This is a genomic window from Streptomyces sp. NPDC028907, assembly GCF_055564995.1.
This window is the reverse complement of sequence record NZ_JBVHVE010000019.1, coordinates 113,821-161,545: the sequence shown is the minus strand read 5'-3', so window position 1 is coordinate 161,545 and position 47,725 is coordinate 113,821. Positions and strand designations below refer to the sequence as shown.

At 71.3% G+C, this 47,725-nt stretch carries 37 protein-coding genes; 24 read left to right on the top strand and 13 right to left on the bottom strand.

Annotated features, from left to right (window positions below):
* Together ACZ4UU_RS39915 and ACZ4UU_RS39910 are read right to left on the bottom strand one after the other, a co-directional pair.
* Positions 1-401: ATP-binding cassette domain-containing protein (locus ACZ4UU_RS39915; protein ID WP_471908326.1), on the bottom strand; the 401-nt coding region annotated here is incomplete at its 3' end.
* A gap of 59 nt (positions 402-460) precedes the next feature.
* On the bottom strand, positions 461-1,567 hold the full coding sequence (locus tag ACZ4UU_RS39910; protein ID WP_471908325.1) for an aliphatic sulfonate ABC transporter substrate-binding protein: 1,107 nt from the start codon (positions 1,565-1,567) through the stop codon (positions 461-463).
* A 447-nt stretch (positions 1,568-2,014) separates the two neighbouring features.
* Here ACZ4UU_RS39910 and ACZ4UU_RS39905 point away from each other — a divergent pair, with 447 nt between their 5' ends.
* Together ACZ4UU_RS39905 and ACZ4UU_RS39900 are read left to right on the top strand one after the other, a co-directional pair.
* Positions 2,015-3,298 carry an acyl-CoA dehydrogenase family protein gene (locus tag ACZ4UU_RS39905; RefSeq protein ID WP_471908324.1) on the top strand — a complete coding sequence of 428 codons (1,284 nt, stop codon included), beginning with the start codon at positions 2,015-2,017 and terminating at the stop codon, positions 3,296-3,298.
* 50 nt (positions 3,299-3,348) lie between these two features.
* The gene (locus ACZ4UU_RS39900; protein WP_471908323.1) at positions 3,349-3,807 is read left to right on the top strand and encodes an RrF2 family transcriptional regulator; all 459 of its coding nucleotides are present in this window, start codon (positions 3,349-3,351) and stop codon (positions 3,805-3,807) included.
* Between the two features lie 52 nt (positions 3,808-3,859).
* Here ACZ4UU_RS39900 and ACZ4UU_RS39895 read toward each other — a convergent pair whose 3' ends face one another.
* From ACZ4UU_RS39895 to ACZ4UU_RS39885, 3 genes are all read right to left on the bottom strand, one after another.
* Positions 3,860-4,618 carry a class I SAM-dependent DNA methyltransferase gene (locus tag ACZ4UU_RS39895; RefSeq protein ID WP_471908322.1) on the bottom strand — a complete coding sequence of 253 codons (759 nt, stop codon included), beginning with the start codon at positions 4,616-4,618 and terminating at the stop codon, positions 3,860-3,862.
* A 126-nt stretch (positions 4,619-4,744) separates the two neighbouring features.
* Positions 4,745-6,013 (bottom strand): cytochrome P450, encoded by a 1,269-nt coding sequence (locus tag ACZ4UU_RS39890; RefSeq protein WP_471908321.1) that lies wholly within the window; start codon positions 6,011-6,013, stop codon positions 4,745-4,747.
* 16 nt (positions 6,014-6,029) lie between these two features.
* Complete coding sequence (locus ACZ4UU_RS39885) at positions 6,030-7,394, bottom strand: glutamine synthetase family protein (protein ID WP_471908320.1); 1,365 nt, start codon at positions 7,392-7,394, stop codon at positions 6,030-6,032.
* A gap of 363 nt (positions 7,395-7,757) precedes the next feature.
* Here ACZ4UU_RS39885 and ACZ4UU_RS39880 point away from each other — a divergent pair, with 363 nt between their 5' ends.
* The 10 genes from ACZ4UU_RS39880 to ACZ4UU_RS39835 all read left to right on the top strand — a co-directional run bounded on the left by ACZ4UU_RS39880 (position 7,758) and on the right by ACZ4UU_RS39835 (position 18,023).
* Positions 7,758-7,946: a ferredoxin gene (locus ACZ4UU_RS39880; RefSeq protein WP_471908319.1), complete on the top strand. Its 189-nt coding sequence runs from the start codon at positions 7,758-7,760 to the stop codon at positions 7,944-7,946.
* A gap of 4 nt (positions 7,947-7,950) precedes the next feature.
* Complete coding sequence (locus tag ACZ4UU_RS39875; RefSeq protein WP_471908318.1) at positions 7,951-9,159, top strand: NAD(P)/FAD-dependent oxidoreductase; 1,209 nt, start codon at positions 7,951-7,953, stop codon at positions 9,157-9,159.
* Between the two features lie 11 nt (positions 9,160-9,170).
* Positions 9,171-9,983, top strand: a complete 813-nt coding sequence (locus ACZ4UU_RS39870) for an acetoacetate decarboxylase family protein (protein ID WP_471908317.1) — start codon at positions 9,171-9,173, stop codon at positions 9,981-9,983.
* Positions 9,984-10,105: 122 nt separating this feature from the next.
* Positions 10,106-11,569 (top strand): aldehyde dehydrogenase, encoded by a 1,464-nt coding sequence (locus ACZ4UU_RS39865; RefSeq protein ID WP_471908316.1) that lies wholly within the window; start codon positions 10,106-10,108, stop codon positions 11,567-11,569.
* Complete coding sequence (locus ACZ4UU_RS39860; RefSeq protein WP_471908315.1) at positions 11,562-12,506, top strand: 3,4-dihydroxyphenylacetate 2,3-dioxygenase; 945 nt, start codon at positions 11,562-11,564, stop codon at positions 12,504-12,506. Before ACZ4UU_RS39865 ends, ACZ4UU_RS39860 begins: the two co-directional genes overlap by 8 nt.
* A 3-nt stretch (positions 12,507-12,509) precedes the next feature.
* Positions 12,510-13,364, top strand: a complete 855-nt coding sequence (locus ACZ4UU_RS39855; protein WP_471908314.1) for a fumarylacetoacetate hydrolase family protein — start codon at positions 12,510-12,512, stop codon at positions 13,362-13,364.
* A 62-nt stretch (positions 13,365-13,426) separates the two neighbouring features.
* Positions 13,427-14,071 (top strand): TetR/AcrR family transcriptional regulator, encoded by a 645-nt coding sequence (locus tag ACZ4UU_RS39850; protein WP_471908313.1) that lies wholly within the window; start codon positions 13,427-13,429, stop codon positions 14,069-14,071.
* Positions 14,072-14,264: 193 nt separating this feature from the next.
* Entirely contained in the window at positions 14,265-15,713 is a 1,449-nt protein-coding gene (locus tag ACZ4UU_RS39845; protein ID WP_471908312.1) for an APC family permease, read from the top strand.
* A gap of 109 nt (positions 15,714-15,822) precedes the next feature.
* The gene (locus ACZ4UU_RS39840; protein WP_471908311.1) at positions 15,823-17,313 is read left to right on the top strand and encodes an aldehyde dehydrogenase; all 1,491 of its coding nucleotides are present in this window, start codon (positions 15,823-15,825) and stop codon (positions 17,311-17,313) included.
* On the top strand, positions 17,310-18,023 hold the full coding sequence (locus ACZ4UU_RS39835; protein ID WP_471908310.1) for a gamma-glutamyl-gamma-aminobutyrate hydrolase family protein: 714 nt from the start codon (positions 17,310-17,312) through the stop codon (positions 18,021-18,023). Before ACZ4UU_RS39840 ends, ACZ4UU_RS39835 begins: the two co-directional genes overlap by 4 nt.
* Before the next feature lie 12 nt (positions 18,024-18,035).
* On the opposite strand, the gene ACZ4UU_RS39830 is transcribed toward ACZ4UU_RS39835, so the two are convergent.
* Together ACZ4UU_RS39830 and absR1 are read right to left on the bottom strand one after the other, a co-directional pair.
* On the bottom strand, positions 18,036-18,608 hold the full coding sequence (locus ACZ4UU_RS39830; protein WP_471908309.1) for a MarR family winged helix-turn-helix transcriptional regulator: 573 nt from the start codon (positions 18,606-18,608) through the stop codon (positions 18,036-18,038).
* Positions 18,609-18,818: 210 nt separating this feature from the next.
* The gene (gene absR1 / locus ACZ4UU_RS39825) at positions 18,819-19,904 is read right to left on the bottom strand and encodes a beta-glucuronidase AbsR1 (protein WP_471908308.1); all 1,086 of its coding nucleotides are present in this window, start codon (positions 19,902-19,904) and stop codon (positions 18,819-18,821) included.
* Between the two features lie 94 nt (positions 19,905-19,998).
* Between absR1 and ACZ4UU_RS39820 the strand changes: the two genes are divergently transcribed.
* Entirely contained in the window at positions 19,999-21,816 is a 1,818-nt protein-coding gene (locus ACZ4UU_RS39820; protein ID WP_471908307.1) for a LuxR family transcriptional regulator AbsR2, read from the top strand.
* 25 nt (positions 21,817-21,841) lie between these two features.
* On the opposite strand, the gene ACZ4UU_RS39815 is transcribed toward ACZ4UU_RS39820, so the two are convergent.
* Positions 21,842-24,412 (bottom strand): CHAT domain-containing protein, encoded by a 2,571-nt coding sequence (locus ACZ4UU_RS39815; protein WP_471908332.1) that lies wholly within the window; start codon positions 24,410-24,412, stop codon positions 21,842-21,844.
* 148 nt (positions 24,413-24,560) lie between these two features.
* On the opposite strand from ACZ4UU_RS39815, the gene ACZ4UU_RS39810 reads away from it, so the two are divergent.
* Genes ACZ4UU_RS39810 through ACZ4UU_RS39800 form a run of 3 tightly spaced genes read left to right on the top strand, consistent with a single transcriptional unit; the run spans position 24,561 to position 27,117 of the window.
* Positions 24,561-25,997: a S8/S53 family peptidase gene (locus ACZ4UU_RS39810; RefSeq protein ID WP_471908306.1), complete on the top strand. Its 1,437-nt coding sequence runs from the start codon at positions 24,561-24,563 to the stop codon at positions 25,995-25,997.
* Positions 25,998-26,056: 59 nt separating this feature from the next.
* A complete protein-coding gene (locus ACZ4UU_RS39805; RefSeq protein WP_234760956.1) occupies positions 26,057-26,632 on the top strand; it encodes an RNA polymerase sigma factor in 576 nt (191 codons plus the stop codon).
* Positions 26,633-26,640: 8 nt separating this feature from the next.
* A complete protein-coding gene (locus ACZ4UU_RS39800) occupies positions 26,641-27,117 on the top strand; it encodes a hypothetical protein (protein WP_471908331.1) in 477 nt (158 codons plus the stop codon).
* 9 nt (positions 27,118-27,126) lie between these two features.
* On the opposite strand, the gene ACZ4UU_RS39795 is transcribed toward ACZ4UU_RS39800, so the two are convergent.
* On the bottom strand, positions 27,127-27,924 hold the full coding sequence (locus ACZ4UU_RS39795; RefSeq protein WP_471908305.1) for an N-formylglutamate amidohydrolase: 798 nt from the start codon (positions 27,922-27,924) through the stop codon (positions 27,127-27,129).
* A 48-nt stretch (positions 27,925-27,972) separates the two neighbouring features.
* Here ACZ4UU_RS39795 and ACZ4UU_RS39790 point away from each other — a divergent pair, with 48 nt between their 5' ends.
* Complete coding sequence (locus tag ACZ4UU_RS39790) at positions 27,973-28,314, top strand: DUF5713 family protein (protein WP_471908304.1); 342 nt, start codon at positions 27,973-27,975, stop codon at positions 28,312-28,314.
* An 81-nt stretch (positions 28,315-28,395) separates the two neighbouring features.
* On the opposite strand, the gene ACZ4UU_RS39785 is transcribed toward ACZ4UU_RS39790, so the two are convergent.
* Positions 28,396-30,615 (bottom strand): NADP-dependent isocitrate dehydrogenase, encoded by a 2,220-nt coding sequence (locus ACZ4UU_RS39785; RefSeq protein ID WP_471908303.1) that lies wholly within the window; start codon positions 30,613-30,615, stop codon positions 28,396-28,398.
* A gap of 232 nt (positions 30,616-30,847) precedes the next feature.
* On the opposite strand from ACZ4UU_RS39785, the gene ACZ4UU_RS39780 reads away from it, so the two are divergent.
* The gene (locus ACZ4UU_RS39780; RefSeq protein WP_471908302.1) at positions 30,848-32,416 is read left to right on the top strand and encodes a M1 family metallopeptidase; all 1,569 of its coding nucleotides are present in this window, start codon (positions 30,848-30,850) and stop codon (positions 32,414-32,416) included.
* A 15-nt stretch (positions 32,417-32,431) separates the two neighbouring features.
* Here the strand turns inward: ACZ4UU_RS39780 and ACZ4UU_RS39775 are convergent, their stop codons facing one another.
* The 3 genes from ACZ4UU_RS39775 to ACZ4UU_RS39765 all read right to left on the bottom strand — a co-directional run bounded on the left by ACZ4UU_RS39775 (position 32,432) and on the right by ACZ4UU_RS39765 (position 35,641).
* Positions 32,432-33,526: a mechanosensitive ion channel family protein gene (locus ACZ4UU_RS39775; RefSeq protein WP_471908301.1), complete on the bottom strand. Its 1,095-nt coding sequence runs from the start codon at positions 33,524-33,526 to the stop codon at positions 32,432-32,434.
* 252 nt (positions 33,527-33,778) lie between these two features.
* Positions 33,779-34,543: a crotonase/enoyl-CoA hydratase family protein gene (locus ACZ4UU_RS39770; protein ID WP_471908300.1), complete on the bottom strand. Its 765-nt coding sequence runs from the start codon at positions 34,541-34,543 to the stop codon at positions 33,779-33,781.
* 132 nt (positions 34,544-34,675) lie between these two features.
* Positions 34,676-35,641, bottom strand: a complete 966-nt coding sequence (locus tag ACZ4UU_RS39765) for a lysylphosphatidylglycerol synthase transmembrane domain-containing protein (protein WP_471908299.1) — start codon at positions 35,639-35,641, stop codon at positions 34,676-34,678.
* A gap of 183 nt (positions 35,642-35,824) precedes the next feature.
* Here ACZ4UU_RS39765 and ACZ4UU_RS39760 point away from each other — a divergent pair, with 183 nt between their 5' ends.
* The 6 genes from ACZ4UU_RS39760 (at position 35,825) to ACZ4UU_RS39735 (ending at position 47,689) form a co-directional block, all read left to right on the top strand.
* Positions 35,825-37,747: an ABC transporter ATP-binding protein gene (locus ACZ4UU_RS39760; RefSeq protein WP_471908330.1), complete on the top strand. Its 1,923-nt coding sequence runs from the start codon at positions 35,825-35,827 to the stop codon at positions 37,745-37,747.
* A 203-nt stretch (positions 37,748-37,950) separates the two neighbouring features.
* Complete coding sequence (locus ACZ4UU_RS39755; RefSeq protein ID WP_471908298.1) at positions 37,951-41,874, top strand: glycoside hydrolase family 2 TIM barrel-domain containing protein; 3,924 nt, start codon at positions 37,951-37,953, stop codon at positions 41,872-41,874.
* Positions 41,875-42,210: 336 nt separating this feature from the next.
* Positions 42,211-42,651 (top strand): protease inhibitor I42 family protein, encoded by a 441-nt coding sequence (locus ACZ4UU_RS39750; protein ID WP_471908297.1) that lies wholly within the window; start codon positions 42,211-42,213, stop codon positions 42,649-42,651.
* A gap of 25 nt (positions 42,652-42,676) precedes the next feature.
* The gene (locus ACZ4UU_RS39745; protein WP_471908296.1) at positions 42,677-43,069 is read left to right on the top strand and encodes a hypothetical protein; all 393 of its coding nucleotides are present in this window, start codon (positions 42,677-42,679) and stop codon (positions 43,067-43,069) included.
* Positions 43,070-43,702: 633 nt separating this feature from the next.
* Positions 43,703-44,668 (top strand): cyclase family protein, encoded by a 966-nt coding sequence (locus tag ACZ4UU_RS39740; protein WP_471908295.1) that lies wholly within the window; start codon positions 43,703-43,705, stop codon positions 44,666-44,668.
* 84 nt (positions 44,669-44,752) lie between these two features.
* On the top strand, positions 44,753-47,689 hold the full coding sequence (locus ACZ4UU_RS39735) for a SpoIIE family protein phosphatase (RefSeq protein ID WP_471908294.1): 2,937 nt from the start codon (positions 44,753-44,755) through the stop codon (positions 47,687-47,689).
* The last annotated feature ends 36 nt before the right edge of the window (positions 47,690-47,725 follow it).

The following is a 47,725-nucleotide window of genomic DNA, read 5'->3' as shown; positions in this document are numbered from 1 at the left end:
AGCCGGACCAGTTCGAGGAGTTCCTCGGCCCGCTCGCGCCGCCCGGCCTTGGGTACGCCCCTGAGCTTGAGGGCGAGTTCGATGTTCTTGCCCGCCGTCAGCCACGGGAACAGGGCGTGCTCCTGGAACATCAGCGCCGGCCGGCCGTCGGTCGTGATGCTGCCCGCGCTGGGCCTGTCCAGCCCGGCGACCAGGTTCAGCAGCGTCGACTTGCCGCAGCCGGAGGCCCCGAGGAGGGTGACGAACTCACCGGGCGCGACATCGAGCGTGATGTCGTCCAGGACGAGCTGCTGCCCGGCGGGGCCGGCGAAGGACTTCGAGACATGCTCCATCCGGGCGGCATACGTCGCCGTCGTGGCGTCCTTGGCGACCTCTGCGGTCGTGGCCGTCGGAGTGGCCATGGTCGTCACCTCCTGGGGAACGTCGGGTGCGGGGTGGGTGTCGGTGTCGGCGGGGGGCGCTACTTGACGCCGAGACCGGCGTCGTCGACCTCGTCCCTGCCCTCGGCCTTGAGGACCTTGTTGAGCGGCGCGAGGTCGTAGATGCCCTTGAGGTCGGGCTTCTCCAGCAGGCCGGCCTGGACCGCGTGATCCGCCTCGGTGTCGAGGGTCGCGGCCAGCGGGTCGTCCAGGAAGGTGATCGACTTCCAGGCCGGGTCGATGACCTCGGCGGGCAGCGCCTTGCCGGAGAGCTGCTCCAGGGCCTTGTTGGCGGATGCCTCGGCCTTGTCCGGGTTGGCGTTGATCCACGCGTTGGTCTTCACCGAACCGCGCAGCACGGCCTCGACTACGTCCGGGTGTTCCTTGAGGAAGTCCTGCCGCACGATGATGTTCGTGATCACGAACTTCTTGTCGGGCCACAGGTCGGACTCGTCCAGGAGCACCTTGGCGCCCTCGGCGACCAGCTTGGACGCGGTCGGTTCGGGCACCCACGCGCCGTCGATCGAGCCGGACTTGTAGGCATCCGGGGTGATCTTGTTGTCGGTGCGGATGACCGAGACGTCGCCCTTGCCGCTCTGCGCGTCGACCTTCCAGCCCTGCTCGGAGATCCAGTTGAGCAGCGCCACGTCCTGGGTGTTGCCGAGCTGTGGCGTGGCGATCCTCTTGCCCTTGACGTCCTTCAAGGACTTGATCTTGTCGGGGTTGACGACGAGCTTCACGCCGCCTGAGGCCGAACCCGAGATGATGCGCAGATTGCTGCCGTCCGCCTTGGTGTAGCCGTTGATGGCGGGGGAGGGGCCGATCCAGCCGATGTCGATGGACTTGGAGTTCAGCGCCTCGATCTCCGACGGCCCCGCGTTGAACGTCGAGGGCTTGATCGTGGTGCCGCCGAGCTCCTTCTGGAACAGGCCCTCCTGGACACCCACCAGTGCGGTGGCGTGCGTGAGGTTGGGGAAGTAGCCGATCCTCACCTCGTCGGCGGAGAGCTTCTTGGCGTCCGCCGCGACCTCGGCCTGCTTGCCGTCGTCGGTGGACTCGGTGCCGTAGCCGCAGGCGGTCAGCAGCAGGGGAAGCGCCGCTGTCACGGCGAGGGCGCGCAGGGCGGACAGAGGTCTTGCGGCAGACACGGAGGTGTCCTCTCAGGGATGAGTGATCAGGAAGGAATGCGGCGGTCGGGGCCGTATCGGGAGAGCGCAGCGGTACGGCGCGGAGCGCGGCGGTGCGGAGGGTGCGGTCCGGGCGGGTCAGACGGGTCGACAGATGGCGCTGGACGTACGCCCGAAGTCGATGTGACGGCGCGAGGTCAGCAGGAAGGGTGATGGGTATGTGCGCCGGTGCGTTCGCATGGCAGCCCCACCCCTCCATGGATTCCTAGTTTTCCTACCTGGTTGATAGGGATCGTGGCAGAAGGCTGCCTCCGCCCCAAGAGGTTGTTCACATACTGGACTCGGCCATCCCTCTGAATCGGCCGGTCGGGGGCGGGAATCGGCCAGGCCCCGCGCATTTCCTAGATTTCCTATCGAATTACTAGGGAAGTGTTGACCCCTGTCGGTGGAGCGAGTGAGGATGACGCCATGACGATCGCTCCCTCGGCCCCGGCCGCTCCGTTCGGCGACCCCGAGCGGGCCGCGGCCGTGTCGTCGGCGGACGCGACCTCATGGGAGGCGGGGCCGGACGACTGGCGGCACATCGCGCGTGAACTGGCCGACGACCTGGCCACGGACGCGGTCGAGCGCGAAGGGGCCGGCAAGCCGCCGCTCGACGAGGTCGCCCGACTGCGTGAAGCGAGACTGCTGACCCTGCTCGTACCGGCCGAACACGGCGGCGGGGGCGCGGACTGGCGCACGGCCTACGCCGTCGTACGGACCGTCGCGGCCGCCGACGGGGCCGTCGGCCATCTGCTGGGCGGGCACTACTTCCTGTCCTACTGCGCCCGGTTCTTCGCCGGACCAGGCCGCGCCGCACGCGTCGAACGGGCCTTCGCGGCGGGGCAGTGGTACTGGGGCGGCGGCATCGCCTCGTGGGAACCGCCGCTCACGCTGACCCCCACGGCGGGCGGCTATCTGCTGGACGGCCATCAGCGCTACGGCTCCGGAGTCGGCGTCGCCGACCGCCTCCTGGTCCGCGCCGCCGTGCCCGGCACCGGCGAGCCCCTCGCCGTCCTTGTCGACCCCGCCCACCCGGGCCTGGTCAACGGCGGCGGCGGTGACACCTTCGGGCGGCGACTGGCGGCCGCCGGCGGCGTGGGCTTCGACGCCGTGCCGGTCACGCACGACGACGTGCTCGGCTCCCTCTCCGCCGACGACGGCGCCCTGTCGCCCTTCGCCGGCCTCGCCGCGCCGACCGCACGAATCGTCTCCGCCCAGTTCTGTCTCGGCGTCGCCGAGGGCCTGCTCGGCGAAGTCCGCGAGCACGGACGGACGGTGAAGGTGAAGCCGTCGTGGGAGTCGTTCTCCCCGCAGCCGTCGCAGGGGCACGCGCCGCAGGATCCGTACGCGCTGGCCTCGTACGGCGAACTCGCCGTCACCGCACATGCCGCGTCCGCCCTCGCCGACCAGGCTGTGGCGGCCCTGACCCGGGGCCTCGCGCGGGGCGAGGACCTCGACGACGAGGAGTGCGCGCGGATCGCCGTCCTCGCCAGTGCGGCCGAGGCCGCCGCCGCCCGGGCCGCGCAGGACATCACCACCCGCGCCCTGGACGCCCTCGGCGAATCCGCCGCCTTTGCCCGGCACGGCCTGGACCGCTTCTGGCGCGACACCCGCACCCACACCTTGCGCGAACCGGTCGCCCACCGGCTGCGCGAGGTCGGCGACTACTTCCTCAACGGCGCGCACCCTCCGTTCAGCCTCCCCGCCTGAGTGGGGACCGGCCGGTCGGGACCGACGCGGCGGTGATGGATAATCTCAGCATGCGGATCTCGGCGAGGGCGGACTATGCGGTGCGGGCGGCGTTGGAACTCGCCGCGGCAGGGGAGGACACCTCAGTCAAGGCCGAAGCGATCGCAGAGGCACAGGGCATCCCGCACAAGTTCCTGGAGGGCATCCTCGGCGACCTGCGGCGCGGCGGCCTCGTGGTCAGCCAGCGCGGCGGCAAGGGCGGCTACCGGCTCGCCCGCCCGGCCGACTCGATCCCCATCGCGGACGTGATCCGGGTGGCGGACGGCCCCCTCGTCTCGGTGCGCGGCGTACGCCCGCCCGACCTCTCCTACATCGGCCCCGCGCAATCCCTGCTGCCGTTGTGGATCGCCGTACGCGCCAACGTCCGCAAGATCCTCGGCGAGGTCACCCTGGCGCACGTGGCCGCGGCCAAGCTGCCCGCCGAGGTGCTGAGCCTCGCGGACGACCCCGAGGCGTGGACGAATCCCTGACCGGCGTCTTGCCCCGGCCAGGAGGCGGTCGGTGCCGCGGTGCCGGAAAACCTCAGCCGGACGGCTTCTCCCAGACCGACACGTGCCCCCGGCTCTCGCCGGTGAACGGCTCACGCGTCCAGTTCTCCCACCGGTCGCGCAGCCGTAGGCCGGCCAGCCGGGCCATCAGGTCCAGCTCGGCCGGCCACACGTACCGGAACGGGATCGAGGAGTGCTTGGCGCGCCCGTCGACGATGGTGACGTAGTTGGAGCTCATCGCCTGGGTCGCGGGGTCGTAGGTGTCGAACGCCCAGCGTGTGTCGCTGATGTGGAACGGTACGGCGCTCTGTCCGGGCGGCAGCCGACGCAGTTCGGGCACCCCCACCTCGACCACGAAGCAGCCGCCGGGCCGCAGATGGGCGGCGGCGTTGCGGAAGCAGTCGACCTGGGCGTCCTGGGTCGTCAGGTTGTTGATCGTGTTGAACACCAGGTAGGCCAGCGCGAACTCGCCCGTCACCCGTGTCGTCGCGAAGTCCCCGATCGTGACCCCGACGGCATCGCCGCCGGGCTTCTCGCGCAGTCGTTTCACCATCGCCCGGGACAGGTCGATGCCCTGCACCGGCACGCCCCGGCCGGCCAGCGGCAGCGCGATCCGGCCGGTACCGACCCCGAATTCGAGCGCCGCGCCGTCGCCGGCGAGGTCGGCCAGCAGGTCGACCGCCGGGTCCACGGCGTCGGGGTGTGACATGTCCGCCGTGTCGCCGTCGTAGCCGGCCGCGATGCTCTCGCCGAAATAGCCGTCGTCATCCGTGTAGCCGTCGTCATCGATCACGCCGGGACAGTACTGCCGACCACCGTGCCCGGGCACCCGAATTTCCGCGCGGGGCGACTACCGTCGGCTCCAGCGGGGGCAAGGCGAAGTAGGACCCCCGTGACACCTTCCACCACACCTTGCCGGTCAGGCGAGCTTCACCTCCACCGGCAGCTTCTTGATGCCGTTGACGAAGTTGGACCGCACGCGCGGTACGTCCCCGGCCAGCCGGATATGGGCCAGGCGCGGGATCAGCTCCTCGAACATGATGCGGATCTCGGTGCGGGCGAGCAGGTTGCCCAGGCACAGGTGCGGGCTGCCCTTGCCGAAGGTGACATGGTCGTTGTCGGTGCGGGCGACGTCGAAGTCGTACGGGTTGCCGAAGACGTCCTCGTCACGGTTGCCGGAGGCGAACCACATGACGACCTTGTCGCCCTCCTTGACCTGCTTGCCGCCGAGTTCGACGTCCCGGGTGGCGGTGCGGCGGAAGTGGTAGACGGGGGAGGCCCAGCGCAGGAACTCCTCGACCGCCGCCGGGATGAGGGAGGGGTCCTCCTGGAGACGGGCCAGCTGCTCGGGGTGCTGGAGGAGGGCCAGCATGGAGTGGGAGATGGTGTGCCGGGTGGTCTCGTTGCCGGCCACCACCAGCAGCAGGAAGTAGTTGTCGAAGTCCTGCGCGGAGAGCGGGACACCATCGCGCGGAACCGTGTTGACCAGCTTCGACACCAGGTCCGTGCCGTCACCGCCGCGCCGCTGCCGGGCCAGCTCCCGGCCGTACTCGAAGACCTCGACGGAGGCGGGGGAACGGAACGGCAGATCGCGGTACTTCTCGCTCTCCGCGCTGTGCAGCAGCACGTCCGCGTAGTCGGGGTCGGTGTTGCCGATGATGCGGTTGCCCCAGTCGATGAGCCGCTGGTTGTCCTCCGGCGGCACATCGAGCAGCCGGGCCAGGACGTTGATCGGGAAGTCCGCGGAGACGTCGGCGACGAAGTCGAAGGTGCCCTTGGCGAGGGCCGCGTCCAGCGTGGTGGCGGTCAGGCCGCGCAGGAAGTCGGCGTAGCTGTTGATGACGCTCGCGCCGAACTGCCGCTGGATGACGCTGCGCAGCGCGCGGTGGCGGACGCCGTCCATCTCCAGGATGGAGGCGCGTTTCTTGATCTGGTCCTCGTCGACCTCCTCCAGGTTCACGAACTTCGTGGAGGTGAAGGTCTCCGGGTCGCGGTCGACACGGGCGATGTCCGCGTGCCGGGTCACCGCCCAGAAGCCGGAGTTGGGCGCGTCCTCGGGTTGCCAGTGCACGGGGTCCTCGTGGCGCAGGGTGTGGAACATGCGCCAGGGGGTGACACCGTCGGTGAAGTTGTCGAGGTCGGCGAGGTTCACGTCGGCGAGCGGCATCGGCTCGTGGGCGGCGGTCATCGATGGCTCCAGGGGGTCACAGGTGGTAGGCGTACTCGGTGAACTCCCAGTCGGTGACATGCCGTTGGAAGCGTTCGACCTCGTTGCGCTTGTAGGTCAGGAAGGATGAGGTGAAGCCCTTGCCGAGCAGTTCGGTCAGGGCGGTGTCCGCCTCCAGGGCGTCCAGCGCGGCGGACAGGGTCGTGGGCAGCAGGCCCGACCTGGCGGTGTCGTAGCCGTAGCCCTCCAGCGGGGCGGGCGGCTCCTCGCCGGCCCGGATCCCGAGCAGTGCCGCGGCGATCGTGCCGGCGACGAGGAGGTAGGGGTTGGCGCTGGCGTCCCCGAGGCGGAGTTCGACGCGGGCACCCGAGCCGCGCTCCGGCGGGACGCGGACCATGGCGCTGCGGTTGTCCAGCCCCCAGTCGATCAGCCAGGGCGCGAGGGTGTCGGGGCCGAAGCGTTTGTACGAGTTGACGGTCGGGTTGGCCAGCGCGGCGAGCGCGGGCGCGTGGGCGAGGATGCCGGCGACGGCGTGCCGGGCGGTGGCCGAGAGACCGTACGCGCCCCCGGGGTCGTCGAAGGCGTTACGGTCACCCCCTTCGCCGGAGCTCTCGCAGGACAGGTGGAGATGGAAACCGGAGCCGCCCGCGTCCCCGAACGGCTTGGCCATGAAGGTGGCGGTCCTGCCCTCCTTGCGGGCCAGCTCCTTCACCGCGGCCTTGAAGCGGAAGGAGCGGTCGGCCGCGTCCAGGGCGTCGGAATGGGTCAGGTTGATCTCGTACTGGCCGCCGTCGAACTCGTGGTTGCCGGTGATCACGCCGATGTCCAGATCGCGCAGCTGCCGCAGGGTGCGCAGCAGGTGGTTGTCGGGGTCGGCGCGCAGCCCGGCCGTGTAGACGGCGCCGGTGACCTCCGGGGCGCGGCGCCAGCCGGTGGGGGTGCCGGGAGCGGGGTCCAGCAGGAAGTACTCCAGCTCCGGTCCCACGACCGGAGCGAGGCCCTGCTCGGCGCAGCGGGCCAGCACCGCGCGCAGCAGGTCGCGCGGTGACTCCGGGGCGGGGGCGCCGGTCGCCGGGTCGGTGACCTCGCCGAGACAGGAGGCGACGCCGGGCTCCCAGGGCAGCACGGCCAGGGTGGACAGGTCGGGGCGTACGGTCACGTCCGGCAGGCCGGCGTCCAGACCGCCCGCGACCGGGACCACGTCGCCCTGCGGGCTGGTGTGGTAGACGGCCCGGCAGAAGGCCAGACCGTGCTCGCACGCGGCCGGCAGATGTTCCACCAGGACGTCACGGGCGCGGTCGGTGCCGATGAGGTCGGGATACATGACCCGGACCACGTCCACACCCTCGGCGGTGAGCCGCTCCAGATGCCGGCGGATGTCTGGGATGTCGTGAGCGCTCACCGATGTCTCCTCGGGCGGAGGGCGGATGGGATGGGTGGCGTGAGGACGACCTGAGCACAGGGGCGGCGTGAGGGAGGCACCCCGGGGTCGTCGTTTGAACCCGAACGGTATGGACAGGCTCCACCGTCCCGCAAGAGGGCGGTCGCAAAAATTTATCCACCTGGACAGGTATTGACCAGGGTCCGACTGCTTCCTATGTTGTTTGAAGCCAAACGAGTAGGGGGTGTCCGGATCCCGCGGTGCGATCACGCGGCGCGGATCTCGCGCCCCTTTGGCCCAGGGGCCCGGCCGGCAGGCCGGCCGGGCCCCGTCCACCCTCTTCGCTTCCCGCTCCGACGCCCCTCACTTTCAGGAGGACCGGCCATGAAGGTCGTCGTCGACATGAACAAGTGCCAGGACCACGGACAGTGCGTCTTCGCGGCCCCCGACGTCTTCTCGATGGACGGCGACGGACACCTCGTGTTCGTCGCCGACCCCGACGACACCCTGCGCGACGACGTCGAGGAGGCCGCCGACGTCTGCCCGCTCCAGGCCATCCGGATCGAGGACTGAGCCCATGACCGGACGCATCGTCGTCGCCGGCGCCTCCATGGGCGGCCTGCGCGCCGCGGAACAACTGCGCGCGGCCGGCTGGACCGGCGCGATCACGGTCGTCGGCGACGAGCCGCACATGCCGTACAACCGGCCGCCGCTCTCCAAGGAGGTCCTCGCCGGCAAGGCGCCCTTCGAGTCGCTGGCCTTCACCCCGAAGGCGGCCGCCGTCGACGTGGAGTGGCGGCTGGGCACGAAGGCCGTCGCGGCGCGGCTGGCCGAGCGGACCGTCGAGCTGGACTCCGGCGAGGCGCTGTCGTACGACGGACTGGTCGTCGCCACCGGAATGCGCCCCCGGCGGCTGACCTGCCCCGGCCCGCGCACCGGACGTCACACGGTCCGCACCCTGGCCGACGCCCAGGGGCTGCGGGACGAACTGACCCGGCCGGGCGTGCGCGTCGTCGTGGTCGGCGCCGGCTTCATCGGCTGCGAGGTCGCCGCCACGGCTGTCGGTCTGGGCGTGTCCGAGGTGACCGTCGTGGACCCGCTGCCCCTGCCCATGGTCGGCCCGCTCGGCGAACTGCTCGCCCACGCGCTGCTCAAGCGGCACGAGGAACGCGGCGTGCGCTTCCGGCTGGGCGCCGGGGTCGCCGGCTTCGAGGGCGACGACCGGGTGACCGGGGTCGTCCTCGGCGACGGCAGCGCGCTGCCCGCCGACGTGGTGGTCGAGTCGGTCGGCTCGCTCGCCAACGTCGAGTGGCTCGACGGCAACGGCCTCGACCTCACCGACGGTGTCCTCACCTGCGAGCACCTCCGCGTCGGCGGCCGGCCCGAGGTGGTCGCCGTCGGTGACGTCGCCCGCTTCCCCAACGCCCGCTACGACGGCGTGCCGCGCCGTGTCGAGCACTGGTCGATCCCGACCGACACCGCGAAGCACGCGGCGCGGGCCCTGGCCGCCGAACTGACGGGTGTCCAGGTCGACTTGGCGCCCTTCGCCCCGTTGCCCACCTTCTGGAGCGACCAGCACGACTTTCGGTTGCAGTCCTTCGGGGCGCCCGTCCTCGGCCTCGGTGACGTCCGGGTGCTGGACGGAGATCCGGACGGAGACGTGCTCGTCGGCTACCACACCGACGGGCGGCTCGTCGGTGTCGTGGCGCTCGGTGGCCACAGCGCCGCCATGGGGGCTGCCCGTTGTCGCGCCCAGTTGCTGAAGCAGCCCGCCCTCACCGCGTAAGGAACTTCGTCATGTCTTCAGTCCGTGGCTACTTCCATCCCAAGACGGCCAGTGGCGCGTCGTCGCTGATTCCGCCGCCACCGTGGCGCTACTCCGGTGACCTGCTGACGATCGAGTACCGGACCGATCCGGCGCGCGTGCGTGAACTCCTGCCGGAACCACTGGAGTTGGCCGACGAGGACCCCGGTGCCGTCGCGCTGATCTGGGCCGACTGGCAGTCCTGCTCCGGGTCCGGGGCGGAGCTGCTCGACCCTGTGCTGGCGCAGTACAAGGAGGCGTTCGCGGTCGTCCGGTGCAAGTTCCGTGGGCGGACGTACTCGCGGTGCGTGTACATCTGGGTCGACAAGGACTTCGCCATCGCGCGAGGGCTGCACCAGGGGTATCCGAAGAAGCTGGGGTCCATTCACCAGACGCGGCCCCATCCGTACGGGCCCGCTCCGCGGGTCGAGGCGGGGGCTCGGTTCGGGGCGACGTTGGCTGCCGCGGATCGGCGGTTGGCCCAGGCCGTGGTGACCCTGCGGGAGCCGTCGGAGACGAACGGGTTCGTCAACGGGCATCCGATGGCTCATCACCGGTGGCTGCCCTCGATCGAGAAGGGCAAGGGGCTGGCTCTCGATGAGCTGATCGAGACCGGGGCGGCTTCTTTCGAGGGTGGTCAACCATGGGTCGGGGAGGCGGAGTTGGAGCTGTTCGAGGCACCTACGGAGGAGCTTGCCCGGCTGGAGGTTCGTGAGCCGATCGCCGCGTATTTCCGGCAGGTCGGGGTGGTTTGGGATGGGGGGCGGCTGCTGGAGGTCGGGACGTCGGAGGTGGTTGCCGAGTAGTGCCGGTGGCGGGCTGCGGGTTTGTCGTGGCCTGTCGCGCCCACGCGGCGGAGCCGCACATCGATACAGCCCCGCGCCCCTGAGGAACTGCAGTCCCCTTCTTCTGAATGGAGCCCTTTCCCATGCTCGACAGAGTTCTCGTCGCCGGTGTCTCCGTCGACACCCGGCACTGGATCGGTGGCGAACGGGTCGCCTCCGGTGACACCTTCACCGACAGCTCTCCCATCGACGGGAGCACCCTCGGCGAGATCGCCCGTGGTGGGCCCGCCGAAGCCGACGCCGCCGTCGCCGCCGCCCGCGACGCCTTCCCCTCCTGGGCCGCCACCCCCCGCGCCGAACGCGCCCGGATCCTGCACGCCATCGCGGACGGGGTGGAGAAGCGGATCGATGAGCTCGCGATCGTCGAGACCACCGACAACGGTGCTCTGCTGCGTTCGCACCGGCGCGGAGTGATGCCCCGTGTCGCGCACAATTTCCGGTTCTTCGCGGACTGGCTGCTGCAGCTGGAGCACGAGGATTTCGAGACGCGTGGGCACAACAACCACGTCAGCTGGGACCCGGCCGGCCCTTGTGTGCTGATCACGCCGTGGAACGCCCCGTTGATGCTGGCCACGTGGAAGGTCGCGCCGGCCCTCGCGGCCGGCAACACGGTGGTCCTCAAGCCCGCCGAGTGGAGCCCGCTCACCGCCTCGCTGCTCGCCGACATCGCCGCCGAGGCCGGTCTGCCCGCCGGTGTGCTGAACGTCGTGCAGGGCTACGGTTCCGAGATCGGTGACGCGCTCACCTCCCACCCGGACGTACGCCGGATCAGCTTCACCGGCTCGGTGCCGACCGCTCGCCGCATCGCCGCGTCCGCCGCCGCGAACCTGACACCGCTCAGTCTCGAACTCGGCGGAAAGTCACCGCTGTTGGTGTTCGCCGACGCCGACCTCGACCTGGCCGTCGACCTCGCCGTGGAGCAGTACGACAACGCCGGGCAGGTCTGCCTGGCCGCGACGCGCATCCTCGTGGAGGAGTCGATCGCCGAGGAGTTCACGCGCCGGTTCGAGGAGAGGGCGGCGGCGCTGACGCAGGGCGACCCGCGGGAGGCGGCCACCGACATCGGGCCGAACATCCACCCCCGCCAGCTGGAGAAGATCGACGGCTTCGTGCGGCGGGCGATCGAGGGCGGGGCCCGTGCGGTCCTCGGCGGCCACCGCAACGACGGCCAGTACTACGCGCCGACCCTGCTCACCGACGTCGCCCAGGACTGCGAGATCGTCCAGGAGGAGGTCTTCGGACCGGTCCTGACCCTGCAGACCTTCGCCGACGAGGACGAGGCCGTACGCCTCGCCAACGACACCCGCTTCGGCCTCGCCGCGACCCTCGCCACCGGCGACACCGGGCGCGCCGAACGCGTGACCCAGCAACTCGTAGCCGGGACTGTCTGGGTCAACTGCTTCTTCGTCCGCGACCTCCAGGCCCCCTTCGGCGGGTCGCGGCAGTCCGGCGTCGGGCGTGAGGGCGGCACCTGGAGCTTCGACTTCTACTGCGACCTGAAGAACACCGTCACCGCTCCGAAGGGATGGAACCACAGCCATGGGTGAGATCGTCGGGGCCGGGCTGCTCGCCCATGTCCCCACCATCGTGCTGCCGGAGGCCGACCGGCTGGAGCTCAACGAGGGCAAGGAGATCACCCTCGTCACCGGGCTCCGGCAACTCCGTGCGGACGTCTTCGAACGGGACGACTACGACACCGTCGTCGTCCTGGACTCCCACTGGGCCACCACCGTCGAGTTCGTCGTCACCGCCCAGACACGCCGGGCAGGGCTGTTCACCTCCGAGGAGCTGCCGCGCGGCATGTGCCGGATGCCGTACGACTTCCCCGGCGACCCCGAACTCGCCCGCAACATCGAGAAGTTCGCGGACAAGCACGGCACCTGGATCACCGCGATCGACGACGACCACCTGCCGATCTACTACGCCACCATCAACCTCTGGAAGTACCTCGGCGAAGAGCTGCCGGACAAGCGGTGGATCACCATCGGCGTCTGCCAGACCGGCGACATGGAGGACCATCTGCGGCTGGGGCGGGCTCTGGCCGACGGAATCGCCGCCACGCCGGGGCGACGCGTGCTGCTCATCGCCTCGGGGGCCCTGTCGCACACCTTCTGGCCGCTGCGCGAGCTGCGCGACCACGAGGCCAGCGACCCGGCGCACATCTTCACACCGCAAGCCCGCGCCGCCGACGAGGAGCGCATCCGATGGTTCAAGGAGGGCCGTCACGACAGGGTCCTCGACACCATGGACGAGTTCTGGACGTACAAGCCCGAGGCGAAGTTCTTCCACTACCTGATGATGGCCGGCGCCCTCGGCGAGCAGGCCTGCGTCGCCAAGGCCCGCCAGTACGGGGAGTACGAGAACTCCATCGGCACCGGTCAGGTCCACCTCTGGTTCGACCGGCCCGCCGACGGCTGGACCGGCACCGGCCAGTCCGCACCGTCGTATAAGGCCACCCCGCACAGCCGCCCCCAGGAGGTCTGAGACATGGCTGCATTCTCCGAGTACCGCCGCATCCTGCTCGACGGCGCCGCCGTCCAGGTCACCGCCGACGGCGACGAACTCGTCGCAGGGGACGGCCGCCGCGTCAAGACCGACGACGCCCAGCACCTGACCCCGGTCGTCCCCTCCAAGGTGATCGCCGTCCACCTCAACCACCGCAGCCGCGTCGACGAGTTCCGGATCGAGCTCCCGGACACCCCGACCTACTTCCACAAGCCGACCTCCTCCCTCAACTCCCACAAGGGCGCCGTCGTCCGCCCCGAGGGCTGCAAATGGCTCAACTACGAGGGCGAGGTCGCCATCGTCATCGGCAGGACCGCCCGCAACATCTCCCCGGCCGAAGCGGGCGACCACATCGCCGGCTACACGATCGCCAACGACTACGGCCTGCACGACTTCCGCGACACCGACGCCGGCTCCATGCTCCGCGTGAAGGGCTCCGACACCCTCTGTCCCCTCGGCCCCGGCCTGGTCACCGACTGGGACTTCCATGGCAAGCGGCTGCGGACGTACGTCAACGGCGAGGTCGTCCAGGACGGTTCCACCGACGAGATGAAGTGGGACATGCACTACCTCGTCGCCGACATCGCCCGCACCATCACCCTGTACCCGGGCGACGTGCTGCTGTCCGGGACGCCCGCCAACTCCCGGCCCGTCCAGCCCGGCGACGTCGTGGAGGTCGAGGTCGAGGGCCTCGGCCGGCTCACCAATCACATCGTCACCGGCCCCACCCCGATCCGCACCGACATCGGCGCCCAGCCCACCGAATCCGAGGAAGTCCTGTCCACCGCCCTCGGCGGCGACTGGGAGTTCCGCGGCGTCCGCCCGCCCCGGCGTTGACCGTGCGTACGGCGTCGACCAGCCGTACGGCGGTGTCCGACCCGGCGGGTAAGGTCGCGAACATGACCGCACCCGCCGATGACCCCGAGGGCCGCAAGCCGCGCCGGCGCATGAACTACGGCGAGGGCCGTGAGGCCCTGCTGAACGCCGCCGTGCGGGTCGTGGCGCGAGGCGGGCTGCGCAAGCTCACCTACCGGGCGGTCGCGCAGGAGGCGGGCACCACGCACGGGCTGGTCGTCCACCACTTCGGCTCGCGCGACGCGCTGATCGAGGAGGCCCTCGCGCACGCGATCCGCTCCTCGGTCAGCACCAGCGCGCTCGAACCGGGCACCGGCAAGATCGCCGACTTCTCGGTCGGCGTCTCCGACATGGTCACGGCCGGTCCGGACATCCAGGCCTTCCAGTACGAGCTGCTGCTGGAGGCCCGGCGCCGCCCCGAGCTGCTGCCGCAGATCCGTGCCCTGTACGACGACTACTTCGCCGCCACCGAGCGCGAGCTGTCCCGCATGCTGCCCGCCGGCGCCGGCCGTCCGCTGACCCGGCTGGTCTTCGCCGCCCTCGACGGGCTCGTGCTGCACCAGCTCGTCTTCGGTGAGCCCGGGACCACCGACGCCGCGATCGAGGAGCTGCGGGGCCTGCTCCGGCTGCTGGCGGCCGACGCGGCCGAGGGCGACGACGTGCTCGACGTACCGGAGAGCGACGGCTGACCTGCCCTTTTCGGGACCCTGGGCACGTCTGGCCCGGGGTCCCTTTTCGTTGCCGTACCCATGCTTCGCCGCCCCCGGTTCACCGTCGTGCCAATTCTTCGCCGCACCCCTTGCCAAACGGATAGTTCCAGCCCACCATGAGGCAACTCGTTTGGCCTGAAACGAAGTCCTCTTCTCCAGGCAGGTGATCCGAGTGGACAGTCAGACGGCGGTCCGGAACCAGACCGCGCCCGACCCCTCCACCGCAGGCAAGCTCAAGCCCAACTCGCTCGGCGTGCTGGGCATCCTCTTCTTCGTCCTCTCCGCCCAGGCGCCGCTGACCGGCGTCGCGGGTGCCGTGCCGATCGCCGTGGCCATCGGCAACGGCGCCGGCGCCCCCGCCGCCTATCTCGCGGCCGGCCTGATCATCCTGCTGTTCTCGGTCGGCTTCGTCGCCATGGGCCGGCATGTGGTGGACGCCGGGGCCTTCTACCGGTACATCGGCAAAGGGCTCGGCCGGAACCTCGGCAACGGCAGCGCGGGCATCGCCCTCTTCGCCTACTGCGCGATCCAGGCCGCCATGTACGGCCTGTACGGGGCCACCGTGAGCGGGCTGCTGGCGCACCACACCGGAGCGGACGTGCCCTGGTTGGCGTGTGCCCTGGTCACGATGGCGATCGTGCAGGGGCTGGGTGCCCTCGGCATCGAGATGGGCGCCAAGGTGCTGGCCGTGTTCGTGCTGGCCGAGTTCAGCATCCTGGCCGCCTTCGCCGTCGTGAACCTCGTCAAGGGCGGCGGGCCCGAGGGGCTCGGCCTCGCGGACACGTTCTCGCCGGGTGCGGCCCTCGACGGGGCTCCGGGCGTGGCGCTGATGTTCGCCGTGGCCTCCATGATCGGCTTCGAGGCCACCGCGATCTACGGCGAGGAGGCACGCGAGCCCCGCAGAACGGTGCCCCGGGCCACCTATCTGGCCGTCGCCCTCGTCACCGGCTTCTTCGCCTTCGCCTCCTGGATGCTGATCTCCTCCTACGGCGCCTCGAAGGCGGCCGCGGCCGCGGGACAGGCACTGGAGGGCGGCGACTCGACGGCGTTCGTGTTCGCGCCGATCGCCGCCCAGTTCGGCACCTGGGTCAACGACGTGCTGCCGATCCTGCTCGCCACCTCGCTCTTCGCCGGCATCCTCGCCTTCCACAACTCGGCCAACCGCTACCTGTTCTCGCTCAGCCGCGAGGGGCTCCTGCCGCGCCGGCTGTCGGCGGTCAACCGCAGGCACTCGCCCGGTGTCGCGGGCTTCGTGCAGACCACGATCGCCGCGCTGCTGGTGATCCCGTTCGCGCTGGCCGGCAAGGACCCCGTGGTGACCCTGTTCTCGTGGGGGAGCGGCGTCGCCGTGCTGGCGATCATGCTCCTGTACTTCCTGACCTCGGCCTCCGTCGTCGTCTTCTTCCGGCGCGAGCGCCTCGACACCCGGCCGTGGAACACGCTGATCGCCCCCGTGCTGGGGGCGCTGGGGATCGCCGGTGCCATCTGGCTGATCGTCGAGAACTTCACGACCCTCATCGGCGGCGAGCGGTCCACCGCCGTATGGCTGCAACTGACGGTCCCGGCCGTCCTGGTCCTGGGCGTCGTCGCGGGCCGGCTGACGCGCTCGGGCCGTTCGTAGGCCCGCCCCTTCCTGGAGCACCCCCGGTCGTCCGGTCGGTCCTCGCCGACCGGACGACTGCCCGACCGCTGACTCTGCTGCTTGATCCAACGCCATCTGGAGGTCCCGCATGCTGGACGTCGCCCACGAGGAGTGGCTGCGTCGCGCCAAGTCCCTGGAACTGTCCGGCGCCCATCACATCGACGGCGCCGACGAGCCGGGCGCGGGAGGGCACTTCGCGGCCGTCTCGCCCCGGGACGGCCAGGTGCTGGCGCAGGTCGCCGACGGGGGTGCCGCCGAGGTGGACGCGGCCGTCGCGGCGGCCCGCCGGGCCTTCGACACCGGACCCTGGCCACGCCTCGCGCCCGCCGAACGCGGACGGATTCTGCTGCGCCTCGCCGACCTGCTCGAAGAGCGGCGCGCCGAACTGGCGCTGACCGTCAGCCTGGAGATGGGCAAACCCATAACGGACGCGTACGACATCGAACTGCGCGCCGCCATCACCACCTTCCGCTGGTACGGCCAACTTGCCGACAAGCTCACCGACGAGTCCCCGCACACCGCGCCGGACGCCCTGGCGCTGGTCACCCGGGAACCGGCGGGCGTCGTGGGTGCCGTCGTGCCGTGGAACTTCCCGCTGACGCTGGCGAGCTGGAAGGTCGCCCCGGCGCTGGCCGCGGGCTGCACGGTCGTCCTGAAGCCGTCCGAGAACTCCCCGCTGTCGGCCCTGCTACTGGGCCGGCTGGCGACCGAGGCGGGGCTGCCGCCCGGCGTGCTCAACGTGGTGAACGGCCACGGCCCCGTCGCGGGACGCGCCCTCGGACTCCACCCCGACGTCGACGTCCTGGCGTTCACCGGGTCCACCGCCGTCGGCCGTCACTTCCTGCACTACGCGGCCGACTCCAACCTCAAGCGCGTGTGGCTGGAACTCGGCGGCAAGTCGCCGAACATCGTCCTGCCGGACGCCCCGGACCTGGACCGGGCCGCCGCCACCGCCGCCTGGGGCATCTTCTTCAACCAGGGCGAGATGTGCACCGCGCCCTCACGGCTCCTCGTGCACACCTCGATCGCCGACCGGGTCACCGAGGCCGTCGTCCGCCGAGCCCGGGAGCTGCGCGTCGGTGACCCCCTCGACCCGGCCACCGAGATGGGCGCCCTGGTCGGCGAGGCACACCTGGAGCGCGTGCAGGACCACGTCGCGGCGGGCCTGGCCGAGGGCGCCCGCCTGCTCACCGGCGGCTCCCGTGCCCTCACCGACACCGGCGGCAGCTTCCTGGAGCCGACCGTCTTCGACCACGTGGGCCCCGGCATGCGGCTGGCCCGCGAGGAGATCTTCGGCCCCGTCCTGTCCGTCCTCACCTTCGACGACCTGGACGAGGCCGTACGGCTGGCCAACGCCACCGAGTACGGGCTCGCCGCCGGCCTGTGGACCTCCGACCTGTCCACCGCCCACCGGGTCTCCCGCGCGTTGAAGGCCGGCACGGTCTGGGTCAACTGCTACGAGGAGGGCGACCTGACCGTCCCCTTCGGCGGCATGAAGCAGTCCGGCAACGGCCGCGACAAGTCCGCGCACGCCCTGGAGAAGTACACCGAACTCAAGACCACCTGGATCCAGCTGTGACCCGCCCCCTGATCGCCGTCCCCGCCCGCTTCTCCGCCACCACCTCCGCACTCCGGTACGCCGCCGAAGTCAACGCCCGCGCCCTCATCGAGGCCGTGTGGCGAGCGGGCGGCGAACCGGCGACCCTCCACCCGGCCGACCCCGCGGACGCCGATGTGGGGGACCGGCTCGCCCGCTTCGACGGCGTCCTCCTCCCCGGCGGCGGCGACCTCGCCCCGCACCTCTACGGCGCCACCGACATCCACGGCAGCGTCTACGACGTCGACGACCTCCAGGACACCTTCGACCTCGAAGTCGCCCGGCGGACCCTCGACCTGGGCATCCCCCTGCTCGCGATCTGCCGCGGCATGCAGGTCGTGAACGTCGCCCTCGGCGGCACGCTGGAGCAGGACATGGGCGGTCCCGACCGCGAACACCGCCACGTCGTGCACCCCGTGTCGATCCGGCCCGGCACCCTGCTGGAACAGGCCACCGGCGCCGAGAAGGCGGAGGCCTCCTGCTACCACCACCAGCGCGTGGACCGCCTGGGCGAAGGGCTCACGGTGACCGCGGGCGCCGCCGACGGGACCGTGGAAGGACTCGAACTCCCGGGCGCGAAAGGGTGGTTCACCGCGGTCCAGTGGCATCCCGAGGACACGGCCCACCGGGACCCGGCGCATCAGGGTCTCTTCGACGCCCTGGTGCGGGCGGCCGTACGCGAACGCCCCTGAGCCGGGCGCCGCTCAGGCCCGCGGCCGGCGCCCGCTGCGCCGCGGTGCCGGTTCGGCGCCGTCGAGCAGGGCGAGGCGGCGCTCCTCGCCCTGCTCCTCGACCTGGAGCACCACCTTGCGCAGCCCCTCCGCGACGCTGCGGCACTCCTCGTCGCTCAGCTGCCCGGCGACGAACGCCTCCTCCTCGTTGAAGGCCGGGAACAGGCGCCGCATCAACGCCTCACCCTCCTCGGTCAGGCTGAGCAGCACCAGCCTGCCGTCGCTCGGATGCCCGGCCCGCTGCACCAGCCCCCGTCCCTCCAAGGTCCGCGCCACCCCGGTCAGCGTCCCCTTGGAGATCCCGGCCTCCTCCGCGACATGCCGGGTCTCCGACTCGCCCCACACCCACACCACCCACAGCACCACGAACGCCGTCCAGGTCAGATCGGCCCCGCGCAGCACCGAGTTCTCCAGGTGCTGCCGGACCGTCGAGGCCGCGCGGTAGATGTTGGCGACGACGGCCATCTGCTCCCGGTGCAGCCGAATGCCGCCGAGCCTGGCCTCGGCCAGCTTCTCGGCTTCGGTGATCGATCGTTGGCCGGGCATGGCACACTCCTTCGCCGCGGGCGAGTCGGACAGCGGTGTCGTTCGGGTTCAAATTGTACGAAGAGATCCCCGCCGTCCACCCCCGAGCGGGTGTGTGGACATGGAACGGCCGGCGTACGTCGCCCTCCCCCGAAGGCGGCGTACGCCGGCGTTTCCCCCGGCGCCGGACCATGGACAACAGCGTCCGTGCGCGTCAGCGGATCCGTGCCGTCACCAGCACATGACCGCTGTCTCCCCCGATCCCCAGTTGGCATAGAGACGCACTCGGACGAAATACCGGCGGCCCTTGACGAGACGGGCGCGGACGGTCGCGTTGTGCGGGGTGCCGCCGTCGTCCTCGGCGGTCACGTAGCGGGGTTCGCCGTCCCGTTCCTCGAAGACCACCACGACGGTGTCGCTGTCGCCGAAGGTGCCCAGCGTGTACGTGCGGGTCTCAGGCGGCTCGACGACGAAGTCGGCCTGCTGAGCCGGGCCGAGCCGCAGCGGCACCGAACGGAACGGCACCAGCTCACACGGACCCGTCGCCTCGGCCGGCGGGTACCAGCGCAGGACGAACTCCTTGTCGGCCTTGGACAGCACGCCGGGCGGGTTCAGGCCCGCGCGGAACTGCTCCGGCTCCAGGATCAGCCCGGCCGAGAACGGGTACTCCATGATCGAGTGCGGGTCCCAGACGGAACCGTTGACCTCGTTGGGGTCGAGCTTGCGCAGGATGTTGAAGAACGTCCTGTCCCGGCTCCAGTAGTTCGGCGGGCCCGCCAGATCGGTGTACACGGCCTCGTCGTCCCAGTGGATGCCGGCGAACGGACTCTGGTGCTCGTGCAGCATGCCGAGCGCGTGCCCGATCTCGTGCAGGGCCGTGCCGCGCTCCCCGGGCACGGTCAGATCCCAGCCGAAATTCATGGTGCGCTCGTTGAGACCGACCCCGAGGGCGTCCTTGCCGATGTGCGACCAGGAGCCGTCGCCCAGCTGGAACCCGATGCGCAGCTCGGCCTCCGACCGGTCGCCCACCTCCACGAACGACAGTCCGATGCCGAGGCCCTGCCACTCCTCGAAGCACTCGCGCACGACGTCCCGCTGCTCCTTGCCGCCGGCCCACGGGACATGCCCGCTCCGGCCGGTCCCCGGGTCGGGGATCACGGACCCGTCGCCGTCCCGGTCGAAGAAGTAGTAGTGCAGCACCGTGCCGTTGACCCACATCCGGCTTCCGCCGATGAGCGCACGCAGCCTCTCGGCGGCCAGTCCCGGCGCGAACGCGGGGACCGACTGCTGCGCGAGGGAGCAGTACCGTGCGGTCATGCGAACAGGGTGCCGTCGCCCCGCCCGGGGCGCCTGAGTCGAGGGCTACTCAAGTACCCCTGTATCAAGGGTGAGTCACCGCGCTCATACTCCCGTGACGATTTTCGAACGGGACGCGAAGACCCTGGACACGCCCTGGCCCTTCACCGGCCGGGCGGACGAACTCGACCTGGTCCGCGGGTCCCTGACCGCCGGTCGCAACGGCATCGTGATCACCGGGCCGGCGGGCTGCGGGAAGACCCGGCTCGTCGCCGAGGCCGTCCGCGGCGGCGACTCGGCCCGAGTGGTCGGCACCCCGGAGACCCGGGGCATCCGCTTCGCCGCGTTCGCGCACCTCGTCCCCGAGTCGGCCTCCCTGCCCGGCGCCTTCCAGCACCTGTCCGGGGTACGGCTGCTCCTGGTCGACGACGCGCATCTGCTCGACGACGCCTCCGCCGCCCTGGTCCACCAGCTGGCGGTGCACGGACGCACCCGCCTCCTGGTCGTCACCACCGACGGCGCCCCGGTCCCGGGCGCGATCTCCCGCCTGTGGACCGGCGACCTCCTGCCCCGTCTCACCCTGGAGCCCCTGCCCCGCGAGGAGACCGGCCTGCTGCTGGCCGGCGGAACCGGCGGCGGCACCCTGGAGCCGCTCACCGTGAACCGGCTGCACCGCCTGTGCCGCGGCGACCTGCGGCTGCTGCGCGACCTGGTGACCGGGGCACGCGAGCGCGGGCTCCTCACCCGCGTCCCGGACTCGGACGAGTGGGCGTGGCGCGGTCCCGTGCCGGTCACCGCGGCCGTACGTGAGCGCACCGCACACGTCCTCGACCGCGGCAGCCCCGACGAGCGCGAGACCCTCGAACGCCTCGCCTTCGCCGAGCCGTTCCCCCTGCACCTGGACGAACTCCCCCTTCGCGCCCTGGAGCACCTGGAGGCCGGCTCCCTGGTCCACGTCGACGACCAGGGCGCCGTCCGCCTCGCCCACCCCCTGCACGGCCCGGTGCTGCGGGCCGCGGCCGGCCGGCTGCGGGCGAGGCGGCTGTCCCGTACGCCGGACCGGTGGACACCCGCCCTCGACGCCGAGCGGGCCGAGCTGACCCGCCGCATCGAGGAGGCGGACGTACGGGCCATGCCGACGCCCGTGGGGGAGTGGCTGGTCGGAGAGGGCGCACCGGTGCCGGCCGGATACGCGGCCGTACGCGCCCGGTTCGCGCGGCTGCGCGGGGAGCTGCGGGAAGCGGCCGCATGGGCGCGGGAGGGGCTGCGGGAGCACCGTGACGATTCGTCCTGCCGCCTCGAACTCACCCTCACCGCAGCGCAGTTGGGCGACACGCCGACCGCGCTCACGATCCTGGGTGGCCGCTCCCACGGGGGTGGGGCGGTCACCCGGCCGGCAACGGCCCGCGGCGACGCCGACGGGGACGACGAGGCCCTCACCGACGACGCGTACGACGCCGTCCGCCTCGGAGTCCCCGAGCGCGCCGCGGGCCGGCTGACCGGTGTCTTCGCCGCGCACGCCGACGCGCTCGACCGCGCCGACGGCCCCGCGCTGGACCGGGTGGCCGGCGAACTGGAGGAGCGCGGCTTCCTGCTGTTCGCCGCCGAGGCGCACGCCCAGGCCGTACGGGCCCACCGCGACCCCAGTGCCGCGCGCACCTCACGCACGCGTGCCGTCACCCTGGCCCGCCGCTGCCAGGGCGCCCGCACCCCCGCGCTCTCCGGGCTCGTCCTCGGCGAACTGACCGCCCGGCAACGGCAGATCGTCGACCTGGCGGCCACGGGCCTGAGCAACCGGCAGATCGCCGAGCGGCTCACCCTGTCCGTGCGCACCGTCGGCAACCACCTGTACAGCGCCTACGCGCGCCTCGGCGCGAGTGACCGCGGCGCCCTGCCGTGGCTGGTGGCGCTGCCGGACACGCAGCCGGCGTAAGGGACTCGAACGTCCCACCGAAGCCTCAGGCCGCGCCGAACGCCGAGAACGCCCACCCCGTCGCCTGGTGCAGCGCGTCGCCCGGCAGCGCCGCCCGCGCGTCGCGCAGTGCCTCCGCCAGGGACAGCCCCTCGCTCAGCCCCTTGTGCAGGGCGAGCATCAGCGGCACCACCGCGGCGTCGTTGACCGGCGCCGTGCACGCCACCACCCCCGCCGTGCCGAGCGGCAGCAGGGCGGTGACCAGGCCGAGCAGTTCGTCGGCGCCGACGGAGGCGAACCGTGCGGTGTCGCAGCAGGACAGGATGATCCGGTACGGGCTGCGGTCAAGGCGCTCGAAGTCGTGCACGACGATCGGCCCGTCCGCCATCCGCAGCGACGAGAACAAGGGACTGTCCGCCCGGAACGTGCCGTGCGCGGCGATGTGGGCCAGCGCGGCACCGTCCAGCTCCTCCAGCACACGCGGCACGCGCGCGTCGGCGTGCTCCAGGACGACGGCACCGCCGTACCGCCCGGCCAGATGCGGCACCTCCGCCCCGCCCGTCGCCAGGCCCGGCCCCCGCACCAGCACCTGGCGACCGCCCGCCGGCGCCTCGGTCTCCCGGGCACGCAGCCAACTGCTCGCCGACGGCGACACGCTGAGCACCCGCTCCCGCAGCGACGGCAGCAACGCCCACGGCACCCGGTGCAGCCGGGCCGGCGGCACGACGACGACCGGGCCGTCGCCCAGATGGGCCGCGGCCGGGCCGAGCAGCAGCTTCTCCAGGCACCGCCCCGCGGCCTCCACCACCGCGAGCCGCCCCTCCGCACCGGGGTGGGCCAGCCGCCGCAGCCCGGCCTGGACATGCTCGGCCTCGGTCTCCGCGTCGGCCAGCAACCCGGCCTCGTACCGACGCACCCGCCCCTGCCCGCACAGCAGCACCTGCACCCGCCCGTCCAGCACCGCCAGTTCGACCAGACGCACGTCGTCCTCGTCCAGCCGCTCCAGCAGCCGGCCCGGGTCGAAGCGGTAGCCGTCGCCGGGCGTGTCCCCGCGCAGGTGCAGGGTCCGGGAGCGTATCTCCCGCTCCAGGCGCCGCTGTTCACGCTCCAGCGCCGGAATCGGCCGGTCCTCGCTGCGGGCCTCCTCGGCGCGCGCCGCGATCTCCCGGAACGCCGTCAGGTCGCTCTGGAGCTCGGGGTCGGCCGGCGGGCGGGTCGGCGGTGTCGACAGCGCGGTGGCCCGCCAGCGCTCGCTCCACACCAGCAGCCGGCGCGGACTGCCGGAGTCGAGGCTGGCCTGCTGGGCCAGCGCGGCGAGCTCGGCGCCCTGCGCGGTCGCGCGCGCCCGCAGCTCCGAGGCGCCCAGCGTCATCCGGTGCGCGTCGAGCACGTCCAGGCCGCGCCGGCAGGCCTCCAGGACACCGCGCCCCGACCCGGCCGCCCGCGCCCGCAGCGCCTGCGCCGCCCAGCCCGTCATCCGCGCCAGCGGCGGCCCGCTGCGTCTGCTGCGGGCGGCGTCGCGCAGATGCCGCTCGGCGTCGGCCCGCCAGCCCAGGGCGAGCGCCATCCGGCCCGCGAGCAGCGAGGCCTCCGGCGCGGCCGGCGCGCCGAAGGAGGCCAGCCGCTCCGCGACGGCCGCCGTGTCGGCCACCAGCCGCCCCGAACTGCGCCCCGCCGCCACCCGCGCCTCGATCAGCACCAGCCGGGCATGCGTCTCCCACCAGCTGCGCCGCTGCCCGGCGAACAGCCGTACGGCCATGTCGGCACGGGCGATGGCGGTGTGCGCGTCCCCCGCCAGCCGGGCGGCACGCGCGGCGGCCAGCAGCAGCTCGGCCTTGCGGGTGGACTGACCGCCGATGCCGTCGAGCACCCCGATCGCCGCGTCGGCCTCGGCCAACGCCTCCGGCGCCAGCCCCGCGGCCATCAGCACCTCGCAGCGGCGGATGTTCAGCATGAACGTAGGCGTGCCGAGCTTCGCGTACCGCTCCTCCGCCTCGTCCAGCAGCCGCAGCGCCGCCGGGATGTCGCCCGACCGGAAAGCGGCGAGCCCCCGGCTCTCCACCGCGTCGGCCTTGTCGTGCTCCTGGCCCGTGGTGTCCCACAGCGCCTCCGCCGAGGTGAAGTCGGCGTCCGCCCGGTCCACCGCACCGAGCGCCAGGTGCACGGTCGCGCGCAGCGTCAGCGCCCGCGCCGTCCAGATCACGTCGTCCATCTGCCGCAGCACGGGTATCGCCCGGCGCACGTCCTCCAGCGCCTCCCGGTGCTGGCCGAGCACCCAGCGCGCGTAGGCCCGGCGGAACAACACGCGCGCGCGGGTGTGCCCGCTGCCCCGCTCGACCCCGCGCTCCAGCGCGGCCAGCCCCTGCTGGGTGCGGCCCGCGTGCACCAGCGCGACGCCGAGCGCGGCCAGGACGTCCGCCTCCCGGTCGGCCGACTCCGCGCGTGCCGCGAGATCCCGGGCACGCCGCAGGTGATTCAGGGCGATGCGCATGTCGCCCCAGTCCCGCTGCCAGATGCCGATCACCTGGTGGGCGACGGAGGCGTGCAACGGCGACGGATCGGCGTCGAGCACCTCTTCCGCCCTCGCCAGCGCGTCGTTCGGGGCGGCGAACACCATCGGCAGCAGTTCGAGAACCGAGTCGCTTCCCGCTGTCACTCCACGGATGGTAGTTGCACCGGAACCGTGCCACACCGGTTTGGCGCTGTATCAATCGGCGACCGCACGGATCTGACTGACGAACGCCGCCTCAGGGGGAGGACCCGCCATGGCACCACAGCGATTCCACGAGCAGTTCGAGCAGATCCAGCGCACCATGCCCGACGTCCCCCTCGCGATGGGACCGGACGACTCCGCCGAGTTCATCTACGAGAAGGGCTACGTGCTGGTCCGCGACGGCGAGGACGCCCGTGTCGTGGAGGACACCGTCCGGGCGCACTTCACCGCCGACCCCGACCTGGTCCAGGACCATGTGCGTCGCGCGGGCCCGCAGACCAACCGCTCGGGCATCACCCGGATCCAGGTCGGCGACCCCGGCACCGGCGACCGCAGCGGCGACCCCACGGTCGCGCACGCCCTGCGCGCCCTGCGGGAGACCGAGGGCCGGGCCGGACGGCGGCTGGTCAGCCGCAACCACCTCGTGGGGATCACGGGAGGCGTCAACTCCTGTCCCGGCGACGAACCCGCGCCCGCCGCGCTCGCCGACGGCACCAACCCCACGGCCGCCGAGGGCGCCCACGCCCCGGACAGCGCCGTCGGCGTCCTCGTCATCGACACCGGCCTCACGCACGACTACCGCTCCTTCCCGCTGTTCGCCCACACCGAGGGCGACTTCCAGGTCCAGGAGTGCGACGACCAAGGCGTGCTCCGTCAGTACGTCGGCCACGGCACCTTCATCGCCGGGCTTGTCGCCGCCGTCGCGCCCAACACCGACATCACGGTCCGCAACACCCTGCAGGACGCGGGCGCCATCCTGGAGTCCGAGTTCGGCGAGAAGCTCTTCGAGGCCGTCGACGCGGGCGGCTGGCCCGACATCCTCAGCCTCTCCGCCGGCACCTCCAACGGCCGCACCGACGGCCTCCTCGGCGTCGAGGCCTTCATGCGGGAACTGCGCGACCAGCGCACCCTGCTCGTCGCGGCGGCCGGCAACAACGGCAGCGCCACGCCGTTCTGGCCGGCCGCCTACGCCGACCTGCCCGACTTCCAGGACGTCGTGCTGTCGGTCGGAGCGCTGCGCGGCGACGGCGAGTTCGGCGCCTGCTTCAGCAACCATGGCGGCTGGGTGAAGGTGTACGCCCCCGGCGAGCGCCTCACCAGCGCCCTCACCGGCTTCGACGGACCCGTGCCGTACGTGTACCAGCACTCCACCTACGACGCCTGCCGCTACGGCTTCGGCTACGCCTGCACCTGCCTCTCCCCGCGCCACACCGGCGTGTTGAGCGAGTCGGGTGGTGCCGCGGAGCCCGACCAGGTGATGTTCGAGGGCTACGCGCAGTGGAGCGGCACCTCGTTCGCCACGCCCCTCGTCGCCGGCATGATCGCCGCCCACATGAGCGCGCAGTCCGAGCGCGACCCGCGGGTCGCCCGGTACAAGATGCTCGCCGCGAACTCGGCGTACGCGGAGGTGCGGGGGGCGCATGTACCGGCTCTTCGCCCCCCGACCTGGCACCCTGTCTCCGTCACACCGCCGGCTCCTCGCTCATGAGGGTCGGAACCGTCCCCTCCGCGGCGTACGATGACTTGCCGTACACGAGGGGTGGGACTGTGGACCGTGCAGATGTCGGTGCGTTGGTCCAGTCCGCCGTCGACGGTGACGCGGCGGCCTGGAAGGCGCTCGTGGAAGGGCTGAGCCCACTGGTGTGGTCTGTCGTGCGCGCCCACCGGCTGGGGGACGCCGACGCCCATGAGGTGTACCAGACCGTGTGGTTCCGCTTCGCCCAGCACCTCGGGCGGATCCGCGAACCCGAGAAGGCCGGCTCATGGCTCGCCAGCACCGCACGGCACGAGTGCCTGAAGGTGCTCAAGAGCCTGCGGCGGCTGACCGTGACCAGCGATCCGCAGCTGCTGGACCGGGTCAGTGAGGACCGTACGCCCGAACAGTCGGTCCTGGACTCCGAGGAGGCCGCCGCCGAGTCCGAGCGCATTCGCTGGATGTGGCAGGAGTTCGAGGAACTCGGGGAGCGCTGCCGCCAGTTGCTGCGCGTCCTGATGGCCTCGCCGCCGCCCAGCTACCAGGAGGTGTCCGCCGCACTGGGCATCGCCGTGGGCAGCATCGGGCCACTGCGCCAGCGCTGCCTGCGCCGCCTTCGGGCCCGACTCGACGCACGGGGAGCGCTGTGAACGACGACATGCACGACGAGGTGACGGGCGAGGAGCCCTTCGGCGACGACGGGTTCGACGTGGAACTGCTGGAGGAGGAACTCCGCCAGGCCGCCACCATCCTGGACCCCGTACCGGCCCAGCTGCGGCAGCTCGCCGTCGAGGCCTTCGCACTGCACGACCTGGACGCCCGGATCGCCGAGCTGACCTTCGACTCGGTGGTGGACGCCATTCCGGTCAGGGGGGCCACGGACGTGCCGCGGATGCTGACCTTCCGCGCGGGCGAGGTGACCGTCGACGTGGAAGTGACCGCGCAGGGCCTGATGGGCCAGGTGCTGCCGCCGCAGCAGGCCCGGATCGAGGTGCTGGGCGGCCCGCAGACGGCCGTTCCGGTCGTCGCCGACGACATGGGCCGCTTCACCAGCGACGTACCGCCTGGCGGCCCGTTCGCCCTGCGGCTGCGCACCGGCGGCGAGGTCGTCGTCACGGAGTGGCTGCGGGCCTGAACCCTCGGGTCAGGGGGAGACGGCGTCCACCAGCGCCGCCAACGCCCGCGCGAGCCGGGTGAGTCCGGAACCGACCGGACCACCCGGCTCCGCCATGTACCTGTCCCGGCGGATCTCGACCATCAGGGCGTTGACGCGGGGCTCCTTGCCGTAGAACTCCAGCGGGACGTACGTACCGCTGAACGGGCTGTCGCGCCCCGTCTCCCCGCACTCGGCGAACGCCTCCCGGGCGGCGGCGAGCAGGGCGGGCGGGGTGTGGAAGGAGTCGGTCCCCAGGCAGACCGCGGGCCGTGGGCCCGCGCCGTGCAGTTCGTAGGGGAGCGGGGCGGTCGGGTAGGAGTGGACGTCGATGATCACGGCCCGGCCGGTACCGGCGAGACGATCGGTCACGGCGTCCGTCATGGCCCGCGCGTACGGCCGGAAGTACCGCTCGACGAGCGGGGCGGGGTCGGCGTCGGCGGGCCGCAGCGGCTCCTTGTGCGTGGTCCGGGTGTAGACGGCGCCCATGCCCACGGCCAGCATCTCCTCCCGCTCGTCCGGGAACCGCTCCGGGTCGACGACCAGCCGGGACAGCCGGTTCACGAACCGCCACGGGGTGACCCGCGCCGCCTTGCCCGCCTCGGCCGCCAGCTCCGCGGTGTGCGCGTCGACGATGTGGTCCAGCTCCCGCTCCAGCGCGGCGTCGTCCAGCACGATCCCCGCGCGCACCTCGGGCGGTATCTCCCGCGCCGAGTGCGGCACATGGAGGATCACCGGCGAATCCCCGGCACCGGGGAGCAACTCGAACGACGGCACGGCGGAGGTCATTTCGGCTGCTCCCGGGGCGTTGTCAGTGGCGTGGTGCACCATCACAGCATGAACATCGGCAACGAGCAGGTGAGCGCGCACTCTTTCCTGCGCATGCTGTACAAGGACGACTACTACCCCGACCACCTGGTGGACCGGGGCAGGGAGATCCTGCTGCGGCTGTGCGAGCGCATCGAGACCGAGCGGCCCGCCGACCTGGCCGCGCTGTACGCACTCACACAGGCGGCCACCGAGGAGTTCAACGACCTTCAGGAGGAGTTCTGGGCCGCCGACAGCGAGCTGGAGACTGTCGCCCGTGAGGAGATAGGCGAGGAGTTCTGGTTCGTGGCCCATGCCTACGGCTTCGCGGACGTGGACGCTGAGGAGCTGATCGCCACCCGGGACTGGTGAGCGCCGTGGCCCTCCGCCGGAGCACGGCTCCGCCCCGGCGGACGAGGTGTCTGCCGGGGCGGAGTCCAGGGGCGGGGTGCGTCAGCTCAGGGACGCGAGCGCCTCGTTCCAGGCGGCGGACGGGCGCATGATCGCGGCGGCCTTGGCCGGGTCGGGCTGGTAGTAGCCGCCGATCTCGGCCGGCTTGCCCTGGACGGCGTTCAGCTCGTCGACGATCTTCTGCTCGTTGGCCGCGAGCGTCTCGGCGAGCGGGGCGAAGGCCTTCGCCAGGTCCGCGTCGTCGGTCTGCGCGGCCAGCTCCTGCGCCCAGTACAGGGACAGGTAGAAGTGGCTGCCGCGGTTGTCGATGCCGCCCACGCGACGGGTCGGGGACTTGTCCTCGTTGAGGAAGGTCGCCGTGGCGCGGTCGAGGGTGTCGGCGAGGACCTTCGCACGGGTGTTGCCGGTGGCGGTCGCGTACTGCTCCAGGGACGGCACCAGGGCGAAGAACTCACCGAGGGAGTCCCAGCGCAGGTAGTTCTCCTTGACCAGCTGCTGGACGTGCTTCGGCGCGCTGCCGCCGGCGCCCGTCTCGAACAGGCCGCCGCCCGCCATCAGGGGGACGACCGAAAGCATCTTGGCGCTGGTGCCCAGCTCCAGGATCGGGAAGAGGTCGGTGAGGTAGTCGCGCAGGACGTTACCCGTGACCGAGATGGTGTTCTCGCCACGGCGGATGCGCTCCACCGACAGCTTGGTGGCGTCGACCGGGGCGAGGATGCGGATGTCCAGGCCCTCGGTGTCGTGCTCCGGCAGGTACGCGTTGACCTTGGCGATCAGGTTGGCGTCGTGCGCGCGGGTCTCGTCCAGCCAGAAGACGGCCGGGTCGCCGGTGGCGCGGGCGCGGGTGACGGCCAGCTTCACCCAGTCCTTGATCGGCGCGTCCTTGGTCTGGCAGGCACGGAAGATGTCGCCCTCGGCGACCGGCTGCTCGATGACGACGTTCCCGGCCTGGTCGACCAGACGGACCGTACCGGCCGCCTTGATCTCGAAGGTCTTGTCGTGGGAGCCGTACTCCTCGGCCTTCTGCGCCATCAGGCCGACGTTCGGGACCGAGCCCATCGTCGACGGGTCGTAGGCGCCGTTGGCACGGCAGTCCTCGATCACGGCCTGGTAGACGCCCGCGTAGGAGGAGTCCGGCAGCACCGCGAGGGTGTCGGCCTCCTGGCCGTCGGGGCCCCACATGTGGCCGGAGGTGCGGATCATGGCCGGCATCGAGGCGTCCACGATCACGTCGGACGGCACGTGCAGGTTGGTGATGCCCCGGTCGGAGTCGACCATGGCCAGCTCCGGGCCCTCGGCGAGCTCCGCCTCGAAGGACGCCTTGATCTCGCGGCCGTTCGGCAGCGCGTCCAGGCCCTTGAGGATGCCGCCCAGACCGTCGTTCGGGGAGAGACCGGCGGCCGCGAGTGCCTGGCCGTACTTCTCGAAGGTCTTCGGGAAGAAGGCGCGCACGACGTGACCGAAGACGATCGGGTCGGAGACCTTCATCATCGTGGCCTTGAGGTGCACGGAGAACAGCACGCCCTCGGCCTTGGCCCGGGCGATCTGCGCCGTCAGGAACTCGCGCAGCGCGGCGACGCGCATGACGGAGGCGTCGACGACCTCACCGGCGCGAACCGGTACGGACTCGCGCAGGACGGTGGTGGTGCCGTCCTCGGCGACGTGCTCGATCCTCAGCGCGCCGGCCTCGGAGATCACGGCGGACTTCTCGGTGGAGCGGAAGTCGTTCTGGCCCATGGTCGCCACGTTGGTCTTGGACTCGGAGGTCCAGGCGCCCATGCGGTGCGGGTGGGTCTTGGCGTAGTTCTTGACCGAGGCGGGGGCGCGCCGGTCGGAGTTGCCCTCACGCAGGACCGGGTTCACCGCGGAGCCCTTGACCTTGTCGTAGCGGGCCTGGATCTCCCGCTCCTCGTCGGTCTTCGGGTCGTCCGGGTAGTTCGGCAGCGCGTAGCCCTGGCCCTGGAGCTCGGCGATGGCCGCCTTGAGCTGCGGGATCGACGCCGAGATGTTCGGCAGCTTGATGATGTTGGCCTCGGGCGTCTTCGCGAGCTCACCGAGCTCGGCGAGGGCGTCCGGGATGCGCTGGTCCTCGGCCAGGTACTCCGGGAACACCGCGATGATGCGGCCGGCCAGCGAGATGTCACGCGTCTCCACGGTGACACCCGCCTGCGAGGCGTACGCCTGGACCACCGGCAGGAAGGAATACGTCGCCAGGGCCGGGGCCTCGTCAGTGTGCGTATAGATGATGGTCGAGTCAGTCACCGGGTGCTCCGCTCCACGTCTGCAACATTGCTCGACATCAAGATATCTCGTGATCGACCTCGGCTCGACAGGGGTCCGCACACGGGTGCGGGAAGTCGGCCGGGATAGCGGATCCACGCAAACGGAGGAGTCACCTCCGTGCAACCGGATCGGACGGTCCCAGAGTCATGAAGGGAGATCACCGATCCGGTGGCCGGGCCTGACCATCCGGCCGCCCCAGCGAAAGCGGACCATGAGATATCGCAGCAGAGTGACGGCCCCCGCGGCCGCCCTGATCGGCACGGCAGCGGCCCTCACCGCCGCCCCCTCCGCCCTCGCGGCACCGACGAGCACGGGGACGTCGGCCGCCAGGACCCACGGCACTCCGGGCCCCGAGACCCTCGGCGACCCCGTCTACCCGGCCCTCGGCAACGACGGCTACCGCGTCACCGCCTACCACCTCGACTTCTCCTACGACGCCACGACGCGGCTGGTCGACGCCACCGCGACCCTGAAGATCCGCACCACCCAGGCGCTGTCCCGCCTCTCCCTCGACTCCCTCGGCCTCGACATCCGCTCCGTACGCGTCGGCGGCCGCACGGCGACGTACGAGCAGGTGGCCGAGAAGGTGCGCATCACGCCTGCACGGACGCTGCCGAACAAGTCCTGGGTGACCGTGTGCGTCGAGTACTCGGCGGACCCGCGCCGTATTCCGCAGCCGCTCACCGGCTGGGTCGACACGCTGGACGGGTTCGCGGTCTGCTGCCAGCCGAACTTGGCCCACACCGTCTTCCCGTGCAACGACCACCCCTCCGACAAGGCCGACTTCACGTTCCGCATAACCGTCCCCGGCGGCCTCAGCGGCGTGGCCACCGGCCTGCTCGAACGCACCGAGAGCCTCTCCGGCGGCCGCACCGCGTACACGTACCGCTCCCGCGAGCCCATGGCCACCGAGCTGGTGCAGATCACGGTCGGCGACTACGTGATCAAGGACCGGCAGGGCCCGCACGGCCTCCCGCTGCGCGACGTCGTCCCGGTCGCGCGCGCCGAGGCACTGGAACCGGCGCTCGCGCTGACGCCGAACCTGGTCGCGTGGCTGGAGGCGCGGCTCGGGGCCTACCCCTTCGAGACGTACGGCCTGCTGCCCTGCAACTCCGACGCCCCGAACGCCTTCGACTTCACCGGCCTGGAGACCCAGACCCTCACCATCTACAAGCCGAACTACCTGCTCCAGGAGGAGTCGAAGATCGGCTCGCACATGATGCACGAGCTGGTCCACTCCTACTTCGGCAACAGTGTCAGCCCCGCCACCTGGGCCGACCTGTGGATCAACGAGGGCCACGCCGACTTCTACGGGCTGCTGTACCGCTACGAGCGGGGCTGGCCGGACTCCCTGGGCATGACCACCATGGAAGCCCGGATGAAGGACACCTACGCGAAGGGCGACCAGTGGCGCCACGACTCGGGGCCGGTCGCGGCGCCCAACGCGGTCAACCTCTTCGACAGCCAGCGCTACCTGGGCGGCGTCCTGGTCCTGTACGCGCTGCGCAACCTCGTCGGCGAGCAGGCCTTCAACGCTCTTGAGCGGGCCTTCCTCGACCGGTACCGCAACTCCTCGGCGTCGACGGACGACTTCACTGCCGTCGCCTCCGAGGTCTCCGGCCGGGATCTGACCGGATTCCTGCGGGACTGGCTGTACGGCACGAAGACGCCGCGGATGCCGGGGCACCCGGACTGGACGGTCACCCCGGTGAACCCGTCGCTCGCCGCGCCGCACAGCCGCGAGGGCAGCCGCCACCACGAGAACTCGGCCACCCTGTAGGCACGTTCGGGCACGTCAGTCGAGGCGGACGGGAGGCATCTCGTCCGCCTCCTCGGGGCCGCGCTGCTGCGGGATCGCCAGCGTGCCCTGCTGGATCGCCACCGTGCGCGCCGGCGCCGGGATGCGGATGCCCTCCTTGCGGTAGCGCCGGTGCAGGCGCTTGATGAACTCGTGCTTGATCCGGTACTGGTCGCTGAACTCGCCGACGCCCAGGATCACCGTGAAACCGATCCGGGAGTCGCCGAAGGTGTGGAAGCGGATGATCGGCTCGTGGTCCGGCACCGCTCCCTCGACCTCGGCCATCACCTGGCCGATGACCTCGTTCGTCACCAGCTCGACATGGTCCAGGTCGCTGTCGTAGGCGACGCCGACCTGGACCAGGATCGTCAACTGCTGCTCGGGGCGCATGAAGTTGGTCATGTTCGTCTTCGCGAGCTCCCCGTTGGGGATCACGACCAGGTTGTTCGACAGGTTGCGGACCGTCGTCTGTCGCCAGTTGATGTCCTCGACATAGCCCTCCTCGCCGCTGCTCAGCCGGATGTAGTCGCCGGGCTGGACGGTCTTGGAGGCGAGGATGTGGATGCCCGCGAAGAGGTTGGCGAGCGTGTCCTGCAGGGCGAGCGCGACCGCCAGACCGCCGACGCCCAGGGCGGTGAGCAGCGGCGCTATCGAGATGCCCAGCGTCTGGAGCACCACCAGGAAGCCGATGGCCAGGATCAGGATCCGGGTGATGTTGACGAAGATCGTGGCCGACCCGGCGACACCGGGCCGGGACTGGGTGACCGTCCGCATCAGCCCGGCGATCCCGCGGGCCACCGCCAGCGTCACGACGAAGATGAGCAGCACGGTCAGGATCTGGTTGACGTTGTGCTGGACCGTCCGGGTCAGCGGAAGCGCCGCCCCCGCGGAGGCCGCGCCGCCGAGGAAGGCCGCCCACGGCGCCACGGTCCGCAGGGTGTCCACGATCAGGTCGTCGCCGCTCCAGCGGGTGCGGTCGGCGTGCTTGCCCAGCCAGCGCAGCAGCATCCGCAGCAGGAAGGCGGCGAGCAGCCCCGCGGCCACCGCGATCCCGGCGACGACCAGGTCGTCCACGGTGAGCGCCCGGTTCACCGGCCACCTCCGGAAACAAAGGCTGCGGCGAACCCCTTCGCCGACGGCCGGATGTGAAGTCTCGTCACGTTGTCACCTGCTCGATTCCGCGATGTGCCGTCGCACCGGCCACCCCATCCCCCGAGACCGGCGCGAGGGCTCATCCTGCCGTATCGGGTACACGTGTTCGTGCCAGGATCGTCGGGCGGACGGCCGCATAGGTCGCTTTCGGGCATTCTCCCCGGAACCGGCGGTGGCTTCGAGGGCGCGTTGTCACATGTCGGTGAACGACCCGTGCCGCCCCGCGCCGGAGGCGAAGCGCGCCGCGCCCTCCATGCTCTCCGTCAGCACACCCCTGCCGTGCCGGAGTTCACCCCGCATCGCGGCCGCCTCGTCCAGCCCTTCCTGGTCGAGCACCGAGGCGCGGTCGGCGCGCAGACACGCCTGCGGGAACCGCGCGATCTCGGCGGCCAGCTCCTCCGCCTCGGCGCGGGCGCGTCCGCTCGGCACCACGCGGTTGGCGAGCCCGATGTCGTAGGCCTCGCTCGCGGGTACCGCCCGGCCCGTCAGGATCATGTCCAGCGCGCGGCTCGTGCCGATCAGCCGGGGCAGCCGTACCGTGCCGCCGTCGATCAGGGGCACGCCCCAGCGGCGGCAGAACACCCCGAAGACGGCGTCCTCCTCGGCGACCCGCAGGTCGCACCACAGGGCCAGCTCCAGGCCACCGGCCACGGCATGCCCGGCGACCGCCGCGATCACCGGCTTCGACAGCCGCATCCGGGTCGGCCCCATCGGCCCGTCACCCTCCTCGGTGACCCGGTTGCCCCGCTCGGTGCCCAGCGCCTTGAGGTCGGCTCCGGCGCAGAACGTGCCGCCCTCACCCCACAGCACCGCCACCCGTGCCTCGTCGTCGGCCTCGAACTGGCGGAAGGCGGCGACGAGTTCGGCGGCGGTGGGGCCGTCGACCGCGTTACGGACCTCGGGCCGGGAGAGGACGACGGTACTGACGTGTCCCTGGCGCTCGACACGGACCGGCATGGCGGGCCCCTTTCGGTGGGTCGGACCCCGCACGTTACTGGCCGGTCACATGACCTTCCACCGCAACCGGCCGCTCAGTTCATCGTCCACCCGAACCGGCCGCTCAATTCACCGTCCACCCGAACCGTCCATTCAGATCACCTTCCACCGCACCAGCGCACCCAGCGTCAACGCCCCCGGCAGCAGCGGCAGCCACACCGTGATGATCCGGTACGCCAGCACCACCGCCGTCGCCACCGCCACCGGGCCGCCCGCCGCCACCAGCGCCAGGATCAGCGCCGCCTCCACCGAGCCGATCCCGCCCGGCGTGGGCACGAGGGCGACGGCGACGGTCGCCGCGAGGTACGCGAGCGCCATGTGGGCCGGCGGCACGTCCAGCCCCAGCGCGAGGCCGACCAGGACCAGCCCGGCCGCCTGCAGCGCCGGAAAGGCCAGGGAGCCGCCCCACAACGCCAGCGCCCGTGAGGGCCGGGTGTGGACCGAGCGCGCCTCGCCCAGCGCGGTCCGCAGGAACGACAGCACGGCGGTGCGCAGCCGGCGTACGAGCACGAAGACGGCCACGACCACGAGCGCCGCCGCCCCGATGATCAGCAGCAGCGGACCCCAGGCGCCGTCCGGAAGAAGCGGCCCGAGCCGCAGGGCGTGCGGGAAGGCGATGAGCAGCGCGGCCAGCAGGCCGACCCGGGCCACGCTCTCCGCGAGCAGATACAGCGCCAGCGCCGCCGAGGAACGGGCGAGCGGCAGCCCGCACACCGTCATGAAACGCAGATTGACCGCGCTCGCACCGAGCCCGGTGGGCAGCAGATGGTTGGCCGAGCCCGCCGCGAACTGCGTGACGAGCAGCCGCAGTGGGGGCAGCGGGTCGACCACGGCACCCTGCCGGGTCACCGCCGCAGCCACCCAGGTCAGACAGGTGACACAGGCCGCCGCGAGGAGCCAGGGCCACTTGGCCGTCGCCAGATGGCCGATGCCCTCGGCGAGCACGGCCCGGTTCCGCACCGCGACCACGACGACGAGGACGAGCGGGAGCAGGCACAGTATCCGGCGCAGCGGGAGCCGCCTGACCAGGCGTCCCGCGGGGAGTCGTACGGCTGTCACATCCGGAGAGGTTCTCCACGCCGCGCCAACGGCGGGTTGCGGCCGCGGGGACGGCGCCTTACGGACCGGCTGCGGACGGCTGCCGATCGTCGCGAAGCCGCCCATACGGCAGGGCCGGCCTGCCGCGACAGGAAAAGAATTGACCTCAACGTCGCTTGAGGTTCTACGGTCCTCTCCATGAGCATGGAGACCACAGCCTGGACACAGCTGTACAGCGTCATGAACGCCCAGCGGGAGCGGCGTCCGTTCGCCCGCGCCACGCTGCGCCGCATCGGCGCGTTCGCCCGCCCGCACCGCCGCAGGATCGCGCTCTTCGTCGTGCTCGGGATGATGACCGCCCTGCTCGCCGTCGCGACCCCGGTACTCGCCGGTCATGTCGTCGACGCGATCGTGACGGGTGACGACGAGGGCACCGTCGTCCGCCTGGCCTTGCTGATCGCCCTTATCGCGCTCGTCGAGGCAGCCCTCGGGATCCTCGCCCGGCGGCTGTCGGCCACCCTCGGCGAGGGACTGATCCTCGATCTGCGGACGGCTGTGTTCGATCATGTGCAGCGCATGCCGGTCGCGTTCTTCACACGTACTCGTACGGGAGCGCTCGTCTCCCGACTCAACAACGACGTGATCGGCGCCCAGCGCGCCTTCAGCAACACCTTGTCCGGCGTGGTCAGCAACCTCGTCACCCTGCTGCTCACGGTCGCCGTCATGCTCACCCTGTCCTGGCAGATCACCCTGCTCGCCCTCGTCCTGCTGCCGGTGTTCGTGTTCCCGGCCCGGCGCATGGGCCACCGCATGGCCGGGATGCAGCGGGAGGCGGCCACCCTCAACGCGGCGATGGGCACCCGCATGACCGAGCGCTTCTCGGCCCCCGGCGCCACACTCGTCAAGCTCTTCGGACGCCCGCAGGAGGAGTCGGAGGAGTTCGCGAGCCGGGCCGGGCGGGTGGCGGAGATCGGCGTCCGGACGGCCACCGCCCAGTCGGTGTTCATCACCGCGCTCACCCTGGTGTCCGCCCTGGCCCTCGCCCTCGTCTACGGCCTCGGCGGCTGGTTCGCCCTGCGCGGCACGCTGGAGCCGGGTGCCGTCGTCTCGCTGGCCCTGCTGCTGACCCGGATGTACGCGCCGCTGACCGCGCTGGCCGGCGCCCGCGTCGAGGTCATGAGCGCCCTGGTCAGCTTCGAGCGGGTCTTCGAGGTGCTCGACCTCAAGCCGCTGATCGAGGAGAAACCGGACGCGAGGAAGGTCCCGGACGGCCCGGTGTCGGTGGAGTTCGACGACGTCCGCTTCGGCTACCCGTCCGCCGACAAGGTCTCCCTCGCCTCCCTGGAGGAGGTGGCGACCCTCGACACCCGCGGCGGCGCCGAGGTGTTGCACGGCATCTCCTTCCGCGCCGAACCCGGACAGACCGTCGCCCTGGTCGGCTCCTCCGGCGCCGGCAAGTCGACCGTCGCCCAGCTGCTGCCGCGTCTCTACGACGTCGACGAGGGCGCCGTGCGCGTCGGCGGCGTGGACGTGCGCGACCTGAGCGCCGAGTCCCTGCGCTCCACCCTCGGCATGGTCACCCAGGACGGCCACCTCTTCCACGACACCGTCCGCGCCAACCTGCTGCTGGCCCGCCCCACCGCCACCGACACCGAACTCTGGGACGCCCTGGGCCGCTCCCGACTCGACGATCTCGTCCGGTCCCTGCCCGACGGCCTGGACACCGTGGTCGGCGAGCGCGGCTACCGGCTCTCCGGCGGCGAACGCCAGCGCATGACCATCGCGCGGCTGCTGCTGGCCCGCCAACGCGTCGTCATCCTCGACGAGGCCACCGCCCACCTCGACAACACCTCGGAGGCCGCCGTCCAGGAGGCCCTCACCGAGGCGCTTCGGGGCAGGACCGCGGTCGTGATCGCCCACCGGCTGTCCACCGTGCGGTCGGCGGACCTGATCCTGGTCGTCGAGGCCGGCCGGATCGTCGAACGCGGTACGCACGACGCGCTGCTGGCGGCCGGGGGACGCTATGCGGAGCTGTACCGGACGCAGTTCGAGCAGGGGCCCGGCGGGAGGGCGGAGGTCGCGGCCGAAGTCGCGGCAGAGGTCGCCTCGGCAGGGGAGGCCGCGTAGCGAGCCGCGGGCGGGGGACGGCCGGGATTCGGCCAACGTCGACGGCAGGACCCGTCAGGAACACACAAACATCGACAGCATCATTGCTTCGCGTGTGTTCACATCCTAGTGTGCGTCCGGTTTCCCAACAGCACCGCACAGGATCTGACGTTCCCTCAAGCCACACAGTGCTCGCGCTCTGCCGTCCCGAGGAAGGCCACGTCATGCCGCACGCTCCCGAGTCTCCTGTCGGCCACGCGTCCCACCCCCACGGTGTGCCCGTCAGCCGGCGCCGTCTCCTGGAGGGCGGGGCCGCCGTCCTCGGCGCGCTCGCCCTGTCCGGATCGTCCGCCGCGGCGGTGCAGGCGGCCGACGGGGCCGGCAAAGCGGCCGACTCCCCGGAGTGGAACGGGCACATCGACCTGTTCGAGGTCGGCGCCGAGCCGCCGCACACCACGCTGATGCCCTACGCGGACGTCAGACAGGCCCTGGCCGCCGACCGCACCCGCTCGCCGTACCGCCTGAGCCTCGACGGCAAGTGGAAGTTCGCCTACGCGGACCGGCCCGACGACCGCGACGCCGACTTCTACCGCACCGACGTCGACGACCGCGACTGGGACACCATCCCGGTCCCCTCGGTATGGCAGTTGCACGGCTACGACTTCCCGATCTACGTCAACATCACGTACCCCTACTGGGGCCCCAACGGCCTCGGCGAGGACCCGCAGCCGCCCGCCGCGCCCACCCGCTACAACCCCGTCGGCCAGTACAGGCGCACCTTCACGGTCCCGAAGGACTGGTCGGGGCGGCGCACCTTCCTGCACTTCGAGGGCGTCAAGTCCGCCCACTACGTGTGGATCAACGGCGAGTTGGTGGGCTACAAGGAAGACTCCTTCACCCCCGCCGAGTACGACATCACCAAGCACCTCAGGCCCGGCACCAACCAGATCGCGGTCGAGGTGTACCGCTACTCCGACGGCGACTGGCTGGAGGACCAGGACATGATCCGGCTGAGCGGCATCTTCCGCTCGGTCTACCTGTACTCCACCCCGGTCGTGCACTTGCGAGACTTCAAGCTCGACACGCCCCTGAGCGACGGGTACAAGGCGGCCGCCCTGTCGGTGACCGCGAGCGTGCGTGCCTACGCGGATGACGGCGCCGGGCGGTACACCGTCGAGACGCAGCTGTATGACGCGGCGGGGCACCCGGTCTGGTCCCGTCCTCTCCAACAGCGTGTCGACGTGGGCGCCGTCGGCGAGGACGTGACCGTGCGGGCGGAGAAGGACGTCCCCGCTCCGAAACTCTGGTCGGCCGAGCACCCCTGTCTCTACACGGCCGTCCTGCGACTGCGTGATCCGGCCGGAAGGCTGATCGAGACGCTGTCCCACCGCGTCGGTCTGCGCGAGTTCGCGCTCAGGGACGGCCTGATGCGCATCAACGGCAAACCCGTCTCCTTCCGGGGCACCAACCGGCACGAGATGCACCCCGACCGCGGCATGGCGCTCACCCGCGCGGACATGGTCGAGGACATCGAGGTCATCAAGCGGATGAACATCAACAGCGTCCGCACCTCGCACTACCCGAACAACCCGCTGTGGTACGAACTCGCCGACGAGTACGGCCTCTACCTGGTCGACGAGACCAACCTGGAGACCCACGGCATTCGCGGCGAGTACCCGGGCAACCACGCCGACTGGTCCAAGGCATGCGTGGCCCGTGCCCAGAACATGGTCCACCGCGACAAGAACCATGCCTGCGTGGTCATCTGGTCGCTCGGCAACGAGGCCGGCGGCGGCAGCACCTTCGTCGCGATGCGCGACTGGATCAAGTCGTACGACACCACGCGCGTCGTCCAGTACGAGGGCGACGACCGGCCGACGATCAGCGACATCCGCTCGGAGATGTACGACAGTCCCTCGCGCGTCGAGTCCCGGGCGAAGGACACCGCCGACACCCGGCCGTACGTCATGATCGAGTACTCCCACGCGATGGGGAACTCCAACGGCAACTTCAAGAAGTACTGGGACCTGATCCGCCGCTATCCCGTCCTCCAGGGCGGCTGGATCTGGGACTTCGTCGACCAGTCGCTGAGCTGGCCCACCCCGGTGCGCCAGCAGTTCACCGAGGCCGGCCCGGGTTCCCTGCGCGGCGAGATCCTCGCGCCGAGCGGCACCTTCGACCGTGCCGAAGGCGTGTCGGGCGGCACGGTCTTCGCCCGCGACCCGAGCCTCGACCTCACCGGTTCCCTCACGCTGGAGGCGTGGATCACCCCCAGGATCCTCGGCTACCACCAGCCGATCATCGCCAAGGGCGACACCCAGTACGCCCTGAAGCAGTCCGACAACAAGCTCGAGTTCTTCATCTACGGCGGCGGCCAGTGGGTCACGGCGAGTTGGCCGCTGCCCGACGACTGGACCGGCACCGAGCATCACGTCGCGGGCGTGTTCGACGCGGACGCGGGCACACTCACCCTCTACGTCGACGGAGCGGTGAAGGCGACCCGCACCACCACCCAGAAGCCCGCCAAGAACACCGCCTCCCTCGCGCTCGCCACCGACATGGACAACCCCAGCCGGGAGTTCAGCGGCACTGTTCGGCGCGCCCGCGTCTACGCCCGCGCCCTGAGCGCCGCCGAGCTGTCCTCCGACAGCCGTCGTCCCGGTGACGACGCAGTGCGCTTCTGGTTCGACGCGGCGACGGTCGCGGTCACCGAGAAGCGGCCGAAGGCGAAGACGTTCTTCGCGTACGGCGGCGACTGGGGCGACAACCCCAACGACTTCAACTTCGTCGCGGACGGCATCGTCACGGCCGACCGCCGGCACACCGGCAAAGCAGCCGAGGTCAAACGCATCTACCAGGCGATCAACGCCGCCCCGGCGACCGGCGACCGGCTCGCCCCCGGCGCGGCCGTCACACTCACCAACGAGAACCTGTTCACCAACCTCCGTGAGTTCGACGGCCGTTGGGCGCTCCTCGCCGACGGCCGGGTGGTGCAGCGCGGGAAGCTGAACCGCGCCCAGCTGGACGTCGCGCCGCTGTCCGGCAAGGACGTCACCGTGCCCTTCAAGGTGCCGGGCAATCCGGAGCCGGGCACCGAGTACTTCCTGGAACTCTCCTTCACCACGAAGGAGACGACGAAATGGGCGAAGGCCGGCTTCGAGGTGGCCAAACAGCAACTCGCCGTCGACGCGGGCAGCCCGGCGGTGACGCCGCTGCCGCTGGACGGGGTCCCGGCGCTCACCTACGAGGACGGGGACGAGGCGGTCACGGTCCGGGGAGAGGGCTTCTCCGTCGCCGTCGACAAAAAGAGCGGCGTCATCACGTCGTACCGGGTCCGCGGCGCTCAGCTGATCGCCTCCGGTCCCGCACCGAACTTCTGGCGGGCGCCGACGGACAACGACAAGGGCAACGGCCAGCACGTCCGCAACCAGACCTGGCGTGACGCCGGCGCGGAACGCAAGGTCAGCGGCGTCGGGGTGCGCGGCCTGCGGGACAGGGCAGTCGAGATCAAGGTCAGCGGCACACTGCCGACGACCACGGAGTCGACGTACACCACCACCTACACGGTCTTCGGCAACGGTGAGATCAGGGTCGACAACACACTGCATCCGGGCGCGGCCTCGCTGCCCTACATCCCCGAGGTCGGCACCCTCCTCTTCCTGCCCGGCCGCCTGGAGCGGCTGCACTACTACGGGCGCGGCCCCGAGGAGAACCACTGGGACCGCAACAACGGCACCGACGTGGGCCGCTACTCCGGGACCGTCTCCGGGCAGTGGGAGCCCCACATCCGCCCCCAGGAGAACGGCAACAGGACCGACGTCCGATGGGTGGCCCTGACCGGCCGCGACGGCCGTGGGCTGTTGGTCTCGGGTGAGCCCTTCCTGGAGGTCAGTGCGTCGCACTTCACGCCGGAGGACCTGTCGGTGGGCGCGCGGCACGACTACCAGCTGACGCCGCGCGACGAGGTCGTCCTACGGCTCAGCCACCGGCAGATGGGAGTGGGCGGCGACAACAGCTGGGGCGCCCACACCCACGACGAGTACAAGCTGTTCCCGAACCGCGACTACTCCTACACCTACCGGCTGCGCCCGCTGACCGACCTCGACAAGGCGACGAGGCTGTCACGCAGGCCGACCGCCGTGCGGTGACCGACGCGACCGGGGTCCCGGCAGGCCGCCGGGACCCCGGTCAGTACTCTGGGCGCGCCCGTGCACACAGGGCCCTTGATCTGGCGACCAGGCAGGGAGGCGAACACTCGGAGCGCCCCGTGCCGCGTTCGTGCCACGGTCCCCTGCTACATTGCGCCCTCAAGATCATAAAAGCGGGGGTCGGACATGACCGTGCACGGGCACGCGACTTCGCCGGTGACCGGCAGGCAGCGGCAGAGGTCCCGGAGAGCGCCCGGCGCCAACTGGCCCACCGGGTGCGGGTGCCCAGGGCGAACCACCAGGGCGCCGAGCACGCCTCCATCCGCGCCGATCCCCGTGAAACGCAGCCACCGCCTGTCCACCGCCCTGACCGTGCCGCTGACGGTCGTGATGCTGTCAGGGTGCGGCTTCTTCGGCCCGGAGACGTTCGGGGCCGAAGACCGGTCCATCGAGGTGGACACGGGCGACGTGTTCGAGCTGACGCTCCCGGCCAACCCCTCGATGGGCCAGGACTGGAGCATCGCGCGCCCCGGTCCCGACCGTGCCACAGTGCGCCAGGAGGGCGGCAGGGAGGACGACTTCGAGGACGACGGCGGTGCCGTCGGGGGTGGGGACGGTACGCAGACCTTCACCTTTGAGGCCGTTGCCGCGGGCACCACGAAGATCAGAATGAGCTACTGCGTGCTGGGCGTCTGCCCCGACGGCGACGCCCGCACCGCGACGGGCAGCCCCGGCAACGACCCGGCGTACTTCATCTTCACGGTCACCGTGCGATGACGGAGACGACGCAACGGAGGTACCGATGAAGCCGCGCAAGACCGGCGAGGAGTCGGTGCGGGCCGACGTCGCCATGCTCCTGCGCTACGGCATCGGCGCCCAGGGCCCACGCCGTACCGCTTTGTCCGCTGACGGAGCCGTGTGCGCCGCGGTCGCGCTCGACCACCTCGGAGTCCAGCCCCGCTCGGTGGCGTTCCTCGGCAGGACCGTCCGCGACGGTGGCACCGGCTACACCGCCCGGCTGCCGGAGCTGCTGCCCGAGCCGACGCCCTCGGACCTGGTGCGCGGCTGGCTGGAGACGGTCACCGGCAGATCGTCCTGCGGGCGCAGGCAGGGACCCTTCTCACAGGACCGGAGCGATGTTCCTCACAGCCGTCGACTTCGGCGCGTGCCGCGGTACAGTGAGGAACGCCCTTGACCTGCACAAAGCAGGCAGGGAGCCGTCTTTTCAGGAGTCCAAAGTGCTGCGTACTCTGTTCAAGTCCAAGATCTAACGCTTGGTCATCTCTGCAGGTCAGAGGCGTGATAGCCGAGTTGAGGTCAGCAAATGGTCAGCATCGGACGCAGTGGCGTCCTGGCGTTGCTGACTTTCGTGATGGGCCGTCAGTTCCCGGGTGGTGGCTTTCCGGGCATGTGCGCAGGTGGCGACCAGAAGAAGCCCAAGTCGCGAGCGCCGGGGCGGCCGCGCATATCCGGGGGTGCCGAGCCATGGTCAGAGGTTTTTGACGGAAGTGACCTGCCTGCGCGTGGTCGATGCCTCTGATGTCAGGCTCTTCCGGCTACTCCGGCACGCTACGGCCGCGTCGAGGTTTGAGTGACGGCCTCGGCTCAATTGAACGCGGGTATGACTTCCTGGATGCACTTTCAGAGCCGCCCCAAGACCACCCTCCCTGAATGTGCGAAGCTGGTTTTCTGATCACGAGGAAGAAGCTTTTCCGTGTCACGGCGTCGAGGCCACGACGTCAGCCGGGTGCACGCCCCCGGAGGCCCAATCTGTGTCGCGCCCGGTGACGCCCTGCCGTCGGCGCCGTTCCGAGGCTGGGAGCGGTGAATGCAGATGAGCTTCGATGCCCCGAACCCCAAGCCGACCGGTGCCGACAACGGGCCGGCCGTCTCCCGCCGGGAGTTCGACGCGCTCTTCGACGCGGTTCGCGCATGGGGTCGCTGGTCCCCGGCCGACCGTGGCGCCTGGAACCGTGTCACCGCGGACCTTGTGCGGGAGGCCGGGGCCGGCGTGCGGTCAGGGATCGTCGTCCCGCTGGCGCTGCCCTGGAACACCCGACCCGGTCCCGGCAACCGCAAGCCCGCCCTGCACCACATGACCGACCTCGGTGACGTGGGGGCGCCGGAACCCTCCACCCACAAGGACTTCATCGCCGCCGACTACCACGGCAAGGGCATCACGCATCTCGACGCGCTGTGTCACATCGCCTACCGGGGGCAGCTCTACGACGGGCGCACGGCACACGAGGTCGTCGGTGCCGCAGGCGCCCGCTTCGGTGCGGTGTCGACGCTCGGGCCCCTCGTCACGAGAGGCGTGCTCCTCGACCTCCCCGCCGTGCTCGGGATCCCCTGGCTGGAGCCGGGGCAAGCGGTGCACGCCAAGGACATCGTTGCTGCGGAGAAGGCGCTCGATGTGACGATCGGCGAGGGCGACGCAGTACTGCTGCGCTCCGGGCACGTCCGCCGCCGCGAGGAGCTCGGTGCCTGGGACCCCGACACGGCGAGCGCGGGATTTCACGTGGACGCCGTGCCGCTGCTGGCCGAGCGTGGCATCGCGCTGCTCGGCGGAGACGGCGACAGTGATGTACGACCCTCGCCCGTGGACGGTGTGCACTCGCCGGTCCACGCCCTGGCCTTGGCCGCGATGGGGGTGCCGCTGCTGGACAACCTGGACCTGGAGGAGCTCTCCGCCGCCACTGCCGAGGCGGGGCGGAATGAGTTCCTGCTCGTCGTGGCGCCGCTGAACGTACCGGGAGGGACGGGCTCGCCCGTCAACCCGGTCGCGGTCCTGTGACAGAGCCGGTCCGGTTACCGTGCGTGAGGAACCTTGCGAATCATGACTAGTGTCCTGGTGCCGCTAATGCCCGTATCCTCGTCAATGCCAGATATTTCCGAAGAGTGGATTGTCGAAGGCGTGAGACGAAGCGTGGATCGGTCCGGCGGCGAACCGATACCGGCGAGGCGTGCGACAGGCGGCACGGGGCCCGCCCGTTTCCGCGAGCGGTTTCTGCAGGGTGATCCGGTCGGGGCGGGTGTGCGAACCTCGATCCTGAATTCCTGGCAGCGCTGCCGGACCCTGGGGCTGTCGCCGGACCAGACCGACCTTCCCTACCGGGCGGATTTCGATCCGGACGGACGGATGGTCCACGCAGCCGTGCCGGTGCTCGACCGCCTGCAGTCCACATTCGCCGGCAGCGCGATGAACATCTCCGTCGCCGATGCGAGCGGGACGGTGCTCCTGCGCCGTTTCGGAGAGGCGTCGCTGGCCAGAACTCTGCCGGCCATCCAGAGCGTCCCGGGGTTCGTGTTCGCCGAGCAGGTCGCCGGTACCAACGGCATCGGTCTTGCCCTGGCGGAGCGGCAGCTCATCCGGGTCTATGGTGCTGAGCACTTCGCCGAGCGTTCCCAAGGCAGCGCCTGCCGCGCGCTTCCCCTCCGCGACCCCCTCAGTGGCCGCATCGAGGGCGCTCTGTGCTTCGGCTATCCCCGCAGCGCCGATAATCCGGCGCTGGACGCCGTGATACGCAAGGCGGCCGAGGCTATCGAGCGGCGGCTGCTGGGGCAGAGTTCCGCACGTGAGCGCGCTCTGCTTCGGGCCTACCGGGCCACCGGAGCCGAGGCCGCTGCAAGCCTTCAGCATCGCATCGGGGTGGAGGAACTGGCCCTGGAGCTACACCCCCGCGACCGGGCGATCCTCATGGAGAAGGCCGCCGAGTTGATCTCCCGCGCACAGCGGGCCGCCGTCGACGTGCCCCTGCCCGACGGCCGACGGGTCACGCTCGTGAGCCGCCTGATGACGAGTGTCTCCGGAGTGGAGGGCATCGCCGTCGAGGCCGTTCTCCCCGGCCCCGCACTTCGCGCGCCTCGCGCCATCCCGCACCAGGTCGACGAGCCGCTGGGCTTCCCCGCCGAACCTGCCGTCGCCTCTGTCCTCCCGCTCTCCGGGGCCGTTCCCATCACCGTGGCATCCGGGCATCTCTCCCTCATCCCACCGTCCGGGCAGGATCCTCCCGAGACGGCACCCGGCCGGCCCGCCGTGGCCGGCGAGGGCCGCACTACCGCCGACACCGACGGCGTGACGGACGATCGGCCCGACTCCCCGCCCTCCGCCAGGGGACTCGTGATGGTGGGGGAGCCGCACGTGGGGACGTACGCCCTGGCCGCGCGGCGCCGCCTGGAGTTGCTGTCCGAGGCCAGCGTCCACATCGGCACCACCCTGGACGTGCGCCGCACGGCCCGGGAACTCGCCGAGACTGCGGTGCCGCGACTGGCCGACTTCGTCACCATCGACCTGCCCGAGGCCGTACTGCGCGGTGAGGAGTCCGCCGATCCACGCAGTGACCTGCGCCGTGCGGTGGTTCACGGCATTCGCGACGGCTGTCCCTTCAGCCCGGTGGGCAAGCGCATCGACTACCGCCCGACGGCGCCGCAGACGCGGTGTCTGATGAGTGGGCAGGCAGTGCTGGAACCGGACCTGCAGGCCGCCGCTGGGTGGCTCGCACAGGACCCCGAGCACTCCGAACAACTGCTGAGCCACGTCCACTCCCTCATCGCGGTGCCCCTGGTCGCCCGCGGCGTCGTGCTGGGGGTCGCCGGTTTCTATCGGGCGGAGGATCCCGCCCCCTTCGGAGACGACGACCGCTCGCTGGCGCAGGAGCTCGCCACCCGCGCCGCGCTGTCCATCGACAACGCCCGCCGCTACACGCGCGAACGCACCATGGTCCTGGCCCTGCAGCGCAGCCTGCTGCCGCACGGACAGCCCGACCAGGACGCCGTCGAGGTCGCCCACCGTTACCTGCCCGCCGAATCCGACGTCGGGGGAGACTGGTACGACGTCATCCCCCTGTCCGGCACCCGCGTCGGCCTCTTCGTCGGTGACGTCGTCGGCCACGGTTTGTTGTCCGCCGCCACCATGGGCCGGGTGCGAACCGCCGCACGCAGCTTCGCCGAGCTCGACTTTCCCCCCGACGAGGTCCTCACCCACCTCGACAACCTCGTCGGACGCCTGGACCGGGAGGAGCCCGCCGCCGAGGGCGCCGGCATCATCGGCGGGACCTGTCTGTACGCGATCTACGACCCGACCTCGCAGCAGTGCACCATGGCCCGCGCCGGCCACCCCCCGCCCGCTCTGGTCCGCCCCGACGGCACGGTGTCGTTCCCCGACCTGCCCGCCGGGCCCCCGCTCGGCCTCGGAGGTCTGCCCTTCGAAGCCGCCGAGATCCACCTCCCCGAAGGCAGCCAGCTGGTCCTCTACACCGACGGACTCATCGAGGACCGGCACCGCGACGTCGACATGGTCCTCGATCAGCTGCGCGAGGTCCTGGCCCACCCGGAGCGCGGACCCGACGAGACCTGCCAGGCGGTCCTCGACACCGTGGCGCCGCCCCACCCCTACGACGACATAGCCCTGCTCGTTGCCCGCACCCATGCCCTGGACCCGGGGCGGATCGCCACCCGGGATCTGCCCGCGGATCCGGCCCTCGTCAGCGAAGTCCGCTCCTTCGCCACCCGGCAACTGGCCGACTGGGGGCTCGACGAGGTCGCGTTCACCGCTGAACTGATGCTCAGTGAGCTGGTCACGAACGCCATCCGCCACGGCGCGGGGCCCATCCGGGTACGGCTGCTCCACGACCGCACCCTGATCTGCGAGGTCTCCGACACCAGCAACACCGCCCCACACCTGCGCAGGGCAGCCACCACCGACGAGGGCGGTCGCGGCCTGTTCCTCGTCGCCCAGCTGGCAGAGAGCTGGGGCACGCGCTACACACCGGAGGGCAAGGTCATCTGGGCCGAATGCGGGCTCGACGCCGTCTGAGGGACTGAAGAGCAGGGTGGCCCACTGGCCCGTTGG

What these genes read in the sequence shown, in the direction of transcription:
- ACZ4UU_RS39905 (WP_471908324.1), top strand. Translation starts at nt 2,015, where the DNA reads ATGACGATCGCTCCCTCGGCCCCGGCCGCTCCGTTCGGCGACCCCGAG.
- ACZ4UU_RS39900 (WP_471908323.1), top strand. Translation starts at nt 3,349, where the DNA reads ATGCGGATCTCGGCGAGGGCGGACTATGCGGTGCGGGCGGCGTTGGAA.
- ACZ4UU_RS39890 (WP_471908321.1), bottom strand. Translation starts at nt 6,013, where the DNA reads ATGACCGCCGCCCACGAGCCGATGCCGCTCGCCGACGTGAACCTCGCC.
- ACZ4UU_RS39880 (WP_471908319.1), top strand. Translation starts at nt 7,758, where the DNA reads ATGAAGGTCGTCGTCGACATGAACAAGTGCCAGGACCACGGACAGTGC.
- ACZ4UU_RS39875 (WP_471908318.1), top strand. Translation starts at nt 7,951, where the DNA reads ATGACCGGACGCATCGTCGTCGCCGGCGCCTCCATGGGCGGCCTGCGC.
- ACZ4UU_RS39870 (WP_471908317.1), top strand. Translation starts at nt 9,171, where the DNA reads ATGTCTTCAGTCCGTGGCTACTTCCATCCCAAGACGGCCAGTGGCGCG.
- ACZ4UU_RS39865 (WP_471908316.1), top strand. Translation starts at nt 10,106, where the DNA reads ATGCTCGACAGAGTTCTCGTCGCCGGTGTCTCCGTCGACACCCGGCAC.
- ACZ4UU_RS39860 (WP_471908315.1), top strand. Translation starts at nt 11,562, where the DNA reads ATGGGTGAGATCGTCGGGGCCGGGCTGCTCGCCCATGTCCCCACCATC.
- ACZ4UU_RS39855 (WP_471908314.1), top strand. Translation starts at nt 12,510, where the DNA reads ATGGCTGCATTCTCCGAGTACCGCCGCATCCTGCTCGACGGCGCCGCC.
- ACZ4UU_RS39850 (WP_471908313.1), top strand. Translation starts at nt 13,427, where the DNA reads ATGACCGCACCCGCCGATGACCCCGAGGGCCGCAAGCCGCGCCGGCGC.
- ACZ4UU_RS39840 (WP_471908311.1), top strand. Translation starts at nt 15,823, where the DNA reads ATGCTGGACGTCGCCCACGAGGAGTGGCTGCGTCGCGCCAAGTCCCTG.
- ACZ4UU_RS39830 (WP_471908309.1), bottom strand. Translation starts at nt 18,608, where the DNA reads ATGCCCGGCCAACGATCGATCACCGAAGCCGAGAAGCTGGCCGAGGCC.
- absR1 (WP_471908308.1), bottom strand. Translation starts at nt 19,904, where the DNA reads ATGACCGCACGGTACTGCTCCCTCGCGCAGCAGTCGGTCCCCGCGTTC.
- ACZ4UU_RS39815 (WP_471908332.1), bottom strand. Translation starts at nt 24,412, where the DNA reads ATGGTGTTCGCCGCCCCGAACGACGCGCTGGCGAGGGCGGAAGAGGTG.
- ACZ4UU_RS39810 (WP_471908306.1), top strand. Translation starts at nt 24,561, where the DNA reads ATGGCACCACAGCGATTCCACGAGCAGTTCGAGCAGATCCAGCGCACC.
- ACZ4UU_RS39800 (WP_471908331.1), top strand. Translation starts at nt 26,641, where the DNA reads ATGCACGACGAGGTGACGGGCGAGGAGCCCTTCGGCGACGACGGGTTC.
- ACZ4UU_RS39795 (WP_471908305.1), bottom strand. Translation starts at nt 27,924, where the DNA reads ATGACCTCCGCCGTGCCGTCGTTCGAGTTGCTCCCCGGTGCCGGGGAT.
- ACZ4UU_RS39790 (WP_471908304.1), top strand. Translation starts at nt 27,973, where the DNA reads ATGAACATCGGCAACGAGCAGGTGAGCGCGCACTCTTTCCTGCGCATG.
- ACZ4UU_RS39780 (WP_471908302.1), top strand. Translation starts at nt 30,848, where the DNA reads ATGAGATATCGCAGCAGAGTGACGGCCCCCGCGGCCGCCCTGATCGGC.
- ACZ4UU_RS39770 (WP_471908300.1), bottom strand. Translation starts at nt 34,543, where the DNA reads ATGCCGGTCCGTGTCGAGCGCCAGGGACACGTCAGTACCGTCGTCCTC.
- ACZ4UU_RS39760 (WP_471908330.1), top strand. Translation starts at nt 35,825, where the DNA reads ATGGAGACCACAGCCTGGACACAGCTGTACAGCGTCATGAACGCCCAG.
- ACZ4UU_RS39755 (WP_471908298.1), top strand. Translation starts at nt 37,951, where the DNA reads ATGCCGCACGCTCCCGAGTCTCCTGTCGGCCACGCGTCCCACCCCCAC.
- ACZ4UU_RS39745 (WP_471908296.1), top strand. Translation starts at nt 42,677, where the DNA reads ATGAAGCCGCGCAAGACCGGCGAGGAGTCGGTGCGGGCCGACGTCGCC.
- ACZ4UU_RS39740 (WP_471908295.1), top strand. Translation starts at nt 43,703, where the DNA reads ATGCAGATGAGCTTCGATGCCCCGAACCCCAAGCCGACCGGTGCCGAC.
- ACZ4UU_RS39735 (WP_471908294.1), top strand. Translation starts at nt 44,753, where the DNA reads ATGCCAGATATTTCCGAAGAGTGGATTGTCGAAGGCGTGAGACGAAGC.